Here is a 54,355-nt window from a genome sequence, read left to right on the forward strand (position 1 = left end):
AAAGTGGGTTCCGGGGCGGGATCGCGATTAGTTCCGCATTGGAATTAAAACTGTTCGCCGCCGCAGCTTCACTTCCGCGCACGCCCCACTATGTCTTGGACGTGCGGCGAGCTGCCGCAGGTTGATACAGAAAGACAGGGAGCCCTCCCCATGAAATTCACGACCGCCACCGCAATTGCGGCGCTTGCCGCGGCCACCGCCTTCGCCGATCCAGTCGCCTACGAGTTCGACAAAACGCACACCGAAATCTCTGCCAGCTGGGACCATCTCGGCTTTTCCACCCAGTCCATCCAGTTCACCGATTATGACGGCACGCTGATGCTCGACTTCGACGACCCGTCGAACTCGACCGTGGACGTGACGTTCAACCTGATCGACGGCTTCTGGGTCGGCGGTCATCATGAGCGCTTTGTCGGCCATCTGAACTCGGCCGACCTGTTCAACACGGCCGAGTTTCCGACCGCGCGATTCGTCGCCACAGGCTTTGACACCGAAGACGGCGTTACCGGTACGATGACCGGCGATCTGACCTTGCTCGGCCAAACCCATGAAGTCGTGCTCGACGTGACGCTGAACCAGCGCGCGCCGCATCCGTTCGATGCCTCGGTGCTGGTGGCCGGTTTTGACGCGACCGGCGTTATTGAGCGCTCGCAATGGGGTCTGGGCTATGCCTCGCCGAACGTGTCGGAAGAAGTGACGATCTCGATCTCGACGGAGTTGCGGACGCCCAATCCCGACACCGAATAGCTGACGTTAACGTCAGTTTTTGCAAAGGCCGGTCCGTTAGGCCGGCCTTTGTGCATGCGGCATTGTGCAGTGCCGCAGACACGTTGACTTCCACGGTGTGCGATTGCAGTTTCGCGCCCTATTTCTTGACCAAGGATTGATGCGGGCGGCTGTCGGCCCGCGCAGACCGGGGAAGCTCCATGAAGATACTCGTGCCCGTCAAACGGGTGGTCGACTACAATGTGAAGGTCCGGGTGAAACCCGATCAGAGCGGCGTCGACCTCGCCAATGTGAAAATGTCGATGAATCCCTTCTGCGAGATCGCGGTGGAAGAAGCCGTGCGCATGAAGGAGAAGGGCGGCGTCGACGAGATCGTCGTGGTCTCCATCGGCCCTGCCCAGGCGCAGGAGACCATCCGCACGGCGCTGGCCATGGGCGCCGACCGCGGCATCCTTATTCAGACCGACGAGGCGGTCGAACCGCTGGCCGTCGCCAAGCTGCTGGCCAAGGTGGCCGAAGAGGAAAGCCCGCAACTCGTCATTCTCGGCAAGCAGGCGATCGACGACGATTCGAACCAGACCGGCCAGATGCTAGGCGCGCTGCTCGACTGGCCGCAGGCGACCTTCGCCTCGGAAGTCGCCGTGGCGAACGATCAGGCGAATGTCACCCGCGAAATCGATGGCGGGCTGCAGACCATTGCGGTCGAGCTGCCGGCGATCATCACAACGGATCTGCGCCTCAACGAGCCGCGCTATGCCTCGCTGCCGAACATCATGAAGGCGAAGCGCAAGCCGATCGACACCAAGTCGCCGGACGATTACGGCGTCGACATTTCGCCGCGCCTGTCCGTGCTGAAGGTTACCGAACCGCCGAAGCGCGAAGCCGGTATCAAGGTCGAGAGCATCGCCGAGCTGGTCGACAAGCTGAAGAACAAGGAAGGGGTGATCTAGATGAGCATCCTACTCGTTGCCGAACACGACAATTCCGCGCTCAACGATGCCACCCGCGCTGCCGTCACAGCGGCCCAGGCGATCGGCGGGGCCATCCATGTCCTGGTCGCTGGATCCGGCGCCGGCGAGGTGGCGAAAGCGGCCTCCGCACTGAACGGTGTCGACAAGGTGCTGCACGCCGATGCGGACGTTTTTAAGAAGCCGACCGCGGAAGCGCTGGAAGGCCTGATCCTGCCGATGATGGACGGGTATGACGTGCTGATGGCCGTCGCCTCCACCACCGGCAAGAATTTCGCGCCGCGGATCGCCGCCAAGCTGGATGTGATGCAGATCTCGGAAATCGTCTCGGTGGAAAGCGCCGATACCTTCGTGCGGCCGATCTATGCCGGCAATGCGATGATGACGGTGAAGTCCACCGATGCGAAAAAGGTGATTACCGTGCGTCCCACCACCTTCGAGAAGGTCGGCGATGGCGGTTCGGCCAGTGTCGAGACGGTCGATGCGCCGTCCGGCCCGTTCAAGTCGGAATTTGTCTCCGAGGAGTTGTCCAAGTCGGACCGTCCGGAGCTGACGGCCGCCAAGATCGTCATTTCCGGCGGCCGCGGCATGCAGTCGGGCGACAATTTCGTGCTGCTCGACAAGATCGCCGACAAGCTCAATGCGGCGGTCGGGGCGTCGCGCGCGGCGGTCGATGCGGGCTATGTGCCCAATGACTACCAGGTCGGCCAGACCGGCAAGGTGGTGGCGCCTGAGCTTTACATCGCGGTCGGCATTTCCGGCGCGATCCAGCACCTGGCGGGCATGAAGGATTCGAAGATCATCGTGGCCATCAACAAGGACGAGGAGGCACCGATCTTTTCGGTCGCCGATTACGGCCTTGTCGCCGACCTGTTCAAGGCCCTTCCGGAACTGGAAGCCGAGCTGACCAAGGCCGGTCTCTAGCCCGACCGTCAAGGTCATGAGTATCGAGCCCCGGCGTTGCGGCGCCGGGGCTTTCTTTACTCTGCGCGGTTGATAAACGCGTCCTCGACCGGGATGGGCGGTCCGTTGCGCCAGGCGATGGAGGCGATCTTCCATTCGCCCTCGACCCGCATCAGCACAATGGTGTTGACCCCCGTCAGGAAAAGCTCGTCGCGGTCGGCGCGGGTGGCTTCATAGGCTGTCAGCACGGTGGCCATTCCGCCATAGCGGTACACCGCCCGTCCGGTTTCGCTTTCGGTGAAGCCGATTTCGGACAATACCGGTCCATTGCTCTCGATATACTCTTCGGGCGTGATAATGCGCGCAGATCCGGTGCCGGCTTCGCCCGGCGAAGCCACCGACATGGTCGCGCCCGGCAAATAGAGCGAGCGGAACCGGTCCCAGTCGCGGGCTTCACCGACGCCGCCGGAAATCACCGCGTAGAGATCGTCGATCACGGCATCGATCGCCGCGTCATCGTCGGCATGAGCGGGCACCGCCAAGGCAATCGCCGCCATCAGTGCCGTCAGGTAAGCCCTCATGAACAGTCTCCCCCGGAGAAGGACTATTCTCCGCGCGGACCCATCTCTCACGTTAATTCGACGTCATGTCTTGCTTGTGTTCGCGCTGCGGAACCGACGGTCACACTCCGGTCCGTCAACCCATGCGGATGGCCGCCTCGATGAGCGCGTGAGCGTCTTCGGAATTCCATTCCGCGTCGCGGGCCATGCGCCCCATTTCCACGCCGCGGCGATTGTAGACGATCGAGATCGGCAGGCCGCGCGCGCCGACAGACGTCGGGCCGGCGAAGGAATTGTCGTGGTAGATCGGCAGGTTGCGCAGGCCGGTCTCCTCGAAGAAGGCTTCGGCCTCTTCAATCCGGCGGTCCGCGCTGATGGTGACGACCTGGAAGTCCTCGCCGCCATATAGCGCCTGCAATTCATCAAGCGCGGGCATTTCGACGATGCAGGGCGCGCACCAGGTGGCCCAGTAATTCACCAGAATGACCTGGCCTTCAAAGTCCGCGAGCGTGCGCTCGGTACCTGCCGGATCGATGAAGGCATGCGCCGGCCGCGGCGGCGCATTTTCCAGCGTCTGGAAGGCCGACATCTCGCCACGGGCGTAACTCGCAAGGCCGGACGGTGCCGGTCCCTGCATGCCGGAAAACAGCACAAAGGCGATTGCGGCGACCAAAATGACCGTGCAAGTGATAATGCCGAACTTGATATGCGATGGCTGCATCGCTGAACCCTTTCACGAACGGACCCGGCCATGACGGACGGAAACAACACCAATGCGCTCTGGGGCGGCCGCTTTTCCGGCTCCCCGTCGGAGATCATGGAAACCATCAATGCCTCGATCGGAATCGATCAGCGCATGGCGCTGGAAGACATAGCCGGTTCCCTGGCCCACGCCCAAATGTTGGCCGCAACGGGCATCATTTCAAGCGAGGATGGCGCAGCAATCGCGCGCGGCTTGCAGGAAATCCGCAGTGAGGTCGAGCGCGGCGAAGCGAAATGGTCGGCCGCTCTGGAAGACATTCACATGAATATCGAGGTGCGGCTGCGCGAACTCGTTGGCGATGCCGCCGGACGGCTGCACACGGCGCGCTCCCGCAATGACCAGGTGGCGACGGATTTCCGGCTCTGGCTGCGGACCGCCTGCGACCGGATCGACGCGCATCTGACCGCCTATCAGGCCGCACTTGTCGGCCAGGCACAGGCGCATGCCGAAACGGTTATGCCCGGTTTCACGCATCTTCAGACCGCACAGCCGGTAAGTCTCGGACACCATCTCCTGTGCTGGGTCGAGGCCGCGGAACGCGATCGCGGCCGCTTTGCCGATGCACGGCGGCGTCTGAACGAAAGCCCGCTCGGATGTGCCGCACTGGCCGGGACGGCGTTTCCGATCGACCGGGAGCAGACGGCTGAAGCGCTGGGCTTCGACCGGCCGATGGCGAATTCGCTGGACGGGGTAGCAACGCGCGATTTTGCCCTGGAAGTCCTGGCCGCGGCGGCGATCTGCGCGACCAACCTGTCGCGCTTTGCCGAAGAGATCGTGTTGTGGACGTCGAAACGGTTCGATTTTGCTACCCTGTCGGATGCCTGGTCGACCGGCTCGTCGATCATGCCGCAAAAGCGCAATCCGGATGCGGCCGAGCTGGTGCGTGCCAAGCCGGGGCGCATCGCCGGCGCGCTGCAGACGCTGATCATCGTCGTCAAAGGCCTGCCATTGGCGTATTCAAAGGATTTGCAGGAGGACAAGGCGCCGGTCTTTCAGGCCCTCGATGATCTCGAGCTGGCGCTCGCGGCAATGGCGGGCATGGCAGGCGATCTGTCGTTCAATACGCAGGCGATGGAGGCGGCGGCCGGTGAAGCCTATTCGGACGCGACCGATCTGGCCGACTTTGTGGTGCGCGAGCTCGGCAAGCCGTTCCGCGACGCTCACCATATTGCCGGCAGCCTGGTGAAGCGGGCGGAATCGCGCGGCGTGCCGCTCTCCGGCCTGTCGCTGGAGGACATGCAATCCGTCGAGCCCGGTCTGACGGAGGATGTGTTTTCCGTGCTTTCCGCCCGCGCGTCGATGGAAAGCCGGACCAGCTATGGCGGAACCGCGCCGGTGCGCGTAAAAGAACAAGCCGAGCGATGGTCCGCGCGGCTCAAGGAAAGGCAGGATCGATGAAGAAGCTGGTCACATTGATAATCATCATCGGCGGCCTCACTGTCGCGGGCTGCGGATTGCGCGGTGATCTTGAGCGTCCGCCGCCGATCTGGGGCGGCCCGGATCAGCCGAGCGATTCCGACTAGGTCACCAAGTTGTAATGCAGGTCCGGCTATGCCTTGCAGCCGGACATGATAGCCTTGTGCACATGAAGCTTTGGCCTCTGATACAGGCGCGCCTCGCGCTTTACTGGGAGACGCTGGCCCCGGTCTTGTGGCCGGGCGTCCTGCTGATCGGCCTGTATGCCGCCGTATCTGTGTTCGGCCTGTGGGACCGGCTGGGCGATCCTTGGCGCGCCATGACCTATGCCGGCGTGGTCGGTGCCGCGCTGTGGATCGGCTGGCGCCGCTGGCGCGCCATTGAATGGCCTGACACGGAGGACGCGGCGCGGCGTGTTGAACAGGATTCCGGTATTTCGGCCCGGCCGCACGAGGCGTTGGCCGACCGCCCCGCGAAACCGACACCCGAAGACGAAGCCGTCTGGGCGGCGCACCAGCAGCGCATGGCGGAAAGATTGCGCGGCGCATTCGCGCGGCGACCGCAGGCAGCCTGGGCGCGTGTCGACAGCTGGGGCCTGCGCGGTGCAGTTCTGGTCTTGATCATCACCGGATGGATCACCGCCGGAAATCTCGCGGGAGGCCGGCTGGCCGAGAGTTTCGGCCTGGCACCGGTCTATCGCGGCGTTGAAACGGCCCAGATCGATATCTGGCTCAATCCGCCTGCCTATACCGGGCTCGCGCCCATTTTCTTCCAGGAAGGGCAGACCGACGCCCGCGCGCCGGCCGGTTCCGAACTGGTGGTGCGCACGGCGGGCGTCCGCCGCGCGCCCAGCCTGCGCAATGGCCGGATACGCGCTGAAAACCGGGCGATCGGTGACGGGGTCTGGCAAAGCCATCTCGTGATCAGGGACACGGCGACGGTGACATTGCGGGCCGCGCGCGAACGCGCCGCCTATCGCATCGAAGCCATCCCCGACACAGCGCCGGTTGTCCGCATTGTGGCCAGCCCGGAAGCGAATGTGGATGGCGAGCTCACGCTCGAATTCACTGTCGAGGACGATTACGGCGCGAACGATTTCCTGGTCGAGTTCCGGCCGGAAGGCGAAGGCGACGCGGAATGGTCGGTGATTGGAGTCGAGCCCACGGATTTCACCCGGAGCGATGACGGCTTTGTGGCCACCGTCTCGACCGCCCAGCATGCGCTGGCGGGGTCGCGCGTCGATCTGCGGATCGCCGCAGAGGATGGCGGCGGTAATACCGGCCGGTCACCGACGATCGCCCTGACATTGCCGGCGCGAGTGTTTCTCGATCCGCTGGCGCGCGCGGTCTCGGAACAGCGTCGCATCGTGATCGCCTCACCGCGCGAATATGTGCCGCTACCGGCGCGGCCGTCTCTGGACATGCAAGGCGTGCAAGCCCTGCCGCCACTCCGGGGCGAGGAACCCGACCGTCGGATTGAGCGGGCTCCGGATGCGCTGCAATCGGTGGCGCGGGCGCTCGATGCGCTGACCGATGCGCCGGCCTACTATTTTGAAGACCGGATGGTGTTCCTGGGATTGCGGCACGAGTTGCACCGGCTCCGCCGCGCCCGCTCATTCGAGGAAATCGGGCCGATCGAGGACAATCTCTGGCAGATCGCATTGCGTGCCGAGCTGGGCTCTCTGGCCGATGCGGAACGCGCCTTGCGCGCCGCTGAACGCGCGCTGATGGAGGCATTGGCGCGCGGTGCCGATGAAACGGAGCTGGCGCCGCTTTTCGATGCTTATCAGCAGGCGATGGAGAATTATCTGGCCGCCCTGGCTCGCGAAGCCGCCGAGGAAGGCCGGGTGGCCGAAGGACAGGGCGGTGGTAACCAGCTCGATACCCAGGGTTTGCAGGAATTGCTCGAAGCGTTGCGCGATGCGGCCGAGCTCGGCGATACGGCCAATGCCCGCGAAGCGCTGCAATCGCTGGGAGAATTGCTGCGCAATCTCGAGCTGACCCTGCAACGAGGCCAGGGCGATAGCGAGGGGTCCGACGAAATCAGCGAAGCCATGCGCGACGCGCTGGAAGAGCTCGGCGACTTGATTGGCGAGCAGCGCCAGCTGCAGGACGAGACTTTCGAGCAGGCCGAAGGCGGACAACAGGGCCAGAGCCAGGCTCAACCAGGACAACCTGGCCAGCCGGACGGGGAATCCGGTTCGCAAATGGGCCAAAGTCCCAATCAGAACTCGCAGCCGGGCGCGAATACGCCGGGCGCACAGGCGCTCGCCGATGCGCAGGGCGATCTGGCGCAGCGGCTGGGCGCGCTGGCTCAAGCGCTGCCGGGCGAAAGCGGTGAAAGTTTCGGTGATGCGGCGGAAGCCATGCGGCGTGCAGAAGAGGCGCTGGAACGGGGCGATGCGGAGGGCGCGGTCGGCGAACAGGATCAGGCGCTGCAATCCCTGCGCGACGGCGCGGAACGGCTGGCGCAAGACCTGCTGGAACGCGTACAGGATACGCAGCAAGCCGGTAATCAGGGGGAAACCGATCCGCTGGGACGCCCACGGGATTCCGGCGGTTTCTCGGATGGTGCCGGCGTCGAGATTCCCGATGAGGCCGAACGCTTGCGGGCCCGCGAAATTCTGGAAGAGCTGCGCGAACGGGCGGCCGAACAGGGGCTCGACCAGGACGAGCTCGACTATATCGAGCGTTTGCTGGACCGGTTCGGCTCCTAGGGTCTAATGACCGCCGCCGGACGCGGCCGACACCTCGGCATGCTGTGTTTCGGCACCGTCATCCGCGGTGCCGGCATCGCCCGCCATAACGCCCGCGAGCGTGATCTCGACTTCGGCGGCCGCCGGCGGCGGATCGGATACGACGGATGTAAAGGTCCGGCGCTCTCCCGGGGCCAGTGGCTCTCCCTCCACGACGACCGTCCATTCCAGTACCGGCGCACCCGCTTCGGACAGCAGCCGCGCCTGAAGCGGCGGCGCCGCCCGTATCTGACGGTCGATATTGCGAATTTCGCCGGTCAGCCGCACGGTGGGAATACCATGTTCTTCACCGCGTTCGATCTCCAGCATGCCGATGGCCATGCCATAGGCATTGGCCTCCAGGCCGACTGCCGCATAAGCGCTGGACGACTGTGGCCAGACGCTGACGATATCCGCGCGGAACAACACGCCGACCAGCAAGGCGCCCGCGACTGCAACGCCGACGCCGCCCCAGGCACCGGCGGCGGCTTTGCGGATCTGCTGCTGACGGCGTTGTTCGGCGCGCTCGCGGAAGGCGCGATGCGGCGCTTTCGGCGTTGCCGGCTCAATCTCGGGCTCGGGCGCGGTTTCAGCCTTTGGCGGAATCGGATCGATCGGCTCCAGCACCGGCTCGTCTTCATTGCGAGCCGTCCAGATATGCCCGCACGCGGCACACTTCACCCGGCGCCCATTGATGCCAATGGCCGACGGATTGGCGCGATAACGCGTTTCACAACTCGGACAGCTCAGTATCATGCGAGTCCGATTCACCGCTTGATGCAGCCTCGGCTGCGGGAAATACTTTGACAGAAACTGGCGCGAACCCCTTTCCACAAAGTGAATCCGAGGTGATTGTCCGCTTCGAGACTGTCGGCATGCGCTACGGGCGGGGGCCGGAAATCCTGAAGGATGTCTCATTCGCGCTCGATCGCGGCAGTTTTACCTTCCTGACCGGACCGTCGGGCGCCGGAAAAACCTCGCTGCTCCGCCTGATATACATGGCCCATAAGGCATCGCGCGGTGTGGTCGAACATTTCGGCCACGATACCGCCGCCTTGCGCCGCAAGGACCTGCCGGATCTGCGGCGGCGGATCGGTGTTGTGTTCCAGGAATTCCGCATGCTCGATCATTTGAGCGTGTTCGAGAATGTCGCCCTGCCCCTGCGGGTCGCTGGACAGAAGCGGTCGAGTTACGCCGAGGACGTGGCCGAACTGATTAGCTGGGTCGGGCTCGCGCATCACATGGACTCGCGCCCCGCCACACTGTCCGGGGGCGAACAGCAGCGCGTGGCGATCGCCCGGGCCGTCGTCAACCAGCCGGAATTGCTGATCGCGGACGAGCCGACCGGCAATGTCGATCCCGACATGGCGCGGCGGTTGCTAAGGCTGTTCATCGAGCTCAACCGGCTCGGCACGACCGTGCTGATCGCAACGCACGATTTAACGCTGGTACGGGCGCTCGATGCGCCCGTGATGTCGCTCGCCGACGGCCGGCTGACCTATCGGGAGCGCGCAGCGTGACCGGCGAGACCTCCGCCATTCCCGCGCCGCCCGCCGGGCGCAATCCGGCGCTGCTGCCGCCGGATTCGGGCCGTGACCGTCCCTTGTTCGCGGTGGCGGCCATTCTGGTTTTCCTGGCCTGTCTCGCCGCGCTGGGCGCGCGCGGCGCCTGGACGTCCAGCGAACGCTGGATGGCCGACCTTGAAGGCTCCCTGACAGTCCAGATCCGTCCGGCCGAAGGCCGCGATGCCGCAAGCGATGCCAGCCGGGCCGCCGACTTGATCGCGGATCTGCCCGGCGTGGCGTCGGCGACGGCCCGTGACCGGGCCGCGTCGGAGGCGCTGCTTGAACCCTGGTTCGGTTCCGGCGGATTGCCGGCAGACCTTCCGGTCCCCCTATTGATTGATGTGCAGCTTGCCGATCCCGCCGTCTTGCCCGCCGAGGATATTGCGGATGCGCTGGCCGAAGCCGGCATCGCGGCCGACATCGACGATCACGGCCGCTGGAGCGATGCGGTGGCGCGTGCCGGCCAGCTGGCCCGCCTGCTGGCGATCGGGCTGCTGGTGCTGATCCTCGGCGCGGCGGCGGCCGTCATTGCCTTTGCAGCGCGGGCGTCACTGGCGGCGCGGCAGGATGTTGCCGACGCGCTGCATATTGTCGGTGCGACAGACGGCTATATCGCCGGTCTTTTTCAGCGGCGTTTTTTCGGCTTGGGCGTGAAAGCCGGTCTGGCCGGCGCGGTGTTTGCTGCCCTGATTGCGATTCTGGTTGCGGTCGGCGGACGTCACGCCGATACGCTCTATTTCCTGCCGGGACTGATTTTTGCTCCTTTCGATATCGCAGCGCTGGTTTCAGCGCCGGTTCTCGCGGGAGGTGTTGCGGCACTGTCGGCGCGGCTGGCGGTCACAGAGGAATTGCGCAAGCGTTGGTGAACAAGAAGGGACGATACCGCCATGACGCGTAAGCGTGTGGACAGTGGAAGCTGGTTTTCCGGCCTCGCCTTCCTGATCGTGTTTGGCGTTCTGGCCGGGTTTGCCGGCTATGCCGGACATGTTTCAGCGCTTGATCCGCCGGCTGAACTCGAGGCGGACGGGATTATCGTGCTGACCGGCGGCGAAGGCCGGTTGCAGCGCGCGGTCGCGCTGCTGGAAGACGGTGCCGGCCGGCGGCTCCTTGTATCCGGCGTCAATCCCGCGGTGACGGCCAACGAGTTGCGCAACAGTGCGGACATCGATGCCGACCTGTTTTCCTGCTGTATCGATCTGGGCCGCGAGGCGACCGACACGGTCGGCAATGCGCGCGAAGCGCTGGAATGGGCCGACACGCACGGCTTCGACCGCATCATCATCGTGACGTCGGATTATCACATCCCCCGCTCCATCCTCGAATTGCGCGCCTTGATGCCGGAACGCACATTGATTGCATTTCCGGTGGCGTCTCCGCGGCCCTGGGAAAACGCCACGGCCGCACGGCGCTGGGTCCTTGAATATCTCAAATTCGCCGCGGTCTTCCTGCGGGAGCTGGCCCGCGGCGCCTTTGCAGGAGCACCGGAATGAAATCTGTCGGCCTGCTCACCATCGTGAGGTCCCTGCTGTTCGTGCTTTGGATGTATGGGTCGATGGTGATCGTCGGGATCGCCGTTATCTGGTTTCTGGTGATGCCGCGCAGCTGGTCGCGGGCGGCCTTCCGCTTCTGGCTGGCGCTGGTATTTGGCGGGCTGAAAGTGATCTGCGGCCAGAGCTATGAAGTGCGCGGCCGGGAGAATCTGCCCGAAGGCGGCGCGCTGATCGCCTCACGCCATGAGAGCATGCTGGAAACCCAGGCGTTCTGGCAGATCCTCGACGATCCGGCGATCATCCTGAAAAAGGAGCTCGCCTGGCTGCCCTTTTTCGGATGGTTCGCGATCAAGCTCGGTAATATCGTGGTGGATCGTGGAGCGGCCGCCAAAGCGATGCGCAAAATGCTGCGGGATGCGCGCAGCCGCGCAGAGGACGGACGGCAAATCCTGATCTTTCCGGAAGGCACGCGTATGGAGCCCGGTCAATTCACCGAGCTGAAGCCTGGCGTTGCCGGGCTCTACAGCGCCATGAATGTGCCTTGCGTGCCTGTGGCACTGGATACAGGCGACTATTGGGCCGGGCGCGGGATCGTGCGGCGCCCGGGCCGGGCCGTGATCCAGTTTCTGGAACCGATCGCGCCAGGATTGTCACGCGACGTCTTCATGGAAACGCTACAATCGCGTATTGAACACGGCACGCGCGAATTGCGCGCCAACCGGCTCTAGCGCCGACCAATCAGGAAGTCCCATGCCCAAGCGTTTCACGTTTCCCGTTCTGGCCATCGTGGTCGCATTACTGATCTATACCGCTTACTGGTTCTATGCGCGGGGCCAAATCGTGGAGTATGTCGAGGCGTGGGAGGCCGAGCAGCGGGCCGCCGGCTTCCAGATCGAACACAGTGAATTGCGCATTGGCGGATTTCCTTACCGGTTCTCGGTCACCACGGACTCGCTCGTGGTCCGCGCGCCGGAAAGCGAGGGCGGGTGGCGCCTGGCGCTCGACCGGTTCGAGGCCAACGCCCTGCCTTATGATTTCGAGCACTGGATCGTGTCGTTGGGCGACCGGCTGGAGCTTTCCGCCGATGGCGACGGTCTGGCATTCGCCGCCGATCAGGCGCGGTTCAGTTTTTCGGGTGAAGGCGGTGTGACCCAGCGCATCGGCGCCAGTGTCGAAGCGCTCGCGATCTCCGGGATCGGCAATACGGTTCCAGCCGTGCAATCTGCTGCCGAGATGCGATTGAGCGCCGCGACCAGCGAAACCGGCGAGCTGGCCGTTCAGCTTCAGCTTGACGATGTCATCCTGGATCCCGGCGAGATCGATCCGATTCTGGCGCGGTCTTTTGGCGACCGGATCGCACTCCTCCAGGCCGCCTTCACCGTGTCGCAATGGCCGACGCTGGCCAATTCCGCGGATTTGTCGATCTGGTCAGAAGCGTCCGGCGAATACACGCTGCGCGCCTTTCATATCGATTGGGGCCGGCTCGACATGGAAGCCGAGGGTCAGATCGCGCTCGATGCGCAATTGCGGCCGACCGGACGGATCAGTCTGAGCCTGCTTGATCCGGAGGCGATCGTCGATGCCATGATCGAGACCGGCGCGATCTCGCAGGAAAATGCCGGCGCGATGCGCCTCGTCGCCCAATCAGCGCCGCGCTCCGAGGACGGCACGGCGATCCCGCTGTCATTCCGCAATGGCGGTGTGTATTTCGGCCCGGTCCGGCTGGGCGATACGGGCCCGATCCTGTTCTAGCGCATGAACTCGGCGAGCGCGTCCGCGATCTTTCGGTTGTCGTCGTCGAGCCCGATGGTGATCCGCAAGGCGTTCGGCAGACCGTAGGCGGCGACCGGCCGCACGATCAGGCCGCGCTTCGTCAGGAAGGCGTCCGCGTCGGCGGCTGTCTTGCCTTCGGTCTCCGGGAAATGCACGAGCACGAAATTGCCGACGCTTGGGGTGACGTCCAGGCCCAGCCCGCACAGTTGTTGGCGCATGAAGGCCAGTCCCCGACGGTTATGCTCAGCCGAGCGGCGCTGGAAATCTGTATCGTTGATGGCCGCGATGCCCGCCTCGATAGCCGGCAGGTTCACATTGAACGGCCCGCGGACACGATTGAGCACATCGATGATTGACTTGTCGGCATAAGCCCAACCCAATCGCAATGCGGCGAGGCCGTGGATTTTCGAGAAGGTGCGCGTCACCACGACATTGTCGTATTCGCGCGCCAGATCGAAGGCGGTCTCATAATCCGGCTCGTCGACATATTCGGCATAGGCCTCATCGACCACCAGCAAAGTCGTTTCCGGCAGCGCTTCGCGCAGGCGGCGGATTTCCGCGTGGGAGACATAGGTGCCGGTCGGATTGTTGGGATTGGCAATGAAAACGATCCGCGCATCGTCGCCTGCGGTTTCGATCACGGCATCGATATTGGTGGTGTAGTCCGTCTCCGGCGCGCTAAGTAGCTTGGCTCCCGACTGCATCGCGACCAGCCGGTAAACGAGGAAGCCGTATTGCGATTGCACGACCTTGTCGCCCGGCGCGAGATAGGCGCGGCCGAGCAGTTGCAGCAACTCATCCGAACCGGTGCCGCAGACGATGCGGTCGGCGTCGAGCCCATTGGCAGCGGCAATGGCCGCGCGCAGCCGTGTCGCACCGCCATCGGGATAGAGGTTGAGCTTTTTCGACGAGGCTTCGAAGGCCGAACGGGCGGCCGGCGAACAGCCCATCGGATTTTCGTTGGACGAGAGTTTCACCGGGTTGGCGATTCCGGGAGCATCTGCGGCACCGGGTTTGTAGGGTTTGATATCCAGAATGCCGGGGCGCGGTTGCAGCGTCATGTCATCGTTCCTCTCGCCGGGTTTGGCGAGGAGATAGCGCGGGGGCGGGGGCCCCTTCAAGCCCAGGAAGCCGCACGCGCACCGGCCGCACGCGGCGCGGCGTGAGCGCTCCGGTATTCTTGACCGCTTCGGTGAGGATCAGGCCACCAAAGCGTGGCGCAATTTTCTCACCGAGACGCTCCCAGCCGAGCGCGCGGTCGCCCTTGCATGCCCATTTCCAGGGTGGTGCGAACAGAGCGCGCGACCAGGCGGTCGGCGTAAAGGCGGCGTCCGTCAGCAATCGCGTAAGCTGACCGCGGGAGAATGGGCGGCCATGCCCGAACGGTGTTGATTCGACCCGCGCCCAGAGGCCGGCACGGTTGGGTGCGATCAGTGCCACACGGCCTTGTGGAGCGGTGATCCGCCATAGCTCGCGCAACAGATGGGCCGGGGCGTGCGATTCTTCGAGCGCGTGAACCAGCAGCACGCGATCGAACATCGCATCGCGGAAGGGCAGCTGGGTTTCTTCGCCCAGCGTGGTGCAGGACGGCCCCTCGCCCGGCCACCGGACCGCGCCCTGCTCGGCGGGCATGAAGGCGAGCCGCCGGCGTGCCGGCTGTCCCCATCCCTGCAACAAGGGCGGACCATAGCCGATGGCCAGGACATCCAGGCCGTCGAGACTGGGCCAAAGGGCCTGAAGACGGCGGGCGATCATGGCGCTGGCGGCGCGGCCCTGGTCGGTCTGATAGAATTGATCGATCTGAAGCGCGTCTGTGCGCATCGGGCGGTTTCCAATCGGGTTGCGGACATGCCAGTCTGGCCGCTCTAGGCTAACAGCCCGTTGGAACAAGGAAACGGTTTTGATGCGTCCACTCGAAATCCGGCAGTTTCCCTGCCTGTCGGACAATTACGGTTTTCTGGTGCACGATCCCGAGAGCGGCGAGACGGCGGCCATCGATACGCCGGACGCGGACGCCTATCTGGCCGCGGCCGAAGCGGCCGGCTGGACGATCACCCAGATCTGGAACACGCATCACCACTTCGACCATGCCGGCGGCAATGCCGCGCTGAAAGCCGCGACCGGAGCAAAAATCACTGCACCGGCCTATGACCGCCATCGCATCGATGCCGTCGATCGCTGGGTCGAGGAGGGCGACGAGGTGAGGCTGGGCGATCATGTCGCCGACGTGCGGTACACGCCCGGGCACACGATGGGACATGTCGTCTATCACTTTGCATCAGACGGGATTGCCTTTGTCGGCGACACGTTGTTCGCCCTGGGTTGCGGCCGGTTGTTCGAGGGCTGCCCGGCGGACATGTGGCAGAGCCTGTCGCGGCTGCGCGGCTGGCCGGACGATACGGTGATCTATTGTGCGCACGAATACACGCAGGCGAATGCGGCCTTCGCGCTAAGTGTCGATCCGGAGAATCGGGCGCTCAAGCGCTACGCAGAAGAAGTCGACGCGCGCCGGGCCATGGACCAGCCGACCATTCCGACGACGCTTGGCATAGAGAAAGCGGCGAACCCTTTCCTGCGTGCCGATGATACCGGGCTGGCCCGCTCGGTTGGGCTGGCCGGGGCCGACCCGGTCGCTGTGTTTGCCGAAGTCCGGGCGCGGAAGGACCGGTTTTGACGGCCGAGGAGATCATCAAGGCGCTCGGCCTTGCGCCGCACCCGGAAGGCGGCTGGTTTCGCGAGACGTTCCGGGACCGCGAGCGCGAAGGCCGCGCGGCCTCGACAGCGATTTATTTTCTGTTGGCGCGCGGACAGCGTTCGCACTGGCACCGTGTTGACGCGACAGAAAGCTGGCACTGGTATGCGGGCAGCCCGCTGCGATTAAGCGTTCACGACAACGGCGTGCTGACCGAACACGATCTGGGGCCCGAACTTGCCACGGGTCAGCGGCCGCAGGCGGTTGTTCCCGCCCATGCGTGGCAGAGCGCGGAAAGCCGCGGTGACTGGACGTTGGTCGGCTGCACGGTGGCACCGGGTTTTGAGTTTGAGGGATTCGAGCTCGCGCCGGAGGGCTGGTCGCCTCAGGACGGTGTCTCGTAAGCGACAAGGTAGCGGGCGATGCGCGTCGAGGACGGGCGTCCGGCAAAGCCGGCCAGCGGGTTAACGCGAAGTGTGAACAGGTCGTCGGCAACCGTCAGGCCGACATGCTCCGACGGCGCGATCTTCAATCGCTGCATGAAATCCAGCGTCGCGCCGGCAGCACGGGCGCGTTCAATACCGGCGACCGCGAGAGTGATGGCGTCGACCATCAACCCCAACCCGTCGCGCGGTGCAGCGCCGTATTCGACCTGCACCGGCCGACCCATGATCGCGGCCAGTTCTTGTGCGGCTTGGGCCGATCGCTCACGCAGCGCATCGACATCGGCCGACGGGACGGTGATGGCGCGCGCGGGTTCCCAGAGCTCGGCGATCACGCCATTCGGCTGGTCTTCCGGATAATAGGTGACCGCGCCAATCGAGGAGACGCGGATGATCTCATCGCCCCAATCGGTCTCGAATCCGGTGCCCCCATTCGGCGCCCGGCGCGGTAAAAGGGCGAGCACTTCTCCACTGTCGAGCGGCTGAAGCAGCCAGATCTCGTTGGTCCGGTCGAGGACAAAGCCGCGGCGGCCGTCCTGCCGGTGAAACTCGGCCACGTCCGGCACTTCGCTGCGGCGGTTGCGCCGTGTGCGCAACGGATTGTCGGCACCGGCCCAAGCCGAGGGGGCGCCGTAAACCGTGCCGGACAGCATGGCCGCGAGGAGGAGTCTGCGTGTTATCATTGGCGCCTGAATGCCCGCCCAGAAGGGCGAAATTAGGGCGCGCCTGTTAGCCCGAGACGTATTGACCGCCATTTGCTGCCAGCGTCGCGCCGGTCACAAAACCAGCCTCGTCGCTGCACAGATAGACCACAGCGGCGCCGATTTCCTCGGCCTTGCCCAAGCGGTTGACCGGTATGCCGGCGATGATGCCCTGCAGCACATTCTCCGGAACGGCGGCGACCATGTCAGTGTCGATATAGCCCGGCGCCACGCAGTTCACGGTAATGCCCTTGCGCGCCGTTTCCTGGGCGAGCGCCTTGGTGAATCCGATCACGCCGGCCTTGGCGGCGGAATAGTTGACCTGGCCCATCTGGCCTTTCTGACCGTTGATCGAGGAAATGTTGACGACGCGGCCAAACCCGCTTTCGCGCATACCGTCGATAACCGGGCGGGTCATGTTGAACAGCGAGGTCAGATCGACGCGGATGACGTCATTCCACTGTTCCGGCGTCATCTTGTGGAACATGCCGTCGCGGGTGATGCCGGCATTGTTGACCAGCACTTCAAGCGGCCCGCCTTGCGCTTTGGCGACCGCGTCGAGGCCGGCCACACACGCGTCGTAATTGCCGACATCCCATTTGAAGACCGGTATCCCGGTTTCGTCGCTGAATGCCTTCGCCGTCTCGTCATTGCCGGCATAGTTGGCAGCGACATCGTATCCGGCTGCCTTCAGCTTCATCGAGATGGCCGCCCCGATTCCGCGCGTGCCGCCCGTTACCAACGCTCTGCGTCCCATTGTGTCCCCCATCCGGTTAGGTCTTGTTATTCCTGCAGTTGCGTGACGCACTTGCAGCAATCGTCAAGGAAAGCAATTATCCCCGCTAATCGCTTTGCGCCTGTTCGCCTCTGCGGCGTATAGCAGCGTGCGCAAGCCTTTTAAAGGAGTTCGCCGGTCATGAGTAAAAATGAAAATGCTGCGGACGCCATCGTCATCAAAAAGTATGCAAACCGGCGGCTTTATGACACCTCGACCAGCCAGTATGTGACGCTGGAATATGTCCGCAAGCTGGTAAAGGACGGCACCGATTTCACGGTGGTCGATGCGAAATCCGGCGAGGACCTGACGCATGGCGTCTTGAGCCAGATCATCTTCGAGGAAGAAGCGCGCGGTGAAAACCTTTTGCCGCTGCCCTTCCTGCGTCAGCTCATCCAGTATTATGATGACAGCCTGCAGGCCGTCGTCCCGAGCTATCTCCAGGCGACGATGGAAGCGTTCGCGCAGCAGCAGGAAGCCATGCGCGAGCGGATCGCCGGTTCCATGCAATCACCGCAGGCGATGATGGACGCCTTCCAGGAACAGACCCGCCGCAATATGGAGATGTTCGGCCAGGCCATGCAGATGTTCAATCCGTATCTGGCTGGCGATGAGGCGGCGGAAAAGACTGCTGACAGCAGCCATGGCGAAGACAGCGCCGAGATCAAGGCAATGCGGGCCGAGCTGGATGCGATGCGTGCTAAGATCGACAAGCTGTCCGGCGGCTGACTGTCTCAATTCGTTACGAATGTCTTAACGGCTTCCTCCCGATCGGGCGGGATCGGCCCGTTTTGCGCCTGAATTACGGTTAATTGGGTCTTAATGGCTGGCATCGGCCTTGCGGTGACAAAGGCCATGACAACGATTCGTGGCCTCCTGACCTATGTCCCGACCCGCAACGGTTCCCGCGTTGCGCCGGTCAGCGCGGCCGCGACATCACAGGACCGGCCGCCGCGGCGCGATCTCCCGTCTCCCTCTGCCGTCCCGCCAGAGGCACGCCACACCAATGAGACGCTGGTTTCCGCGGCGGCTGCCTATGAATTGTCAGCGCAGCCGCGGCGGCGCGGGCTCAAGGCCGATATGGGCGAGCGTGCCCGCTATCATCGCGCCTATGCCCGTCCCGCCCACATGCAAACGCCGCCCCCGGCCTGGGAGCGGCGTGCATGAGCCGTTTCGGAAAAATCCAGCGCCGCTTGGCGGTCACGCTCGACGTGACGATAGCCGCCGCGCTCCTCTTCCTGTTGGCCTAAGCGGCAGCCTTATTCGGCCACTGCCAGGTCGCGGCGGGCCGCGACGATGGTGATGATGAAGCCGGCCAAGGTATCGATCAGCGTCATCGACATCAGGATGAAGAAGACCGAGGTCGCGAAAGAGCCGACCAGCAGAAACAGCGCCAGACAGATCACGAAGACCAGCATGGACAGGCCATGATTCATAATCGTGGCGGTGCCAGACCCGGCCGCCTTCACGGTTTCGATGAACAGGAAGATGAGGCCGAGGATGATAAGAATATCGCCGAGGCTCAGATTCCATTGCTCGCCCGAGACCATGGTCAGGCTGAACAGGACAGATGATACAGCTTCCTGGCCGCCGATCAGGGCGACAATCGAATAGATGATCACCGGAATGACCATCAACGGGAAAATATTGAACAAGGCTCCACCCCCTCTTGTTTGGCCGTCTTCACCGGCCGCGCGGCGTTCGCGCGCGCGGCGGCTGGCCATCATGCCGAGGAAAAACCCCTGATCGCCACCATTGGCCATAAGACACTCCCTCTATAACTCGTCCGCCCCCCCGGCGTTGCGCGCGCGGGAGTTCAGCCACATGACTCCTAGCATGTCAGACAATGAGGCGAAAAGCCGACCAAAGTTCGTATATTTCGATTTTCCCGCGCCGCGTGGCCGATGGCCCACATCGCGAAACTCCGCGAGATAGCCTTCGCGCTTGAACAATGCATAGAGAAATCGGTGCTGGTGATCGAAATAGGGCAAGTCGAGATAGGCGCTACGGTAGAAGGCCTTGAGCCCGCACCCGGTGTCATCGGCATCATCGCGCAGAAGCGCTTTGCGGATGCCATTTCCAAGCCGTGATGCGAACTTCTTCCAGGCGGAATCCTGGCGCTGTGTGCGCCTGCCCCCGACCACGGCGAGCCTTTCTGGTGCGTCTTTGCGGCTTAGCGCATCAATCAACGCAGGCAAATCGGCGGGCGGATTCTGACCGTCGCCATCCATGGTGCCGATGATCCGTCCGCGGGCGGCCAGGATTCCGGTGCGCAAGGACCGCGACTGGCCGGCATTGTGGCTGTGGGCCAGCACGCGAAGCGCCGGAAACCGCGTCTTGGCTGCCACCAGTTCGGCTTGCGTGCCGTCGGTGGAGCAATCGTCGACGAAGATCATTTCATAGTGGCGGCCGTCGAGCGCCTCGGCGATTTCCGCCGCCAGGCCCGTCACATTCCCGGCTTCGTTGTGGGCCGGCACGACGACGGAAATGTCTGGATTATCGGTCATTCGCGCATCCGTTCTGGCGGCGCCAGTTTGCGGACGGGCGCCGACCCGTTACATACCTGATTTCGAACAGGGTGCGAGGCGTTTCTCCACCCGCGAACGGACGCGTTGAATGGCGGACCTCATTTCCGGACCCCGGGCCTGGTGGATCATTGCGGTGCTCGCCGCGCTGGCGGCGCTGGCCGGCGTGTTTACCATCCAGCCGCTCGACCGCGACGAGGCGCGTTACGCGCAGGCCACCGCCCAGATGCTGGAAACCGGCGATTTCATTGACATCCGTTTCCAGGAGGATGCGCGGCACAAGAAGCCGGTCGGGATCTACTGGATGCAGGCGGTGACCGTCGGCCTCCTCTCCGATGCGGGAGACCGCGCGATCTGGGCTTACCGCCTGCCATCGGTTTTGGGCGCCATACTGGCCGCCCTCGGATGTTTCTGGGCCGGTCTAAGGCTGATGAGCCGGGAAGCGGCGTTCGCTGCTGCGGCCATGCTGGCGGTATCATCGCTGCTTGCGGCGGAAGGCGGAATTGCCAAGACCGATGCCATGCTGGCCGGCGTCACAACGTTGGCGATGGCCGCGCTGGTGCAATTGCGCCATGGCGGCGGCAAGCGTGCGGCGCTCGTTTTCTGGGCGATGTTGGGCATCGGCGTGCTGGTGAAGGGGCCGATCACGCCGATGGTGGCGGGTTTGACGGCGGCCGCGTTGATCGTCTGGGAGCGGCGCATCGACTGGCTCAAGCCGCTTTTCTACTGGCCCGGGCCGGTCCTGGCGGCATTGATCGTTTTGCCCTGGCTGATCGCGATCGAGCTGGCGACCGGCGGCAATTTTCTGCGCGGCGCCTTCCTTGAAGACCTGATGCCCAAATTGTCATCGGGCGATGAAGGCCATGGCGGCTGGCCCGGCTATCACCTTCTGCTCTTGCCGCTCCTGTCGCTTCCAATCGTTTTCTTTCTGGTGCCGGGTCTCCATCGCGCAATCGGCGATTTGCGCTCGCAAGCGCAGGCCGATACCGCGCGTTTCCTGCTCGCCTGGCTCATTCCAGCCTGGATCGTGTTTGAGCTGATGCCGACAAAGCTGCCGCACTATCCGCTTCCGGTCTATCCGGCGCTGGCGCTGATTGCCGGTCTGGGATGGGCGCATTATCGCGATGCTCCGCGCTGGACGCGATGGAGCTCCCTGCTCCTGGGCCTGGCCGGGACGGCAGGCTTTGCGGCGCTGCTCGTACTGGCGCCCGCGAATTTCGACGGGGCTGTGATCGCCGGCGTGCTGGCGGCTGCTGTTTTCGCCGTGATCGTGCTGGGCGTATGCGTGGAATTATGGCGGTTGCGGGCGGACAGTGCCCTGATATTGGCGGTGATGGCCGGCCTTGGCGGGCATTACCTGTTGCGCGGTGTCATCGTGCCCAGCCTTCCTGCGCTTGATCTCTCGCAACGCGCGGCGGCGGTTGTTGCGGAAATGACCGCGGATCAGGCGGCCTCGGTGCCGGTTTATTCGAGCCATACCGAGCCAAGCCTGGTGTTCGCGCTGGGCACGCACACCCGGCTGGTCACGTTTGACGCGCTGTCTGACGCAATTTCCCAGGCCGAAGGCCCGGTGATTTCGATCGAGGATACGGCACGGTCCGGATCCGATCCCGTTGCGCTTTCTCGCCTCGAAACCCAAATTTGTGCGCGGCAGGAAATTGCCGGATACAATTATTCACGCGGGGAAGCGACCGTGCTGATCGTTCGGATGCACCATTGCGAGCCAGGAGGCTGAACCCGATGCCACGTGCCATTGAAATCGTTGAAGTGGGCCCGCGCGACGGGTTGCAGAACGATCCCGTACTGATGCCGACGGAGGTCAAGATCGAGTTGGTCGAGCGCCTGATCGATGCCGGTGTGAGACGGATGGAGGCGGCCAGCTTCGTGCACCCCAAGCTGGTGCCCGCCATGGCCGATTCGGATACGGTCATGTCGCGTGTGCCGCGCGACAAGGGCGTCAAATATATCGGGCTGGCGCTGAACGAGCGCGGCATGCGGCGGGCGCTCGAAGCGAAGTGCGATGAGGTCAACTATGTGATGGTCGCGTCAGAGGGCTTCGGCAAGCGCAATCAGAACGCCACGCCGGAGGAAAGCGCAGACCTGTTCGACCGCATTGCGGTGTTGGCGCATGACGACGGCGTGCCCGTTTCGGTGACGATCTCGGTGGCGTTCGGCGATCCGTTCGACGGCGAGGTTCCGGTTGGCACCGTGGCGATGTTGGCGAAACGTGCGGCGGCTGCGGGCGCCATTGAAATCGCGCTGGGCGATACGATCGGCGTGGCCAATCCGTGGGATGTCCGGGCCCGGATCGATGCCGTGCGCCATGTCGCGCCCGATGTGCGGCTGCGGATGCATTTTCACAATACGCGCAATACCGCGCTGGCGAATGTCCATGCCGCTGTCGAAGGCGGTGTCGATGTCATCGACGCTTCGGTAGGCGGGATTGGCGGGTGTCCATTTGCGCCAAAGGCCACCGGCAATGTCGCGACCGAAGATGTCGTCTACATGCTGGAGCGCGCCGGTTTCGACACCGGGCTGGATCTGGGAAAGCTGATCGAGACGGCGAAATGGCTCGAGACCGAGGGGCTGAAGCACCCGGTCGAGTCCATGCTGTCCAAAGCCGGCGGGTTTCCGGCCTAGCGTTCGCGCATCTGGCGCCAGAGCGCGCGGCCCATAATGGCCGCGAAGAGCAGCGGCGTGACAAGCAACAGGACAAGCCGGTCCCAAGCACCGCCGAATTTCCAGAAATAGCGGAAAAAACTCTTCGCTTTCAGCCATTCGACGGCGAGCGGCCGCGCCGCGCTTGTGCTGCCGACATGATGTACAATGGCGCCGGGCACGAACCAGACGCGCGCCGCGCGGCGGCACAGATCGATATCCTCGACATGAAGGAAGAAGGATTCGTCGAATCCGCCGAGGGCTTCAAAGCCGCTCCGCCTGATGAGGAACGCGGCGCCGGACACCGCTGCGACTTCGATCGCGCGGTCCGGAACGGCTTCGGTCTCCATGCCGAAGGGCTTCGCCAATCCCAGCGCGGCCAGACCCGAAAATGTGGCGATGGCGCGCCAGAGTGTCAGGTCACGGCGGCGCGCGCCGCGCTGTTCGGATCCGTCGGGATTCAAGACACGCGCACCCGCGAGGGCGGTTGGCGGCTCGTCCCGCAGCGTTTTCATCAGGTGGGCGGCAGCGCCGGTTTCGGGCTCGGCATCCGGGTTGATGAAAAACAGCCATTCGCCGGCTGCGTCCTTCGCACCGAGATTGCAGCCCTTCCCGAAACCGAGATTGGCGTCGGTCCGCAAGACTTTGAGCCGGGGCTCGCGTTTCGAGAGCGCGTCGATGCGCTCGCGATCGGCCGCCGGATTTTCATGATCGACCAGGACAAGTTCGGCGATCTGCGGATCGGCCAGGACGGCCCGTAGGGCGTCCATCAGCACCGGACCGGTTCGCCAGCTCACCATGATCGCGGAAATGGATCCGGTCATCGGTGTGGCCTCGGCCGCGCCGACAGGAAGCTGGCGCCGGCCATGGCTACGGCAAGGCCGGCGATATGCCATTCCTGCCAGACGCCGTAGCTAAAGAAGATGAAGCAGAAATAGGAGACCGCCACCCAGGCGATGGCCGCGGCCTGCAAGCGCGACAGATAGCGGGCGCCGGCAATACGTCCGCCCAGCATGACAAGGGTGAAGGCCAACAAAATGGAACCGAAAGCACCGGTTTCCAGCCAGACCTGGATCGGCGCATTGTGCGGGTGCAGCGGCAAGAGCTGATGTTCCAGCCCGCGCATCACCTCCACGTCGTCGATGACCCGCGAGGCATCCAGGCCGCGGCCCAGCCATGGCCGTTCGGACAACAGGGTTCCGGCGAATTCCCAAATGGAGAGGCGCGCTTCCCAGGATAAGGGCAGCATGGCGACGATCCGCTCGGGCAGGTTGGCGGCGACCGGCGGCAGGATCAGCGGCGTAACCACGAAGGACCCGGCGATCATTCCGAAGATCGCCGACAGGGCCCCGCGCGGCCAGTAATAGGCGAGAACGGCGCCGCCCATTCCCGCCAGGAAAGCGATGAAATTGATCGCCATGTCAAAGCCGAGCGTGGCCATGCCGGTGATCGCCAGCAAAAGCAGTCCGATCAGCGGGCCGCCCTCGCGCCAGGCCAGCGCGGCCGCGGGGCCGGTGAACAGTACGATGAGCAAGACGCCGTGGCCCAGGCTGCGGGCGACTTCGAACTGAACGGCGGGATCGGAAATGTCGACATTCGCGACATCCGCCTTGTAGGACGTCGTGACGTCGCCGCCATTGACGAATTCGGCGAACAGATAGAGCGCCGCGAAAAACGCCATAAAAAAGAAGGCGGCTTCGACGCGCGCTTTCCAGCGTCCTTCGAGCTTGGCGATGGCAAAGGCGAAGGCGGCATAGAGCGGCACGCCGGCGATGAGCTTGATCGCCTGATCCGGACGGTCATAGGGCGACCAGGTCCAGCTCAAGGCGGCCCAGGCGACAAACAGCGTGCCCAGCAGGGCTTCCCAGGGTGGATCCTTGCGCAGGTCGAACACGGCCGCGAACGGAAAGGCGATGATCCCGCCGAGGGCGACAAAGGGCGGCAGGGGGAGGCCGCCGGAAATGGCAGCCAGCCCTGAAAAAACCATCATGATGGCCGCTGTGATTCCGGCTCGGGCATGGCCCTTATCGGCTACAGCGGCCGTCATGCCGGCGTCAGCTCCGCTTCAGGTCGGGCGGGGTGGCAGACTCCGCCAGCCGGGCGGCGGCGTCGTCGAGCCCGAGGATTTCCTGCTGCTTATTGCCTTCGCCGAGATGGCGCAGGGCGACCTTGCGGTTTTCGGCTTCTTTCATGCCGACGACCGCGATCACCGGCACCTTGCCGACCGAATGTTCGCGGACCTTGTAGTTGATCTTCTCGTTGCGCAGATCTGTCTTCACGCGAAGCCCCGCCTTCTTCAGCGTTTCCGCGACTTCGAGCGCATAATCGTCCGCTTCTGACGTGATGGTCGCCACGACGACCTGGAGCGGTGCCAGCCAGAGCGGAAACTTGCCCGAATAGTTCTCGATCAGAATGCCGATGAAGCGCTCGAAGGAGCCGAGGATGGCCCGGTGGAGCATGACCGGCCGGTGGCGGTCATTGTCCTCGCCGATGAATTCGGCATCGAGCCGGTCCGGCAATACGAAATCGACCTGCAGCGTGCCACACTGCCAGTCGCGGCCGATGGCATCGCGCAGCACAAACTCCAGCTTGGGCCCGTAAAAGGCGCCCTCGCCCGGGTTGAGGATCATTTCGACGCCGGCGGCCTTGGTGGCATCCATCAACGCCTTCTCCGCCTTGTCCCACGTCTCGTCGGACCCGGCGCGCGTTTCCGGCCGGTCGGAGAATTTGACGATGAAATCCTCGAAGCCGAGATCGGCATAGACCGAGTTCAAGAGCTCGATGAAGGCCGCCGTCTCGCTCTCGATCTGGCTTTCCAGGCAGAAGATGTGGGCATCGTCCTGGACGAAGCCGCGCACCCGCATCAGCCCGTGCAGCGCCCCGGACGGTTCATAGCGCGAGCAGGAGCCGAATTCGGCCATGCGCAGTGGCAGGTCGCGATAGGATTTCTGGCCGGAGCGAAAGATCTGCACGTGTGCCGGGCAGTTCATCGGCTTCAAGGCTAGGACTTCGCCATCCTCCGTCTGCGCCGTGAACATGTTTTCGCGGAACTTGTCCCAGTGACCGGATTCTTCCCACAGCTTGCGGTCGATGAGGACAGGCGTCTTGACCTCCTCATAGCCGGCATCTTCGAGCCGGCGGCGCATGTAGGATTCCAGCGTCCGGTAGAGCGTCCAGCCCTTGTCGTGCCAGAAGACCTGGCCGCGCGCCTCTTCCTGCATGTGGAAGAGGTCCATTTGTTTGCCGACCTTGCGGTGGTCGCGCTTTTCGGCTTCCTCGATGCGCAACAGGTGCGCCCTGAGCTGTTTTTCGTCCGCCCAGGCCGTGCCGTAGATGCGTTGCAGCATGGCATTGCGGTGATCGCCGCGCCAATAGGCGCCGGCCACCTTCATCAGCTTGAACGCCTTGCCGATCCGGCCCGTCGAGGGCAGGTGCGGGCCGCGGCAGAGGTCGATCCAGTCGCCCTGACGGTAGATTGTGATGACCTCGTCTTCGGGCAGATCGCTGATCAGCTCGGCCTTGTAGTCCTCGCCGATGCTCTTGAAATGGGCGATCGCCTCGTCGCGATCCCAGACCTCGCGTTCAAACGGCAGATCCCGGTCGACGATCTCGGTCATACGCTTCTCGATTGCCTCGAAATCCTCCGTCGAGAAGGGCTCTTCGCGGGCAAAATCGTAGTAGAAGCCGTCCTCGATCGCCGGGCCGATCGTGACCTGCGTGCCGGGGAACAGTTCCTGGACCGCCTGTGCCAGCACGTGCGCGGCATCGTGGCGGATAACCTCGAGGGCTTCCGGCATGTCGCGCGTGACCAGCTCGACGTTTGCGTCGCCTTCCAGCGGGCGCGTCAGATCCCATTCCCGGCCATCGACCTTGGCGATAATTGCTTTCTTGGCGAGCGATTTGGAGATGCCCTCGGCGAGGTCCATCGGGCTGGCGCCCTCGGGAAGTTCCCGGACCGCGCCATCGGGCAGCGTTACGTTAATCATCTGTCTTCGTCCTGTGGTTCGGACCGGCCGTTTGAAGGGTTCCTAGCCGCTTCGTGCGGATGGCGAAAGCGGTGAAGCGCCCACCAAGGCACTTCTTGCAGTTTCTCTGGAGCCGGATCATAGCCGTGCGTGCCGCCGGGGCGGCATCTTGCAATGCGCCCGAGCGTCAGCCAGAGGCCGCGCCAAGCGCCCTGCTTGCGCACGCAATCGGCACCATATTCCGAGCAGGTCGGTTCGTGGCGGCAGCGCACGCCCAGCGCATAGAAGACGGGCGAGAGCGTGTAGCGATAGACACGCACGCCCGCGATCAATATCGCGCTGAAGGGTCGGAACTCGGCCTTGCTCATTAAAATGATCCTGACCACCGGAAACAGTCAGCCGGTTGTTTACGTTGAGAGTGTCGGAATTGGAAATTTCCGGACCGGCGGTTGCTGGCTGCCGGCAAGTGCAGCCGCCCCCGGCCCTAGCCGGTCGCGGTGGTCAGTGTCGTGGTGCTGCTGGCCTGTGCGCAGGCCTCGGCGGCGGCCTCGAACGCGAGCCGGATCGAGGCATGGCGGGCCGGATAGTCGCGGGCGCTCTCCAGCGCAGCGAGGCCGGCGAAACGTCCGTCGGGCGCCGGCGCGCCCTTCAGCATGGCGGCAAGCGCATCACGGGCGGCGACGATCTCGTCAATCGAAGCGCCGATGGCATGGGCGCCCAGCACGGAGGCCGAGGCCTGGCCAAGGGCACAGGCTTTTACTTCAAGCCCGATGTCGGCAATACGATCGCCATCCAGGCGCACGCTCACCTCCACCGCCGACCCGCACAGCCGGGAAACCCGGCGCGCGGAGCCGTCGGCGCGGTCGAGCCGGCCGATATGCGGAATCTCCGCGGCGAGACGCAAAATCCCGCTGGAATAGAGCGCGTCATTCATGGGGGCGTGGATATAAGGGAATTGTGGCAGAAGTGCTAGCGGGGGTGTGGTTTTGAGCATCCGCACATTCCCCTCCCCTTGATGGGGAGGGTCGGCGATCCGGCAGGATCGGCGGGGTGGGGTGACTAATTTCACGGCAAAGCCCCCCACCCCTACCCCTCCCCACAAGGGGGAGGGGAGTCGGTATTTGTCCTTTTGTGATCTTCGTGCCCTCGTCATCCCGGGGCGCGCGCCAGCGCGAACCCGGGACCCATGCCGTGATGTCAACAGTCCGGAATGGGTCCCGGATCAGGCTGCGCCTGTCCGGGATGACGAGAGTTTGGGCTGAAATAGCGTCGGGTCCCGTTCAAACCCCTCACCCTCGAAAGTCGTCCATTGTCATGGCCGACTTTCTCTGCCCTCTCCCCTTCCAAAGGGGAGAGGAGAAGAGCGCGAGCCTGCGAAGCCGCGAGCGATCCGGGTGAGGCGTTCGGTTTCGGTGGGTGTAGCAACTTCTCCCCCCGTTTACGGGGGGAGTGTCGCGGAGCGACGAGGGGGGCATAGGCAGCGCGAGCCCCCTCCGTCTCCCACTCCGTTCGAGACACCTCCCCCGTAAACAGGGGAGGATACCGAACGCCCCTACCCCAGCCGCCAGGTCGAGCCTTCCGGCCCGTCCTCGACCTTGATGTTGCGGGCGACGAGTTCGTCGCGGAGCGCGTCGGCCTTGGCGAAATCCTTCGCCTTGCGGGCCGCGGTGCGGTCGGCAATGAGCTGGTCGATTTCGGCACGCTCGGTCTCGGACAGGCTGTCAATGCCGAACCAGGCATCCGGCGAGCCTTCGAGCAGCCCCAGCGCCCGGCCACCGGCGAGCAGCGCGCCCGCAGCTTTCGACCGGTCTGCGTCATTCTCGGCGCGGTTCGCCTCACCCGCCAGCGCAAACAGGGCGGCGAGCGCCTTGGGCGTGTTGAGATCGTCGGCGAGCGCCGCTTCGACGCTGTCCGGCACCTCACCGGGTTCGGCGCTGATGCGGCGCAAAACGCCATACAGGCGATCGAGAGATTTCTGCGAGCGTTCCAGCAACGCGTCCGTCCAGTCGAGCGGCGCCCGGTAATGTCCGGTCAGCAAGGCATAGCGCAGCACTTCGCCGGGCCAGTGCTCGACGAGCTCGTGCACGAGTTTCACATTGCCGAGCGATTTCGACATCTTCTCGGCGTCCATCGACAGGAAGCCATTGTGCATCCAGTAGCGCGCCATGGTCTTCCCGCCATGCGCGCAAACCGATTGCGCGATCTCGTTTTCATGGTGCGGGAAGGTGAGATCGATGCCGCCGCCATGAATGTCGATGGTCTCGCCAAGATGCTTCTCGGTCATCGCCGAGCATTCGATATGCCAGCCCGGCCGGCCACGGCCCCAGGGGCTGTCCCAGCCCGGTTCGTCGTCCTTGGCGGGCTTCCACAGGACGAAATCGGCGGGGTCCTTCTTGTAGGGCGCGACCTCCACGCGGGCGCCGGCAATCATGTCGTCCATGTCGCGTTTCGACAGCGCGCCGTATTCGTCAAAGCTCTTCACCGAGAACAGGACATGGCCTTCCGCCACATAGGCATGGCCGCCCGCGACGAGCTTTTCGATCATCGCGATCATCTCGTCGATATGGTCGGTGGCGTAGGGTTCGATCGTCGGCAGGGACACGCCCACCGCGCCCATGTCGGCGCGGTAGATGTCGGCATATTTGCCGGTGATTTCCTGCATGGAGGCACCGGTCGCCTTCATCGCCTCGATGATCTTGTCTTCGACGTCGGTGATGTTGCGCGCATAGACGACATGGTTCTCGCCATAGATCCGCTTGAGCAAGCGGAACAGCACGTCGAAGACGACGGCCGGGCGGGCATTGCCGATATGGGCGTAGGAATAGACGGTCGGGCCACAGACATACATCGTCACCCGCTTGGGATCGCCGGGAATGAATTCCCGCTTCCTGCCCGTGAGCGTGTCGTGAAGATGTAAGCGGGTCATGTCAGACCGTCCTATCGTTTTGAACACAAAGCGTATAAAGTTGGCCCCGTCCCTATGGACGGCGCGCGAAGACGCCCTACATAGCGGTCTCGCACGACGTGCGAAACCGGAAGAACGCCGGGCGGCTGCTTAATCCCATCGTCCAGTACTTCGGTCCGGAAACCGGAACTACTCCGGCTGCGTACAGAGCCGGGACCCGAAAACGGAAGGATCATGAACGAGATGGACGCCCAAACTCCCGCCGAATTGCGCCCGGAAACCGCGACTCCGGCCCGTCCTAGCCGCGCGGAAGCCGAAGCGGCTGTGCGCACGCTGATCGCCTGGGCCGGCGACAATCCCAATCGCGAGGGGCTGATCGACACGCCCAAGCGTGTCGTCAAAGCTTATGAAGAATGGTTCTCGGGCTACAAGGCCAACCCCGCCAAGGAATTGTCGCGCACCTTCGAGGACGTGCAGGGCTATGACGACATGGTGATGCTCACCAATATCGATGTCGAAAGCCATTGCGAACACCATCTCGCGCCGATCATGGGCGTGGCCCATGTCGCCTATCTGCCGCGCAAGAATGTCGTCGGCATTTCCAAGATTGCGCGCGTGGTGGAGATCTTCTCCAAGCGCATGCAGACCCAGGAAACCATGACGGCGCAGATCGCCGACATCATCATGGAAGCCATGGATGCGCGCGGCGTCGCGGTGCTGATCGATGCCAAGCATCAGTGCATGACAACGCGCGGCGTGCACCATCCGAACGTATCGACTATCACCACGACCTTCGCCGGCGAATTCAAGTCCGATGACGAGCTGCGTGGCCGCTTCATGCAGATGGTCGAGAAGGCGTAATTGCAACTTAGTTGCTCGTGGGTCTCACAAGTTGTAATCTTCTAGTAGGGAGATACATCTATGAGAAACTTATTCATCGCTGTAGTGGGTGTAGCATTACTATTTACTACAGCCGGATTTGATGAGCCTCGCTCGGCGCGAGACGATCTTACACTTTATCGGTTCCAAACTGGGGTTCAGTGTGTTTCATCTTGGGTAATTCGAAATGATAACGACAGCAGGTCGATAGCCGCAACAATTAGGTTTCAGGTGTCGGGACAAAACGGTTTTCATATTGAAAGAGTCCGACTGGAGCCTGGCGATGAGCAAGATCTGGGTTTTGCTCAGGCCGGTTGTGGCCACCCAATGAGGACCGCTCGAATTACTGGAGCCCGATATACAAGTTAGTAGTTGATCGAATTCTGGTCGGCGTTTCTTTAGTATTTGGTACGTTTGGCTTTTCAAATGACCGCCCCCATCACTCTGATTGCCGAACAGAAGGGCCTTCGTCTCGACCGCTGGCTGGCGGACGAGATTGAGGAGTATTCGCGCTCGCGCCTGAAGGCGCTGATCGAGGAGGAACACCTTACCTGCAATGGCGAGGTGATGAGCAATCCCGCGCACAAGACGATCCGCGGGGCGGAATATGTGCTGAATGTGCCCGCGCCGGTCGCGGCCGATCCGGAACCCGAAGACATCCCGCTCGACGTGGTGTTCGAGGACGATCATCTGGTCATCGTCAACAAGCCGCACGCCATGGCTGTGCATCCCGCCGCCGGCAATTGGACGGGCACGCTGGTGCATGCGCTGTTGCATCACTGCGCCGGATCGCTGTCCGGCATTGGCGGGGTGGAGCGGCCGGGCATTGTGCACCGGCTCGACAAGGACACGTCGGGTCTCTTGGTCGCCGCCAAGGACGACAAGACCCATAACGGCCTCGCTGAACAATTTGCCGAGCACAGTGTGAAGCGGGCCTATATCGCCTTCACCCGATCCTCGCCCGAGCCGCGCGCCGGGCGCATCAAGACGCGCATTGCGCGCTCCGACCAGGACCGCAAGAAGATGGCGGTGGTCAATGATCCGCACAGCCTGGCCGGCAAGCTGGCGATCACGAATTATACCACGTTAGCGACCTATGGCCGCGAAGGCGGGGCGATGCTGGGCCGCGGGCTCGCCGCCAAGGTGGAATGCCGGCTGGAGACCGGACGCACGCATCAGATCCGCGTCCACATGGCGCATATCGGCTGTCCGCTCTTGGGCGATCCGGTCTATGGACGCGGGCGGGCACAGAAGCTGAAAGCGCTCGACGATGGCCGGGCGTTCAAGGATTTCCGGCGCCAGGCGCTGCACGCTTACGAGCTCGGCTTTGTGCATCCGGTGACCGGCGAGACGCTGCATTTCACGGCGGATCTGCCCAAGGACATGCAGCGCCTGGAGAAGTTTCTGGAGACGCTTTGAAGGCGTGCGTGGTTCGAGGCTTTCCTTCGGAAAGCACCTCACCATGAGGTCTGTATTTTTGCGGCGATTTTTCACCTCATCTTCAATCCTCGCCTCCCTCCGACTTGATCGGAGGGTCTCGTTTGAGGTGAGGTCCTCCGGTCAAGCCGGAGGATGACGGAGTGTTTAAACTTCGTCATCCCAACGAAAGTTGGGACCCAGAGCGGCGGTGATGGCAAGCCGACAGGCGCGCAATCTGCGCAACGACGAGGCTGGCGGCTGGTTAGCTCAGGACGTGCGGATTGCAATGACGCAACTTGGGCCCCGCTTTCGCGGGGATGACGTGTAAGAGACATGCGACGGATATCCGGCGAACACAGAAAGCCTTACAAGCCTTGCCAAGATTGTTTTCGGCGCCGGTTTTTCAGGTCAAGGGCGCAAAGGCGCCGCTTTGCGGTTTCTCCCTTGAGCTGAAAAACCGGCGCGAAAGACTGGCCGGCATGGAGTGTAAGGCGGGCCGTGGCCTCCCCCTCCCCACAAGTGGGAGGGGAAAGATGGCGCATGCTTAAGCCCCGTCGCCGAACATGAAGAGGAAGCCATTGACCTCGTGGCCGGCATCGTCCGGGAGCCAGAATTGGTGGTCCTGGCCGGCCGGGACGAAATAGGCATTGCCTTCTTCGATGATCAGATCGCGGCCATTGATCCGGCCGTGCGCCCAGCCTTCGCTGATGATGAAGAGCGAGGGGAAGGGATTGGTCTGTGAGTCCGGGTTCTCGTTGACGTGCTGGCCGGGGCGGACATTGAAGAAGCCGCTGCGGAAGCCGGGCTGGTAATAGAACACGCCGGTATAGGCGCCATGACTGATACGGGTGTGGTCGCGTCCGAACGGGATCACTTCCGGCTGGCCGCGATTCCAGAAATGGAAGGCGGTGCCAAGGAGATCCTCGAGAAAGCTTTCGGTCGGCTGGAAGCCTTCCATGACATCCATGTCGAGCGGTGCCGGATCGGTCGAGAATTCCTTGACCATGGCGGTGAGGCCCGACCATCGACCGCTGTGCACGGCATCGAGGGCCGCGGCATCGCCGTGAAAATAAAAGGTCGGTTCAGGCGGTTCGCCGGCGCGCAGTGCCGCCTGGCCCGGCGTGGCGGTGACGGTGAACCATCGATCGTCGATCCGGACGCCGAAGGATTGCGAACCGGTGACATAGGGATCGCTCGCATAGTCGGCGACGAAGTCCTGGAGCTGATCGCGGACGGGATCGTCCTGCGCGAAGGCTGCGGTGGCCAGCAGGCTGCCGGCCGCGGTGGAAAGGAGAATGCGTTTCACGAAGACCATGGGGTCCTCCCCTGATTGAGCGCCCCCAAGCGCTAACTAACCCAGTGTTTAGTTATTTTTCGCGAAAGATTGCAAGCTATTATTTTCAATAAGGAATATATATTTCAATTCTGCATCCAAACGAGATCGCAGGTGCATCTATTAGGGTTTGGCCGGTGTGCCGGGCGCCAGTCCCCGCGAAAGCATTTCGCCAAGGAATTCAGCGAATTCCTCCGGATCCGGATTGGAATAAGGCAGTCGCCCTTCCGCCTGCATGCCGTCGCGGAACGGCTTTGTGATGCGCAAGAAAACGAGCCCGCCGATGAGGGCGAGGTGAACCTGGTGCGGATCGGCCTCGCGGAAAACACCTGCGATCTGGCCGCGCTCGAGAATGGCGCGCGTCACCTGGAAATTCCTCGCCAGGCTGGCTGCTGCTTCCGGCCGCATTTGCTGTTCGCCGGAGAGATAATCCTGCACCAGCAAGCCCGGCAGAAAGGGCGCGGCTTCAAATCCGCGGGCCAGCGCGCGGGCGAAGGCCGGCAGACGCCGGTCCGCCGGTGCCGCGTCCAGCGCGTCGACATCGACCCGCGCCAAGAGGCGCGACACCCCATCGTCGAGAATGGCCTGGTAGAGGCCGGTCTTGGAGCCGAAATAGTAGGCGACCATCGCCTTGTTGAGGCCGGTCTCGGCGGCAATCATGTCGAGCGAGGTGGCGGCAAAACCCTTCTGTGCGAACAGTTTTGCGCCGGCCTCCATGAGCGCGGCGCGGGAGACTTCGGCATTACGGGGTTTCGGAGCGCGACGCGGCATGATGTGAGCTTGCCCCGGCCCGCGCGAGGGCGAAAGCCCATGGGATCATCTTATTGGCGCAAATCCTGGTTCCTATTCGTTACTCCGGGGCGTGCTGAAGGCACGAACCCGGGACCCATGCCGTGACTTTCAAGCTCCGGAATGGGTCCCGGATCGCCGCTTCGCGCCGTCCGGGATGACGAGAGTGTTGAATCTACAAGTCTGCCACCGCCCCCTCCGACTTGATCGGAGGGTCTCGTTTGAGGTGAGGTCCTCCGGTCAAGCCGGAGGATGACGGAGTGTTTAATTCGATTTCGTCCACCCCTTCCCTCCCCTTGATGGGGAGGGGAAAGATCGTCCTCATGCGCCAATAAATTGCTGGCGATTTGTCCGCCTACCGGACCGGCACAGACGCCCTAGAATGAAACAATCGGACACAGTTCGCGTTTGCTACACTGCCTTCACTTCGCCGTGATGCCCTAGTAATGGGAAGGGGCTCTTCCTAACTAGTCCGCAGCCAAGGAGACCAGGGGACGGACAATGGCCAACGCACTGACCCTATCGCTGACACCCGAGGACGGGCTGAACCGGTATCTCACGGAGATCCGGAAATTCCCCATGCTCGAAAAGGACGAGGAATTCATGCTCGCCAAAAGCTGGCGGGAGCATGAGGATACGGGCGCGGCCGAAAAGCTGGTCACGTCCCACCTCCGCCTGGTGGCCAAGATTGCCATGGGCTATCGCGGCTATGGCTTGCCGATCGCCGAGGTGATCTCGGAAGGCAATGTGGGTCTGATGCAGGCCGTCAAGAAATTCGACCCGGACAAGGGCTTCCGCCTCGCGACCTATGCGATGTGGTGGATCCGCGCCTCGATCCAGGAATACATTCTGCGGTCCTGGTCTCTCGTGAAAATGGGCACCACGGCGGCCCAGAAGAAGCTGTTCTTCAATCTGCGGCGCATGAAATCGAAGATGCAGGCGCTCGATGAAGGCGATCTGCGGCCCGAACAGGTCGAGGAAATCGCCACCAAGCTGGGCGTGACGGATGATGATGTCATCTCGATGAATCGCCGCCTGTCCGGCCCGGATGCCTCGCTGAACGCGCCTTTGAAGGCGTCGGAGGGCGAAAGCCAGTGGCAGGACTGGCTGGAGGATGAGGATGCCGCCAACCAGGAAGAAGACCTCGCAGAATCGGACGAGTTCGGCCAGCGCATGACGCTGTTGCAGAATGCGATGGAGGATCTCAATGAGCGCGAGCGGCATATCATCCAGGAGCGCAAGCTGACCGATGAGCCGAAAACGCTCGAGGAGCTGGCCGAGGTCTATGGCGTTAGCCGCGAGCGGATCCGGCAGATCGAGGTGCGGGCGTTCGAAAAGCTGCAACAAGCCATGAAAAAGGCGGCCGCCGAACAGGGTCTCATCCCAGAGACGGCGTGAGCCGGGTCGACACGTCCCCGGCAGCACACTAGGTCTCACTCCGAATTCCGGAGTGAGACCCATGATTTTTCGCGTTTTTATCGTTCTGATGGCAATCGGCCTCAGTGCGCCCGCCTTCGGGCAGGCGCTGTCGGAAGACTATCGCCGATTGTTGGCCGAGGCCGCCGCCACGCAGGGCGATGAAGGCTTTGCCGAGACCGTCGACCTCATTGCCCGCGTCTCGCCCGGCGGCGCGCCGGCTGTGCTCAATGTGCTGGCTGAGATCGCGCCGGAGCGGCTGACGCTCGCCGAAAACCGTTTCATCGCCGCCGATGTCGGCGTGCCGAACCAGCTCGCCGATCGCGGCCCCGAGGCGCCTGATCCGCAGCCGGACACGGAGATGGCCGAGATCGAAGCCGATGGCGGTTATGGTTTCCTGCCGCCGCTCTCGGGCTGGTCGGGCCGCTTGTCGGCCGGCTTGCGCGTCGATAGCGGCAATTCAGATCAACAGGACTACTCGCTCGGGCTCGAAGTCGAGCGCGAGCTGGCCGAGTGGGGTTTTGAGGGCGGCATTGACTATGCCTATTCGGAATCCGGCGGTATCGCCTCGCGCGACCAGCTGTCGGTCGATGCCCGCGGCGAACGCGACATTGGCAACCGGTGGAGCGTTTTCCTCGGCGGCGAATACGATCAGGACCAACTTTCCAGCTATGACTTCACGGCGTTTGTGAGCGCCGGCGCCGCTTACCGGCCGCGTCTGCCTGAATCGATGGAGTGGGTGCTGCGCGCCGGTCCGGGTATCCGTTATGTCTCACCGATCGCCGGCGAAGCGGAAAGCCAGTTCGCGGTCGATCTCGGCTCGGATTTCGAATGGCAGATCACCGATACCAGCCGGTTTGCCTCGGAAACCACGCTGCTGATAGCGGAATCCTCGCGCGCCGAGCAGAAATTCGCCTTCATCACGGCATTGAGCGAAGCGTGGGCGGTTGAAGCCTCGTGGCGCTATCGCCACGAGTTCGAGCCGCTGCCCGGCTTTGAGGAAGGCGATTCACGCTTCGACATTTCGATCGTCCGGGAGTTCTAAAGCCGTTCGCGCACCAGTCCCAGCGTCAGGCAGAATTGTGCGATCACATAGGTGATCCAGACGGCCGGGCCGCGCCAGGCGGGATCATAATCGCGGAACAAATCGAGCGCGATCAGGCTGTCTGACGCCACAAACAACAAGGCTCCAATGACGGCGAGCCAAGGCGCGCGCGACAGCACGGCCAGGATCGCCATGGCCAGAATGATGGCATTGTAGACGCTGGCGGGAATGCGCAGATCGCCCATGCCGGGTTGAAGCCAGACCAGCATTGCAATGCCGAAAGCCGCCAGCAGCGCGGCCAACACATAGCCCGAAGGGCCGCGCATTCGGCGGCGACGCAGATTGCGCAGGAAAATCCAGCCATAGAGAATGTGCGCCGTTCCGAAGGCGAAAATGCCAAGCGTTAAGCGCGCGGGCTCAAGCGCCAGCATGGCATCGCCGATCGCCGACGCCGCTAGTGCCATGGCGAGCAGAAAGGCCTGGCGGCGAGCCGCGTAGACGGCCAGCAGGAGTATGCCGGACGCCTTGAGCGCAACGACCGCCGGGTATTCGATTGGCAATCCGTATCCCGTCAGCAAATAGAGCAATGCGAGGACGCCGGCAGCACCCAGCAGGATCCATCCGGATTTCTGTTCTGTATCGGTCATTTGATCGGCGAGCCCGGAGACGTGCCCGCGCCCGGCTTGACCGGGCCGCTGGCGCCACCGCGTCGTAATTGGCCCAGCTCGCCATCGCGAAAGCGCTGATAATAGGGCACCCATTCTTCGGCGCGGGCGGCGATGTAAAGATAGGGACCGTCGGGATTGCGCCGGAAGTTCGAGTCGGTTGCGACGACGAAATATTCGCCATTCTCGCGGATCATGAAGGGCGAGCCGGAATCCCCGCGTGTCGTGTCGCATTCGTGCGCCATCGTATTGTCGCGGTAAATCGTCACCATATTGCAGCCAATATTGCCGGAGAGGTGATCCCCCGTATCGTGGCTATAGCCCGCCTGATAGAGGTCTGCGCGCAAAGCAGCGCGCTCGCCCGTCTCCTCAACGAGCGCGCGAATCCCGACAAAGCCGATCTCGTCGCCTAGCGGCCGGTCGATGCGCAGCAGGGCCCAGTCCGTGCCGTCGATATCATTGGTCGTCCTGTAGCGCTGATAATCCCAGTCCGGCGACATGAAATAGTCCACCACCCGTGCCGAGCGTGGCCCGCCCGGCAGGGCATACCCGGTCTGGAAAGTGCCAGCGGCGTTCACCGATCCCTCTTCCGCGATGCAATGGCCGGCGGTGACCAGAATGTCCGGCCCGATCAGTGTCGCCGTGCAGGCGCCACCTGCATCGAAATCGATCTGGCCGATGACGACCCAGGGAAATTCCGCCGTATCGAGAAACACGCGGTCGTCATAGCCGAAATAGTGATCGTAGATGGTGAGTGGCCGTTCGCGGCCAATACAATCCGACCGGTCCGTCCGGCGGGCACAACTGCCGTCGCCGCCATGCCCGGCTTCCTGACAAACGCCATCGAAAGCGGTTTCGCAGCTGTCGGTCTGAAAGCGGAGCCGCACCAGATCTCCGCAATCAGTGGCATCGGTCCCCTGGACACAGGCGCCGGTGCCAAGCCCCGGCTCGTCGCACTCATTGTCGTTGGCCCACTGGCAACTATCGTCCTCGGCGCCGGTCAGGATGCGCCAACAATCCGAATAGTCGGTATTGATCGCGCAGGCCCCGGTGCCATAGCGCGGATCGTCGCATTCATTGTCATTGGCCCAGCGGCAGGAATCGTCGCCGCGGAACTCGGCGGGCACTTGCGGGGCCTGCGTCATGCCCGGCTTGACCTGGACGATCCGCATCCAGCTCTCGATGTCGCGGGACGACAGACGTTCGGCATCATCCTGTGCCGCGGCCGGCAGTCCGATCGCCAGGACAGCCAAAATAGAGACAAGTATCCGCATATCGTTCCCCGACTGACCCGTTCCCTGAAAACATCAGCGTAACCGCAGAGCGGAAAGCGGTCCATGCGCCAAAACGTGCCGCAGCCTGAACCCTCCGTTCAACTGCCATACAGCTGGGCTGGGCTAACTCTTGGTTCGTGTCAGGGACGTCGCATCAGGAGGCTTGATGATGAAAAGCTTTGCAAAACTGATTTCGGCCGCGGGTTTTTTCTCACTCGCAGCCCTTGCTGCGCCGGCCGCCATGGCGGGCACATGGCATCTGGATGCCGCGTCCTGTCCAGACCTTCGTGAAGACCGCCGCGACGCGCGCTATGACCAGGGCCGCCTGGACCGCCGCGAAGACTGGCGCGACCGCCGTGTGATCGACTGCCCGCCCCGGTCCTGGACCTATATTGCCGACCGCTATGAGCGCCTGCATGGCTTGCAGCGCGGAACGGGTGCCCGCCGCGGAACACCAGGCATTGTCTACACCAATCGCTTCGGCGAGTTCTGGCGCGTCAATCGCCGCGGGCACGCGGTTCCGATCGATGTCATCGTGCACTATGAACGCGGCTATGGCCGTTGGGATCGGCCGTATCATTACGGCCGCGGATATAGCCCTCGCCTGCGCCGCTTTCACTATTAAAGGCGGATTTCGCCAGCCATGAACACGGCGGCCCGTCCCGACAGGATGACGCGGTCGCCGGCTGGCTCAACTTCCAGCGCCCCTGGCCGTGGTCCGATCTGACGGGCCGTCAGCCGGGGGCGTTGCAGTTTTTCGGCCCAGTACGGCGCGAGCGTGCAATGCGCCGATCCCGTCACCGGGTCTTCGGTCACACCCGAAGCCGGCGCAAAGAAGCGTGAGACAAAGTCCGCCGACTTGCCCTTCGCGGTGACAATGACGTTGGTGAAGGCGCTCGCCAGCAGGCCGTGTTCGGGGCGCAATTGCGCGATCGTGGCCTCATCCTCAAACACCATCATCTGATAGTTCGCGCCGTGAACGCGGCTGATATCCAGCGTCTCGAGCGGCATTCCCGCGCCGAGGGCCTCGACAACAATCGGATCGGGCTCGCCGGGTTTGTAATCGACACGCGGCAGATCCATCGCGAATTGCCCGTTGCCGTCGCGTGAGACCCTGAGTTCGCCGGACCGTGTCGAAAAGACCGCGTCTTGACCGGAAACCAGGCCGCGTTCGAACAGGAGCGCACCGGAGGCGAAGGTCGCGTGCCCGCACAGATCCACTTCGATTGACGGTGTGAACCAGCGGAGATCCCAGCGATCCTTGCCGTTGGGAATCAGAAAGGCGGTCTCAGACAGGTTATTGGATTGGGCGATTCCGCGAAGGATGCTGTCCGGCCGAAACTCGCCCATCAAGCAAACACCGGCCGGATTGCCGGTGAACGGCGTATCGCCGTCGGGGAAGACGTGAAGCTCGGCGTAGGGAATAGGGGGCATGGGATGGAAATCTTAAACGCAATACCGATGGGTTCACCGCTGTCTGACCGGATTCCCGGCCGCTTTCAATCGGGACCGGGAGGAGGCGCCGGTCGCGCCGGCCCCACGGTCGTCAGACCGGTTCACATACATCGCGTGCGCGGCGAACGGCATCGGCCGCCGCGATGCGGTCGGCATCCGGCGCCAGGCGGCGGATAAGGGCGATGCCGGTTTGGCCGCCGAGATCGACTTCGCCATCCGCACCGTCGGCGACGACAATTTCGATATCGCCGGATGTCTGGCGGTCGTTGCGTGCGAAAATGTTGTCGGTATTGGAGGCAAACAGGGACAATGAAGTGAAATCACCCCAATCTGCCGCCTGGACGCGGACCGGGCCTTCCGACACGTCCAACAGGCAGACAGAATAAAGCAAATCCGGCGACGGGCGCACCACGCGGCGGCTGGTTTCATCGGTTGGCGGCACGTGCAACCAGCTGTTGGTTTCACCGCCCGCCGCTTCCAGGCGCGACATGGCCGTGTCCATCGCGAAACGCGGCAGATACCAGACCGTGGCGGCATGAACCGCGGTGGCGATGACTGAAAAGACGAGCAAGATGCGGATCATGGCGTAGCCTCGCCACGGCAGCCGAGCCGGATGACGGTGGGGACGTCCAATGCCGTCTCGGGGGTTTCCAGGACAGCGCTGTCGGCCATGTAGAGCCGGTAAAGCAGGTCGAAACGCCCAGCCTCGCGGCTCGATATCCACTGCGATCCATCGCCGGGATTGTCGCTCTGAATGGTTGCACGCCACTTACCGTCACCGGCGAAGACCGCCCGCGAAGCATCAATCGAATGTGCGGCATCGTCGTTGCGGGCCAGGAAATAGTCGTCGGCATAGAGTGTCACCGACCACCAGCGGGCAGCGGGCGCGCGCCCCTCAAGCACATAGGCACAGTCTTCCCGCAAGGCTTCGCCGTCATCGTCAGTCGCGCGGAGAAAATAGGCCGCCTCTTCACGGCGCAAGCCGAGCAATCCACGGCGGGCGACATAGGCCCGCATATAAGGTCCTGCCGCCGGCGATCCGATGGCCGGATCGCTCGTCCACCCGTTGATCTCGATAGCGCGGAACAGGCCCGGCGGATCCAGAGGCGTCCAGCCGGTCAGCCAGAGCGCCGAGCCGAAACCGGTCAGCACGGCAAGGAGAAGTGTCGCGATCCAGCGGATCACAGCGTCCACCCCTCCGCTTCCCACGGCAGGTCGAGATCCGAGTAGTCCGGAAAGTCGAGCGTGAGCTCGGGCTGTACCGCGTCGAGCCTGCCGGCGCCTTCGGGCGACAAGGAGATTTCATTGTCGAGCATGGCATCGCGGACCGCGTTGCGCGCCTGTGCATAAAGTTCGGATCGGTCGCGCCGCATGCGGCCGCGATGATCTTCGATCGCATTCCAAGCGGTGGCGTAAGCGGCCGTTTCGCCCTCGATCGGCGTTTCCCGCGCATCACGGGCGTTCTGCCAGTCCTGAAGGGCGGTGTAGGCGCGTGTCAGCCGCGCGCCTTCGTGCGCCTCCCAAGCTTCAATCTCTTCTACCAGTTCGGCGTAGGCGTTTGTGTTTTCGACCACCCCGCCGCCGGGCGTCGAGAAGGAGAATTGCCGGAAATAGCGGACAACTTCGGCATGGTCGCGTGAATAAGCGGTATGCCAGGAATGCATGGTGTCGCGATTGACCAGACCCAGTTCGGGATCGACGATCAGCACAGTGGGGGTGCCGTAGATTGTCGGCACACCGTAATCGCCGGCGATGTCGAGATTGCGATGGCGCCAACCGACATCGATCCAGACAACCTCGTAATGCTGGTCCAGAACGGCGCGGAGATCGTCCTGCTGGAAATGGTTCGCGAGCCCGCGGCTGTCATGACACCAATTCGCCCCGAAAACGAGAACGACGCGACCCTCACCGGCAGCGGCGCGGCCCAGCGCAGCGTCCACTTCGGCGCGGGCATCGGCGTCGGACACGAAGGGTTCGGGGTGATCGTCGTCGGCATGGACCGCGGGCAGGATCAACAGCCATAAGGCAAACAGGGTTCGTAACATGAGCGGCCTCGTTTCGGATCGCTGCGAACGCTAGCAAAGCGAGGCGGGCCTGCCTATTCACGCGACATCACAAAAAGCCCCGCACGATGGCGGGGCTTTCAGTTTTGATTGCGGGCTTGGACTATTTCTTCTTTCTGGTCGCCTTGTCGATGTCCTGCTGGGCCTTGCCGGCACTTTCCTGTGCCTTGCCTTCCAGCTTCTTTCCATCGTCATCGGTGAGAACGCCCTTCACCTGCTTGGCCTTGCCGGCGATCTCGTTCTTCAGCCCGTCTTTCTTCAGGTCAGACATGTCTTTTCCTTTGGGTTGCCTGCCTAATCAACGCGCGGACGCCGGGATTGTTCAGCCGGTTTCACCGGCTGCCGGCTGTTTTTTTCGGACCAGGAACAGGACCAGCCCCATGGCGCAGAACAGCGCCGCGACCATGAAGGGTGCACCCGGAAACCGGATGCCGAGCGCGCCCGTTTCGAAGGCAAAAAAGAGCTGGGTGAAGATGAGCGGGCTCAAAATCAGCACGACTCCGCCGAGCGCTGCGAGGCCACCCTGCAACTCGCCCTGCTCGTCCGCGCTGACGCGTTCGGTCATGATTTTCTGCAGTGCGGGCGGGACGATGCTGGTAAACAGAGCAAAGGCAATCACGGCATAGACCTGCCAGCCGGCCGTCGCGAAGGCGAGCGCAATGAAGGCGAGAATCTCGACCGTCAGGGCCATCCAGATGGCGCGGCGTTCCCCCAGCCGCGGCAGAATGTATGGCACCATGACGACCTGGCTAACCGCATAGATGATGCCGTAGAAGGCCAGCGAAGCGCCGATCTCGGCCTCGCTCCAGCCAAATTTGGCGATCGCCGTGTAAGACCAGACCGCCGGATAAACAAAGCCGGCGAGATTGATGAAGAAGTAGACGCCGATCGTGACGCCGAGATTTTCGATGCGGAACAGGCGGGTCAGCGTGCCGACCGGATTGGACCGCCGCCAGGAAAAAGCCCGCCGGTTTTCCGCCTTTAGCGATTCCGGCACGGCCAGGAAACCGAACAGAGCGTTGATACCGGCCAGCGCCGCAGCCGCGAAGAAGGGCGTGCGCGGGCTCAACTCGCCCAGAAGACCGCCCAGGGCCGGGCCGAGCACGAAGCCCACGCCCATGGCCGCTCCGATCCAGCCGAAACGCGCGGCGCGCCTTTCGACGGGCGTGATGTCGGTCATGTAGGCGGTCGCTGTGGAATGCGTCGCGGCGAAGATGCCCGACAAGAGCCGCGCTCCGAAGAACACCCAGAGTGCGTGGGCCAGGCCCATCAAGAGGAAATCGAGCGCCAGCGCCGTCAGCGACATCAGCAAGACCGGCCGCCGGCCAAAGCGATCGGACAGGCCGCCCAGCACGGGCGAGCAAAGGAATTGCGCCAGGGCGAAGACGAAGGTCGCCAGCCCGCCCCAGCGCGCCGCCTCACCGATCCCCTCGCCCGTCAGCTGCATGATCAGGCTGGGCAGGACCGGCATGATCAGCGCGAAGGCGAGCGCATCGATCAGCACCGTGCCGATGATGAAAAACGATGCCGCGCGCGGGCGCACGGGCACCGCGGCTTCGGGCACAGGTGTCGCCGCGTCGCTCACGCAGTGGTATCCGGCCGGAATTCCCTGTTACGCATAGGCATAGGGACCGCCCTTTTCGAGCGCGCGCTGATAGGCCGGCCGCGCATGGATGCGCTTCAGGAAGTCCGCAATCGCGGCGCGTTCTCCGGCGCCGGCCCGTGCCGCCGCGGCTTCGAGCGGAAAGCTCATCATGATGTCAGCGAGCGAGAGCTGACTGCCGGCAAACCAGCCCGTTGTCTGCAAATGCGCCTCCCAGTAATCGACATGCTCTTTCACCCGTGGGTCGACAAAGGCTTGCATCGCCTTCGCGGCTACCCCCTTCACCAAGGGCCGCATTAGCGCCGACGCGCCGAGCGGCAGGCGGGTAAAGACCAGTTTCAGCAGGAGCGGGTTCATCGCCGAACCCTCGGCATAGTGCAGCCAGTAGGTGACATCGCGGGCCGCCTGCGTACCGGCTTCCGGCATCATTTCCCCGGCGCCATGCGTGTCGCGGATGTATTCGAAAATGGCACCCGTTTCGGCAATGGTGACGTCGCCCTCGGCGATCACCGGCGACTTGCCCAGCGGATGGATGTCATAGAGCGCTTTCGGCGCGAGCAGGGTCTCGGGATCGCGCTCATAACGTTTCACCTCATAGTCGAGCCCGAGCTCTTCAAGGAGCCAGAGGACGCGTTGCGAACGGGAATTCTCAAGGTGGTGAACAGTGATCATCGGCTGGTTCCGGCGGTATTCCACCGCGCTCCTTTAAAATTCTTCGAAAAATGAAATTTCGTCTCCTACTACGACTACTACTACGACGGCTTTGGCGCGCGCGACAACGCTCAATACCGCCACGACGTCCGACGGGGGGACGCAGTATACCGGCCAGAGGCACTGCGCGGATTACCCCGGCGCCGGCCCGGCCTTCTGATTGTCATCGCGGACAGGCCAGAGACGGATCTGCCAGGCTAGAGCCAGTCCTCGAGCGCCAGCACCATGAAGCTGAGCGTTGCGGACGCCAAAGCGAAGATGAGGGCAAGAATGTAAAGGCCGGCCGTGCCTAGCCCCAGTGCGAGCCAGACGATCAGCCCCATGCCGAGACCCGAACAGGTCCAGGGCACAAAGGTTCGCAGCACGCCGGCCTGTCGGCGATCCTCAGCGTTCATCCGGAGATGATGCCAGACCCCCTCGCCGACCATCAGCCCGCCGATTGGCAGTATGATCAGCGCCGCCCACTGCCAGACCTGCCCGGATTCGAGCCCCAGCGCGTTCAGGACCAGGGGCAGCAGGGCGCCGAAAATGACCAGGAAGCCGGAATGCATGATAGCCCGCGCGCGCAGGCCGCGGGGCGCCGAGAGGCGGCCATCCTTGCTGACATAAACCAGCACAATGGCCAGAAATCCCGCAAAAACCGCCCCCAGCTGGCTGATGCCGATCAGCAGGTTTTCGTAAGGCAAGGCCACCTCCCGAGCCGGTGGGTAGCACGATACAGGAGCTGGAGGATTTGTCTTGCGTGACGTGACAGGCGGCAGGAAAGCGGTTTGAGCAAGGTGGGCAATATTGGTTTTATTCGTCGTCATCCCGGACAGACGTCCGTCTGATCCGGGACCCAATCCGGATCGTTTGAGTCACGGGATGGGTCCCGGGTTCACGCCTGCGGCGCGCCCCGGGATGACGAGCTGTATTTTACCTCATGGTGAGGCGCTTTCCGCCAGGAAAGTCTCGAACCCCGCAGGGCAAATGGCATCCGGTCATTGGAGGCCCGCTGGCGCTCGCATCCCAAGATGCGGTGTTCGATGCCAGAGCTGGTTTCGCCGTCTGGCGAGGTGCCAGCCGACGGCGGGTATCGAACGCCGCGCCCGAAAGCCGCGAATCGTCTAGGATCAGGGGCAGGGAGAGAGGCCATGCCCGATACGGTCACGCTCGCCGGCCGGGAGCCCGCCAGCCGCACCTTCGATAACGCGCTGTGGGAGGGCGATTGCCTGGCCCTGATGCCGCAGATTCCGGACGGCGCCGTGGATCTCGTCCTCTGCGATCTGCCCTATGGCACGACACAGAACCGCTGGGATTCGGTGATCGATCTCGATCGGCTGTGGGCGGAATACCGGCGCGTCCTCAAACCCGGCGGCACCGTGGTTTTGACCGCGCAAGGCGTGTTCACGGCGCGGCTGATCACCTCAAACGAGGCCGGGTTCCGCTACAAGATGGTGTGGGAAAAGTCGAAGGCGACGAATTTTCTCAATGCGCGCCGGCAACCGCTGCGCAAGCATGAGGACATCTGCGTCTTCTATGAGGCGCCCGGCACGTATAATCCGCAGATGCAGCCCGGCGCGCCCTATGACAAGGGTGTGCGCAAGGACCAGTCGACCGGCTGTTACGGCGAGTTCGAGCCCGCCCGCGTGCACAGCAAGGGCGGCCGCCATCCCACCGACATCGTCTATTTCAAGACCGCCGAGAGCGAAGCCGAGCGCGCCGTCTGGCATCCGACGCAGAAGCCGGTGGCGCTCGGTCGCTATCTGGTGCGGACCTTCTCCCATCCCGGCGATCTGGTGCTCGACAATGCGTTCGGCAGCGGCAGTTTTCTGGTGGCCGCTGCACTGGAAGGACGGCGCTTTCTCGGCATTGAGCGCAATGAGGAGGTGCACCTCTTCAAGAATGAACGCGTGGACTATGTCGCGCTGGCGGCGGACCGGCTGGCGAAGGCGGGGGTTGAGGCGGCGGTTGTACGGGGTGGGTGAATTGCCAGCCTTACCTATTCCGTCATCCCGGGGCGCGCCGCCGGGGCGAACCCGGGACCCATGCCGCATCGTCTAAGGTCCGGAATGGGTCCCGGATCGGGCTCTCGCCCGTCCGAGGTGACGAGATAATTTTTACCTCATGGTGAGGTGCTGGCCGCAGGCCAGCCTCGAACCACGCAGGGTAGGTGGCTTCCGATCCTTCGAGGCTCACTCCATTCGCACCTCAGGATGAGGTGGTCGGGTGGCAAATCGCGTTCCGGAATGGGTCCCGAATCGGGCTCGCGCCCGTCCGGGATGACGAGCTTGTATTCAGCGAGGGCGGATGAACCCCTCACCCTCGAAGTCCGTCCGCTAGCGCGGACGCATTCTTCCTCCCTCTCCCCTTTTGAAGGGGAGAGGGAAGGGCTGTGAAATCGCGTAGCGATGAGAAGTCCGGGTGAGGGGTTATTCCGCCGGCTTCGCCGTTTGCCGTTCAGATGAACATCCTCGTCCCTCTCCGCGAAGACGCACCTAATTCCCTCTCCCCTTTGAAAGGGGAGAGGGAGAGAAAGCGGATCACTGATCCGGTTTCGAAAGTGAGGGGTTGATTTCCAGATAGCGGATGGCTTCGAGAATAGACTCTGCCACGCCATCGATATTCGTCAGGATTTCACGGTTCCAGAATCGCTGGACCTGCCAGCCTTCAGTTTCGAGCCATGCGGTGCGGGCCTCATCGTAAGCTTCCCGATCCGCATGCTGGCCACCGTCGGCTTCGATAATCAGCTTCAGCTCAAGACACGCAAAATCGGCAATGAAACGACCTATCGGCACCTGCCGTTTGAACTTGCGTCCGGCCAGGTTGCGATTGCGCAGCAGGTACCAGAGCTTGCCTTCGGCATCCGTCTGATCGCGCCTCAATCTGCGGGCGTTATCGCGGCGGGGATGTCTCACCCCCTCACCCTACCCTCTCCCCCTCAAGAGGGGAGAGGGAATTTGATCGTATCTATTTTCCAGGCTTGTCCTCGCTTAGATAAAGCTCACCACCCTTCTCCTGAAACTCCTTCGCCTTCTCCGCCATGCCCTGCTCGGCGGAGACATCGTTCGGCGCCCGGGCCGAGCCGAATTCATCCCTAATCTCTTGAGTAATCTTCATCGAGCAGAATTTCGGTCCGCACATGGAGCAGAAATGCGCCACCTTGTGGGCTTCTTTCGGCAAGGTCTGGTCGTGGAAATCGCGCGCGGTTTCCGGGTCGAGGCCGAGATTGAACTGGTCCTCCCAGCGAAACTCAAAGCGCGCCCGGCTTAGCGCATCGTCGCGCAGCTTGGCGGCCGGATGGCCCTTGGCGAGGTCGGCAGCGTGAGCGGCGATCTTGTAGGTGACGACACCGACCTTCACGTCGTCGCGGTCAGGCAGGCCGAGATGTTCTTTCGGCGTGACATAGCAAAGCATGGCGGTGCCGAACCAGCCAATCATCGCGGCGCCAATGCCCGAGGTGATGTGGTCATAGCCCGGCGCAATGTCCGTGGTGAGCGGGCCGAGCGTGTAGAAGGGCGCCTCGCCGCAGGTCTCCAGCTGCTTGTCCATATTGGCCTTGATCTTGTGCATGGCGACATGGCCCGGCCCCTCGATCATCACCTGGCAGCCCTTGTCCCAGGCCACCTTGGTGAGCTCGCCCAGCGTTTCCAGCTCGGCGAATTGCGCGCGGTCATTGGCATCGGCGATCGAGCCGGGGCGCAGACCATCGCCCAGCGAAAACGAGACGTCATAGGCGCGCATGATCTCGCAGATCTCTTCGAAGCGCTCGTAGAGGAAGCTCTCCTTGTGGTGGGCGAGACACCATTTCGCCATGATCGAGCCGCCGCGCGAAACGATGCCGGTGACCCGGTCGGCGGTCAGCGGCACGTAAGGCAGGCGCACGCCAGCATGTATGGTGAAATAATCCACCCCCTGCTCGGCCTGTTCGATCAGCGTGTCGGCGAAAATGTCGAAGGTGAGGTCCTCGGCAATGCCGCCGACCTTTTCCAGCGCCTGATAGATCGGCACGGTGCCGATCGGCACGGGCGAATTGCGCAAAATCCATTCGCGCGTGTTGTGGATGTTCTTGCCGGTGGAGAGATCCATCACCGTGTCGCCGCCCCAGCGGATCGCCCAGACCATCTTGTCGACCTCTTCCTCGACCGAGGAAGCGACAGCGGAATTGCCGATATTGGCGTTGATCTTCACCAGGAAATTGCGGCCGATGACCATCGGCTCAAGCTCCGGGTGATTGATATTGGCCGGGATGATGGCGCGGCCGCGGGCGATCTCGTCGCGGACGAATTCCGGGGTGACAAATTCGGGGATGGCGGCGCCGAAGCTCTCGCCCTCGGCGATAGAGGCGGCGGCGTTCTCCAGCGCCTGACAGCGGCCGACATTCTCGCGCTCGGCGGCGTAGATCATCTCGTCCGTGATGATGCCGGCGCGGGCGAATTCCAGTTGTGTCACGGGCTGTTTCCCCCCACCGCCTCGCTGCCGCTCGGCACCTCCCCCGTGAACGGGGGAGGAAACCGGGTCGGCGCCTTTTCTCCCCCCGCTCGCGGGGGGAGTGTCGCGAAGCGGCGAGGGGGGGATGGCGCGCATCGGCCGGTGCCGCACCGGAAATTCCCGCGCCAGGTATTTTCCCGTCGCCCCGCCATTATCCAGCGGGGTCGGTACGCGGCCGTCATAGGCCTCGACGCCGCCGCGCTTGAGAATGCCCTCGGTGCGCCAGCGCGGCAGACCCGCCTCGACATCGATGGACGCGTCCGGGTCGGAATACGGCCCGGACGTGTCATAGACGCGGACCGGCGGTTCCATCGCGGTCGGGTGCAATTCGATCTCGCGATGCGGGACTTTGAGATGCGGGGCCGCTTCGGGCGCAGTGTAGACGCGGCGCGAGCCCGGCAGCGGGCCGGTGGTGACTTCAGGCGTTTCAAAGGCGTTCTGGTGGGTCGGCTTGTTCATGGGTTTTCTTTCTACTCGGATTAATCGCCGAAGATCTGGATCATGTTCCCTTCGGGGTCGCGGACCGCAAAAGTGCGCAGCCCGAGGGCATCAGGCGTTCTGACAATGGGGTGAACGATGTCGGCGCCGGACGATTGCAGCGCGGCAAACACGGCGTCGATATCCGCAACGATCAGGCCGGACTTGAAAATGCCGGTGGTCCGGTGCGCCGCGCGAAATCCGGCTTCGGCGGCGTGGCGGTCAATGGCATCCTGACGCTGCTGGAGCTCGACGATCAGATTGCCGGCACGCAGCAACCTCACCTCGCCATCAGGTGGAGGGCGCTCCGCAGACACGATGGTTTGCATATCGAAATGCCGCTCATACCAGTCAGCGGTGATCTCGATATCCGCCACGGATAGCGCCATGAATCCACCCGTGGCCGGCCGGCTCTGGTGGGTGACCGAACAAGCGGCTGTTAAAAGCGCGGCCAATGCGGCGAGAACGGGCGAGGTTTTGATCATCTAGCCCACATCGCGCACGGCCCAGCGGACATTCGGGCTCAACAGGGTGACGCCGCCCTCTTCCAGCACGCCGACCTCCATGCGGTAGAGCGCCTCGACGCCGCGGCGTTCGTCCTCGTCGGCGTCATAGTTCGGCGCGGTCAGGCTCAAGGTGCAGTCATATCCGCCGTCGACGCCCGGCAACTCCGTGCAGTTGGCGACGGCCGCGATATCGTCCAGCGTCGGCGGCACATGCCAGTAGGCGCGCGCGGTGTCCGGGGCCGGCTCGCCCGTCGACCAGTCGGACGGGATGACGGTGTTGGCCTCTTCGATCAGGGCTGCGTGCAGCGCTTCCGGAGCGATCATCGCGACCTCATCGTCGAGCGCCCCGGTGCCCGTCTCGCCGGACGGGCTGCAGGCGGCAAGAATCACGGCGACAGCGAACGCCACCGGAAACGCGCGCATGGCGGTCGTGTGCATCATTCTGCCAATCCCAATTCCTTCTGGAGTTTCTTTGTCAGGCCCGCGCCGACAATGCGATAGCTTTCGGCGAGATAATCCCTGAGGTCAGCGTCCGACAGCGTTTCATCGCTTGTGCGCTGGATCCATTTCATGCCGCGCGAGGCGAGATAGGGCGCCGGCCGGCAGCCCGGCTGTTCGCCCAGGATTTCAAAGGAGAGGTCGGACGTCTTGAACGACACGCAGAAGGCGTCCTCGCTTTCGTTCCAGCCCCCGACGGTGAAAATCTTGCCGCCGATCTTCCAGACACTGGCATTGCCCCACTGCACGACATGCGTCGTGTGCGGCAGCGATCCGCAAAATGAGTCGAATTCGTCGCGCGTCATCGCGTCTGGGCTCCATCCCGCCGCCGGCATGATCCGGATCCGGTGATCGGGGTAAAATCTCAGCCCTGCCAAGCGCTGCAGGACACCCCCTGGATGAGGGAACCATCGCAGCAGACGGGATGCGATGCAAGCCTTTCCCGGTTGTGGTCAGCAACTTCGCAGGCCATTTCACTCGGGGAGAAGGGGATCGGAATGGCTGGCCGCGACTATCAACCGCTCGACTACAACGAAACAAATCTCAGGCGCGTGAAAGCCCCGCCGCCCGACCTGGTCGATCCCAATGATCCGGCGCAGACCATCAATGCGTGGGAGTTCGATCTGAGGCGGCGTGAGAGCGCCCGTTTCGGCGTCCGCCCAATCGCCATCCTGTCGATCGTCGGGGCCGTGGCGGTCGGCGTGACCGGTATCCAGTCGCTGGCCAGCGGAATCATGATGATCATGGGCGCGATGCCGCAGGAGGCCATCGAGGCGGCCGGCCTGCCGTCGGGGCAGCGCCTGATCGCCGGCGCGGTCGTGAGCCTCATGCAGACCGCCCTGTTCGTCTACATCGCCGTCGGCAGCCTGATGAAATCGCGGATCGCGGCGATGTACGGGTTCTTCGCGATAGCTTTGCTGATCCTGACCCAGATCACCGCGATCATGGGTATTCACGGCGGGATCGGCCTCATGTCCGTGTTGTTCTCGGTCGCCTATGCGCTGTCGGTCCCGATCGCAGTGGAAGCGACGCACAATCTGCACAAGATGAACGTGCTCGGCGTTGACGCGTTGCCGGCGGAAGAACCGGCCGGCTAGGTCCGGACAAGCTGAACGCCGACGGTCGCAGTGAACACGGCCTGCGCCGTGTAGACCAGTGGCGCCCCGTGAATGTCCATTGCGATCAGGCCCGTCATCAGGGCGATCCAGGGCACGGCGCCGGCGATCAAGGCCAGCGCTGCGAGGACCGGGCGGCGCGGCGCCGATGCCAGCCCATCAGCGGCCCAGAGTATGAAGGCGATGGAGGTTGCGGCGACCGCCAGCTCGGCGAGCACACGATTGGTGACCATGGTGAGCACGAACAGGTCGCGCGCGGCTACATGATCGACATTGGCGGCCAGCCGCGCGGTCAGAAATCCACTGATGACGGCGGCACCGATATGACCGATGAGGCTGATCGCATAGGCCAAGAGGGCGGCCGACGGCAAATAGCTGAAACCGCGCCGCGCCGTGTGGACACACAGTCCCAGGAAGATCGCGGCGAGGAACAGCATCATTCCGGCATGCACGCCGCTGGTCATGTTCAGCCCGCCCCCGCCATGGCCGGTCGGGTGATGGAAGATGAAGACCACCGTCAAGACGGAGGCAATCACCATGACATAGCCCGCCACACGGTTCTGGTCGGCGAAGCGGGCGGCGGGCGGCGAGGGTATGTCCGACATGTGTGATCCCTTTTCGGTTCGGCGGCACATTCGCCAGTGACGCCGGATCGCTTCCGGATTGAACAGAAAGCCGCTATTGAAAGTCCGGAACCGGACATGGAGAAGTGATTGTCCGAAAACGTCGACAGGCGCGAAGACCGGCGCGTCCGCAAAACACGCCGTGCGATCGTGCGGGCTTTTTCGAAGCTCGCCCTCTCCCGGCCTTATAGAAGCATCAGGGTTGCCGACATTGTCGCGGAAGCCGATGTCGGCCGCTCGACCTTTTACGAGCACTATTCCGGACGGGACGCCGTACATCTCGACGCGCTGCGCGGACCGATCAGCATCCTCGCCGTCACTGTCGACAGGGACCCCGACCTGCAGAAGCTGACCTATCTGATCGGCCATTACTGGGATTACCGCGCATTGGCCCGCAACACGTTCGCGGGCCCGCAGCGGCGCAAGGTCTTGTCGCTGCTGACCGAATTGATTTCATCGCGCCTGCCGGCGGACCTCCGGCACCGGGAACTCCTGGCGCGTCAGCTTGCCGAGGGTCAGGCGGGGCTGATCCGGTCCTGGGTCAGCGGCGAGATCAGCGCCAGCGCGGAAGAGATTGCCCGGCATTTCTGCGCGACCGCGCACGCCATGCTGGCGGCCGCCGAGCGGGACTGATCCCGCCGGCGCCGCAATCCCGTTCAGAACGGCTTGATATTGCGGGCGCGGGCCCGGACCGATGCCGAAGCGTCGTCGCTTGCTCGTTCGAGGGCGGCGGCGGCACGCGGCCGGACCGGGCTGAATTCCCGGCCCAGGGCGCAAAGCGCATGAAGGGACCAGGCGCGGAGAAAGGGCCGTTTGTGGTTGAGCAGCGGCTGGAGCCAGTCCGCAAGCCGGCGGGCGCCGGCGTCATTCAATGTCAGCGATTCCGCGAACTGGCAGATATGCAATTGCGCCGACCATTCCGAGATCCGATCCAGCCGGTCGAGGATATCCGCTGTCTCTGCAGAGGACAGTTCCTGTCCTTTTTCCATGGCCGATTTCAGCAACCAGGTGGCGCCTGATTGCACCATGGGTTCCGCATCATCGACGAGGCCGATGAGGGTGGATATGTATTCCGGCTCGCCTGAAAAGCGCGCTTCGGCCTCACCGACAATGGTGGTGGCGCGCCCGTCAATCCTGGCGAGCGCGCCGCGGAGATCCTGCGACAATGTCATGCATCAGGCTATAATTTATCGCTCGGCGCGGGTGAACACCGTGTCGTTCCATTCGAAGGACAGGATGGACCCATCGTCATTCCGCGTGAACGTAAACGCATCGGCCCCGTCAAAGGGATGGCTCTGGCCGCCGAACAGGTCCGGCCGCGCCGGGCGCAGGGTCGAGCGGTAATCGCCCAGGCGGAATTCGAGCGCGTCTTCCAGCGCCACCACTTCAATGGGCACCGGCAAGTCTTCCACGTCGTAACGTCCCGCATACTCGGCGAGTTCGGCCCGTGTCGGCGTCCATTGCCATCCGCCCCAGCGGTCCTCGGCATTGCGTTCAGCGATCATTCCACGCCGGCGCTCGAGCAGCATTGCCGAGCGTTCCGAATAGAAGCGCTCGCGAACCTCCGCCATGCGATCGGCGTCTTCATGGTCGGCGAGGAATTGCAGGAACATGCGCACGACGGTCTGGGTCCACCAGCCGGTCATGTTGTCGGAGTTCGAGAAGGCCGCGATGCCAACACCGGCATCGCGCGAGAAGGCCATGATGGTCCGCGCGCCGACATAGCCGCCACCGTGAATGTGGACCTCGAAACCCTGATATTCGCAAACGCTCCAGCCGAGCGCATAGCCCGAGCACGACATTTCATAGGCATTGTTGCCGTCCTCCTGGCCGGTCGCGACATAGGATGTCTGTACGGCGTTCAGGACCGCGTCTGAAAGTCCGGCAGAACCGGCTTCCCCGCGCAGTTGCAACTGCAACCAGGCCGCCATGTCGGCGGGCGAGGTTACCAGGCCGCCCGCGGACTGCATCATGCCGTCGGTTTTCGGGCGGATCGTTAACCAGCCCTCTTCGTCGCCCATCCAGATATGGTTCCAGGACATATCAGAGAGCGCGAAGTCCGACGTCCGCGCGGAGGTTTGATCCAGTCCGAGCGGGTCGAACAGGACCTCATCGAGCCAATCCTGCCAGGAACGCCCGGTCGCGATCTCGAGGATCGCGCCATAGACATTGTAGCCCAGATTGTCATAGCGGAATCCGGCGTCCCGCGGCTCGGAGAATTGTGAAATCAGCCCGGCATAGTCGGCCGGATCGACGGTCATCGCATAGGCTTCGAGAAAGGTGATCGTTCCGTTCTCAAAAGGCACCTGATGGGTCAGCAGATCGCGCAGCGCATATTGCGACGGGTCGACCGCTTCGGGCCATTCCGCATCCGGCAGGTACGTATCGATCGCGGTGTCGAGCGGCAGGATGCCGCGCTCGTCGAGGACGGCCGCGAGAAGGCCCATATAGG

At 63.3% G+C, this 54,355-nt stretch carries 61 protein-coding genes and 1 riboswitch (2 of these 62 only partly in view); of the genes, 26 read left to right on the top strand and 35 right to left on the bottom strand.

All coding sequences use genetic code 11. The features are described from left to right. The 4 genes from ACO08C_RS04820 to ACO08C_RS04835 form a co-directional block, all read left to right on the top strand. Positions 1 to 31, top strand: partial view of a cob(I)yrinic acid a,c-diamide adenosyltransferase gene (locus tag ACO08C_RS04820; protein WP_421787956.1) — the 3' portion only. The gene continues 545 nt to the left of window position 1, outside the view; 31 of the gene's 576 nt are visible here — the last part of the coding sequence; its start codon lies beyond the left edge, outside the window; it ends in the stop codon at positions 29 to 31. Between the two features lie 119 nt (positions 32 to 150). Beyond that, complete coding sequence (locus tag ACO08C_RS04825) at positions 151 to 747, top strand: YceI family protein (protein ID WP_421787958.1); 597 nt, start codon at positions 151 to 153, stop codon at positions 745 to 747. A 179-nt stretch (positions 748 to 926) separates the two neighbouring features. After that, positions 927 to 1,676, top strand: a complete 750-nt coding sequence (locus ACO08C_RS04830) for an electron transfer flavoprotein subunit beta/FixA family protein (RefSeq protein WP_421787960.1) — start codon at positions 927 to 929, stop codon at positions 1,674 to 1,676. Then, the gene (locus ACO08C_RS04835) at positions 1,677 to 2,618 is read left to right on the top strand and encodes an electron transfer flavoprotein subunit alpha/FixB family protein (RefSeq protein WP_421787962.1); all 942 of its coding nucleotides are present in this window, start codon (positions 1,677 to 1,679) and stop codon (positions 2,616 to 2,618) included. Between the two features lie 56 nt (positions 2,619 to 2,674). On the opposite strand, the gene ACO08C_RS04840 is transcribed toward ACO08C_RS04835, so the two are convergent. After that, the gene (locus ACO08C_RS04840) at positions 2,675 to 3,178 is read right to left on the bottom strand and encodes a nuclear transport factor 2 family protein (protein ID WP_421787963.1); all 504 of its coding nucleotides are present in this window, start codon (positions 3,176 to 3,178) and stop codon (positions 2,675 to 2,677) included. A 115-nt stretch (positions 3,179 to 3,293) separates the two neighbouring features. Beyond that, the gene (locus ACO08C_RS04845; RefSeq protein WP_421787965.1) at positions 3,294 to 3,878 is read right to left on the bottom strand and encodes a TlpA family protein disulfide reductase; all 585 of its coding nucleotides are present in this window, start codon (positions 3,876 to 3,878) and stop codon (positions 3,294 to 3,296) included. Positions 3,879 to 3,908: 30 nt separating this feature from the next. On the opposite strand from ACO08C_RS04845, the gene argH reads away from it, so the two are divergent. The 3 genes from argH to ACO08C_RS04860 all read left to right on the top strand — a co-directional run bounded on the left by argH (position 3,909) and on the right by ACO08C_RS04860 (position 8,052). Then, positions 3,909 to 5,318, top strand: coding sequence for an argininosuccinate lyase (argH, locus tag ACO08C_RS04850; protein WP_421787967.1), 1,410 nt, complete (start codon positions 3,909 to 3,911; stop codon positions 5,316 to 5,318). Next, a complete protein-coding gene (gene lptM / locus ACO08C_RS04855) occupies positions 5,315 to 5,443 on the top strand; it encodes an LPS translocon maturation chaperone LptM (RefSeq protein ID WP_421787969.1) in 129 nt (42 codons plus the stop codon). Before argH ends, lptM begins: the two co-directional genes overlap by 4 nt. 62 nt (positions 5,444 to 5,505) lie before the next feature. After that, positions 5,506 to 8,052 (top strand): DUF4175 domain-containing protein, encoded by a 2,547-nt coding sequence (locus ACO08C_RS04860; protein ID WP_421787971.1) that lies wholly within the window; start codon positions 5,506 to 5,508, stop codon positions 8,050 to 8,052. Between the two features lie 3 nt (positions 8,053 to 8,055). On the opposite strand, the gene ACO08C_RS04865 is transcribed toward ACO08C_RS04860, so the two are convergent. After that, the gene (locus tag ACO08C_RS04865; protein WP_421787973.1) at positions 8,056 to 8,826 is read right to left on the bottom strand and encodes an MJ0042-type zinc finger domain-containing protein; all 771 of its coding nucleotides are present in this window, start codon (positions 8,824 to 8,826) and stop codon (positions 8,056 to 8,058) included. 119 nt (positions 8,827 to 8,945) lie between these two features. On the opposite strand from ACO08C_RS04865, the gene ftsE reads away from it, so the two are divergent. From ftsE to ACO08C_RS04890, 5 genes are read left to right on the top strand one after another with little or no spacing between them, the layout of a single operon-like run. Further along, on the top strand, positions 8,946 to 9,590 hold the full coding sequence (ftsE, locus tag ACO08C_RS04870; protein WP_421787975.1) for a cell division ATP-binding protein FtsE: 645 nt from the start codon (positions 8,946 to 8,948) through the stop codon (positions 9,588 to 9,590). Further along, the gene (locus tag ACO08C_RS04875; RefSeq protein WP_421787977.1) at positions 9,587 to 10,501 is read left to right on the top strand and encodes a cell division protein FtsX; all 915 of its coding nucleotides are present in this window, start codon (positions 9,587 to 9,589) and stop codon (positions 10,499 to 10,501) included. Before ftsE ends, ACO08C_RS04875 begins: the two co-directional genes overlap by 4 nt. 21 nt (positions 10,502 to 10,522) lie before the next feature. Continuing rightward, a complete protein-coding gene (locus ACO08C_RS04880) occupies positions 10,523 to 11,125 on the top strand; it encodes a YdcF family protein (RefSeq protein ID WP_421787978.1) in 603 nt (200 codons plus the stop codon). Then, positions 11,122 to 11,853 (top strand): lysophospholipid acyltransferase family protein, encoded by a 732-nt coding sequence (locus ACO08C_RS04885; RefSeq protein WP_421787980.1) that lies wholly within the window; start codon positions 11,122 to 11,124, stop codon positions 11,851 to 11,853. The genes ACO08C_RS04880 and ACO08C_RS04885 overlap by 4 nt, the downstream gene beginning before the upstream one ends. Positions 11,854 to 11,875: 22 nt before the next feature. After that, complete coding sequence (locus ACO08C_RS04890) at positions 11,876 to 12,877, top strand: DUF2125 domain-containing protein (protein ID WP_421787981.1); 1,002 nt, start codon at positions 11,876 to 11,878, stop codon at positions 12,875 to 12,877. Here the strand turns inward: ACO08C_RS04890 and hisC are convergent. Further along, a complete protein-coding gene (gene hisC, locus ACO08C_RS04895; protein ID WP_421787983.1) occupies positions 12,874 to 13,959 on the bottom strand; it encodes a histidinol-phosphate transaminase in 1,086 nt (361 codons plus the stop codon). The two genes, ACO08C_RS04890 and hisC, sit on opposite strands and share 4 nt — an antisense overlap. 1 nt (position 13,960) lies before the next feature. Beyond that, positions 13,961 to 14,719, bottom strand: a complete 759-nt coding sequence (locus ACO08C_RS04900; protein ID WP_421787985.1) for a class I SAM-dependent methyltransferase — start codon at positions 14,717 to 14,719, stop codon at positions 13,961 to 13,963. An 82-nt stretch (positions 14,720 to 14,801) separates the two neighbouring features. Here ACO08C_RS04900 and gloB point away from each other — a divergent pair, with 82 nt between their 5' ends. After that, positions 14,802 to 15,572 carry a hydroxyacylglutathione hydrolase gene (gloB, locus tag ACO08C_RS04905; protein WP_421787987.1) on the top strand — a complete coding sequence of 257 codons (771 nt, stop codon included), beginning with the start codon at positions 14,802 to 14,804 and terminating at the stop codon, positions 15,570 to 15,572. Continuing rightward, a complete protein-coding gene (locus ACO08C_RS04910; RefSeq protein WP_421787989.1) occupies positions 15,569 to 15,994 on the top strand; it encodes a cupin domain-containing protein in 426 nt (141 codons plus the stop codon). Before gloB ends, ACO08C_RS04910 begins: the two co-directional genes overlap by 4 nt. Here ACO08C_RS04910 and ACO08C_RS04915 read toward each other — a convergent pair. Continuing rightward, positions 15,976 to 16,716, bottom strand: a complete 741-nt coding sequence (locus tag ACO08C_RS04915) for a DUF4908 domain-containing protein (protein WP_421787991.1) — start codon at positions 16,714 to 16,716, stop codon at positions 15,976 to 15,978. The two genes, ACO08C_RS04910 and ACO08C_RS04915, sit on opposite strands and share 19 nt — an antisense overlap. A gap of 46 nt (positions 16,717 to 16,762) precedes the next feature. Further along, positions 16,763 to 17,491 (bottom strand): acetoacetyl-CoA reductase, encoded by a 729-nt coding sequence (gene phbB / locus ACO08C_RS04920; RefSeq protein WP_421787993.1) that lies wholly within the window; start codon positions 17,489 to 17,491, stop codon positions 16,763 to 16,765. Positions 17,492 to 17,650: 159 nt separating this feature from the next. Between phbB and phaR the strand changes: the two genes are divergently transcribed. Together phaR and ACO08C_RS04930 are read left to right on the top strand one after the other, a co-directional pair. Continuing rightward, positions 17,651 to 18,238 (top strand): polyhydroxyalkanoate synthesis repressor PhaR, encoded by a 588-nt coding sequence (gene phaR / locus ACO08C_RS04925; RefSeq protein ID WP_421787995.1) that lies wholly within the window; start codon positions 17,651 to 17,653, stop codon positions 18,236 to 18,238. A gap of 126 nt (positions 18,239 to 18,364) precedes the next feature. Continuing rightward, on the top strand, positions 18,365 to 18,676 hold the full coding sequence (locus tag ACO08C_RS04930) for a hypothetical protein (RefSeq protein ID WP_421787997.1): 312 nt from the start codon (positions 18,365 to 18,367) through the stop codon (positions 18,674 to 18,676). A gap of 92 nt (positions 18,677 to 18,768) precedes the next feature. On the opposite strand, the gene ACO08C_RS04935 is transcribed toward ACO08C_RS04930, so the two are convergent. Together ACO08C_RS04935 and ACO08C_RS04940 are read right to left on the bottom strand one after the other, a co-directional pair. Continuing rightward, positions 18,769 to 19,272, bottom strand: coding sequence for a hypothetical protein (locus tag ACO08C_RS04935; protein ID WP_421787998.1), 504 nt, complete (start codon positions 19,270 to 19,272; stop codon positions 18,769 to 18,771). Positions 19,273 to 19,284: 12 nt separating this feature from the next. Continuing rightward, positions 19,285 to 20,016, bottom strand: a complete 732-nt coding sequence (locus ACO08C_RS04940) for a glycosyltransferase family 2 protein (RefSeq protein ID WP_421788000.1) — start codon at positions 20,014 to 20,016, stop codon at positions 19,285 to 19,287. A 109-nt stretch (positions 20,017 to 20,125) separates the two neighbouring features. Between ACO08C_RS04940 and ACO08C_RS04945 the strand changes: the two genes are divergently transcribed. Both ACO08C_RS04945 and ACO08C_RS04950 read left to right on the top strand, forming a co-directional pair. Beyond that, positions 20,126 to 21,769, top strand: coding sequence for an ArnT family glycosyltransferase (locus ACO08C_RS04945; protein ID WP_421788001.1), 1,644 nt, complete (start codon positions 20,126 to 20,128; stop codon positions 21,767 to 21,769). 5 nt (positions 21,770 to 21,774) lie between these two features. Further along, positions 21,775 to 22,674, top strand: a complete 900-nt coding sequence (locus ACO08C_RS04950) for a hydroxymethylglutaryl-CoA lyase (RefSeq protein WP_421788002.1) — start codon at positions 21,775 to 21,777, stop codon at positions 22,672 to 22,674. Here the strand turns inward: ACO08C_RS04950 and ACO08C_RS04955 are convergent. From ACO08C_RS04955 to cysS, 6 genes are all read right to left on the bottom strand, one after another. Next, positions 22,671 to 23,516 carry a glycosyltransferase family 2 protein gene (locus ACO08C_RS04955; RefSeq protein WP_421788004.1) on the bottom strand — a complete coding sequence of 282 codons (846 nt, stop codon included), beginning with the start codon at positions 23,514 to 23,516 and terminating at the stop codon, positions 22,671 to 22,673. The two genes, ACO08C_RS04950 and ACO08C_RS04955, sit on opposite strands and share 4 nt — an antisense overlap. Beyond that, positions 23,513 to 24,739 (bottom strand): O-antigen ligase family protein, encoded by a 1,227-nt coding sequence (locus tag ACO08C_RS04960; RefSeq protein WP_421788006.1) that lies wholly within the window; start codon positions 24,737 to 24,739, stop codon positions 23,513 to 23,515. Before ACO08C_RS04960 ends, ACO08C_RS04955 begins: the two co-directional genes overlap by 4 nt. Before the next feature lie 7 nt (positions 24,740 to 24,746). Continuing rightward, positions 24,747 to 26,678, bottom strand: a complete 1,932-nt coding sequence (gene thrS / locus ACO08C_RS04965) for a threonine--tRNA ligase (RefSeq protein WP_421788008.1) — start codon at positions 26,676 to 26,678, stop codon at positions 24,747 to 24,749. Beyond that, positions 26,675 to 27,025, bottom strand: a complete 351-nt coding sequence (gene yidD, locus ACO08C_RS04970; protein WP_421788009.1) for a membrane protein insertion efficiency factor YidD — start codon at positions 27,023 to 27,025, stop codon at positions 26,675 to 26,677. The genes thrS and yidD overlap by 4 nt, the downstream gene beginning before the upstream one ends. 116 nt (positions 27,026 to 27,141) lie before the next feature. Further along, positions 27,142 to 27,591: an iron-sulfur cluster assembly scaffold protein gene (locus tag ACO08C_RS04975; RefSeq protein ID WP_421788653.1), complete on the bottom strand. Its 450-nt coding sequence runs from the start codon at positions 27,589 to 27,591 to the stop codon at positions 27,142 to 27,144. A 618-nt stretch (positions 27,592 to 28,209) separates the two neighbouring features. Next, positions 28,210 to 29,583, bottom strand: coding sequence for a cysteine--tRNA ligase (gene cysS / locus ACO08C_RS04980; RefSeq protein WP_421788011.1), 1,374 nt, complete (start codon positions 29,581 to 29,583; stop codon positions 28,210 to 28,212). Positions 29,584 to 29,805: 222 nt separating this feature from the next. Between cysS and folE the strand changes: the two genes are divergently transcribed. Beyond that, complete coding sequence (gene folE, locus ACO08C_RS04985; protein WP_421788654.1) at positions 29,806 to 30,423, top strand: GTP cyclohydrolase I FolE; 618 nt, start codon at positions 29,806 to 29,808, stop codon at positions 30,421 to 30,423. A gap of 444 nt (positions 30,424 to 30,867) precedes the next feature. Beyond that, on the top strand, positions 30,868 to 31,860 hold the full coding sequence (locus tag ACO08C_RS04990) for an RluA family pseudouridine synthase (protein ID WP_421788013.1): 993 nt from the start codon (positions 30,868 to 30,870) through the stop codon (positions 31,858 to 31,860). Between the two features lie 544 nt (positions 31,861 to 32,404). Here the strand turns inward: ACO08C_RS04990 and ACO08C_RS04995 are convergent. Both ACO08C_RS04995 and ACO08C_RS05000 read right to left on the bottom strand, forming a co-directional pair. After that, positions 32,405 to 33,175 carry a hypothetical protein gene (locus tag ACO08C_RS04995; protein ID WP_421788015.1) on the bottom strand — a complete coding sequence of 257 codons (771 nt, stop codon included), beginning with the start codon at positions 33,173 to 33,175 and terminating at the stop codon, positions 32,405 to 32,407. Positions 33,176 to 33,316: 141 nt separating this feature from the next. Then, entirely contained in the window at positions 33,317 to 33,964 is a 648-nt protein-coding gene (locus ACO08C_RS05000; protein ID WP_421788017.1) for a TetR/AcrR family transcriptional regulator, read from the bottom strand. A 519-nt stretch (positions 33,965 to 34,483) separates the two neighbouring features. Here ACO08C_RS05000 and rpoH point away from each other — a divergent pair. Continuing rightward, a complete protein-coding gene (gene rpoH, locus ACO08C_RS05005; protein ID WP_421788019.1) occupies positions 34,484 to 35,380 on the top strand; it encodes an RNA polymerase sigma factor RpoH in 897 nt (298 codons plus the stop codon). Positions 35,381 to 35,441: 61 nt separating this feature from the next. Continuing rightward, positions 35,442 to 36,443, top strand: coding sequence for a DUF481 domain-containing protein (locus ACO08C_RS05010; RefSeq protein ID WP_421788020.1), 1,002 nt, complete (start codon positions 35,442 to 35,444; stop codon positions 36,441 to 36,443). Here ACO08C_RS05010 and ACO08C_RS05015 read toward each other — a convergent pair. Both ACO08C_RS05015 and ACO08C_RS05020 read right to left on the bottom strand, forming a co-directional pair. Beyond that, positions 36,440 to 37,090: a lysoplasmalogenase gene (locus ACO08C_RS05015; protein ID WP_421788022.1), complete on the bottom strand. Its 651-nt coding sequence runs from the start codon at positions 37,088 to 37,090 to the stop codon at positions 36,440 to 36,442. The two genes, ACO08C_RS05010 and ACO08C_RS05015, sit on opposite strands and share 4 nt — an antisense overlap. Further along, positions 37,087 to 38,382 (bottom strand): trypsin-like serine peptidase, encoded by a 1,296-nt coding sequence (locus ACO08C_RS05020; RefSeq protein ID WP_421788024.1) that lies wholly within the window; start codon positions 38,380 to 38,382, stop codon positions 37,087 to 37,089. Before ACO08C_RS05020 ends, ACO08C_RS05015 begins: the two co-directional genes overlap by 4 nt. A 166-nt stretch (positions 38,383 to 38,548) precedes the next feature. On the opposite strand from ACO08C_RS05020, the gene ACO08C_RS05025 reads away from it, so the two are divergent. Further along, complete coding sequence (locus tag ACO08C_RS05025) at positions 38,549 to 39,007, top strand: hypothetical protein (protein ID WP_421788025.1); 459 nt, start codon at positions 38,549 to 38,551, stop codon at positions 39,005 to 39,007. On the opposite strand, the gene ACO08C_RS05030 is transcribed toward ACO08C_RS05025, so the two are convergent. From ACO08C_RS05030 to ACO08C_RS05065, 8 genes are all read right to left on the bottom strand, one after another. Next, on the bottom strand, positions 39,004 to 39,816 hold the full coding sequence (locus ACO08C_RS05030; protein WP_421788027.1) for a PhzF family phenazine biosynthesis protein: 813 nt from the start codon (positions 39,814 to 39,816) through the stop codon (positions 39,004 to 39,006). The genes ACO08C_RS05025 and ACO08C_RS05030 overlap by 4 nt on opposite strands. Before the next feature lie 112 nt (positions 39,817 to 39,928). Continuing rightward, positions 39,929 to 40,420 (bottom strand): DUF1254 domain-containing protein, encoded by a 492-nt coding sequence (locus ACO08C_RS05035; protein ID WP_421788029.1) that lies wholly within the window; start codon positions 40,418 to 40,420, stop codon positions 39,929 to 39,931. Next, positions 40,417 to 41,031 carry a DUF1214 domain-containing protein gene (locus ACO08C_RS05040; RefSeq protein ID WP_421788030.1) on the bottom strand — a complete coding sequence of 205 codons (615 nt, stop codon included), beginning with the start codon at positions 41,029 to 41,031 and terminating at the stop codon, positions 40,417 to 40,419. The genes ACO08C_RS05035 and ACO08C_RS05040 overlap by 4 nt, the downstream gene beginning before the upstream one ends. Further along, complete coding sequence (locus tag ACO08C_RS05045) at positions 41,019 to 41,882, bottom strand: thioredoxin family protein (RefSeq protein WP_421788032.1); 864 nt, start codon at positions 41,880 to 41,882, stop codon at positions 41,019 to 41,021. Before ACO08C_RS05045 ends, ACO08C_RS05040 begins: the two co-directional genes overlap by 13 nt. A 121-nt stretch (positions 41,883 to 42,003) precedes the next feature. Then, positions 42,004 to 42,171 (bottom strand): CsbD family protein, encoded by a 168-nt coding sequence (locus ACO08C_RS05050; RefSeq protein WP_421788033.1) that lies wholly within the window; start codon positions 42,169 to 42,171, stop codon positions 42,004 to 42,006. 51 nt (positions 42,172 to 42,222) lie between these two features. Further along, positions 42,223 to 43,485, bottom strand: a complete 1,263-nt coding sequence (locus tag ACO08C_RS05055) for an MFS transporter (RefSeq protein ID WP_421788035.1) — start codon at positions 43,483 to 43,485, stop codon at positions 42,223 to 42,225. 27 nt (positions 43,486 to 43,512) lie between these two features. After that, the gene (locus ACO08C_RS05060) at positions 43,513 to 44,175 is read right to left on the bottom strand and encodes a glutathione S-transferase family protein (protein WP_421788036.1); all 663 of its coding nucleotides are present in this window, start codon (positions 44,173 to 44,175) and stop codon (positions 43,513 to 43,515) included. A 236-nt stretch (positions 44,176 to 44,411) separates the two neighbouring features. After that, positions 44,412 to 44,900 carry a hypothetical protein gene (locus ACO08C_RS05065; protein ID WP_421788038.1) on the bottom strand — a complete coding sequence of 163 codons (489 nt, stop codon included), beginning with the start codon at positions 44,898 to 44,900 and terminating at the stop codon, positions 44,412 to 44,414. 447 nt (positions 44,901 to 45,347) lie between these two features. Here ACO08C_RS05065 and ACO08C_RS05070 point away from each other — a divergent pair, with 447 nt between their 5' ends. Beyond that, positions 45,348 to 46,181 carry a DNA-methyltransferase gene (locus ACO08C_RS05070; protein WP_421788039.1) on the top strand — a complete coding sequence of 278 codons (834 nt, stop codon included), beginning with the start codon at positions 45,348 to 45,350 and terminating at the stop codon, positions 46,179 to 46,181. Between the two features lie 555 nt (positions 46,182 to 46,736). On the opposite strand, the gene ACO08C_RS05075 is transcribed toward ACO08C_RS05070, so the two are convergent. From ACO08C_RS05075 to ACO08C_RS05095, 5 genes are all read right to left on the bottom strand, one after another. Continuing rightward, positions 46,737 to 47,111 (bottom strand): endonuclease domain-containing protein, encoded by a 375-nt coding sequence (locus ACO08C_RS05075; protein ID WP_421788041.1) that lies wholly within the window; start codon positions 47,109 to 47,111, stop codon positions 46,737 to 46,739. Between the two features lie 52 nt (positions 47,112 to 47,163). Next, on the bottom strand, positions 47,164 to 49,143 hold the full coding sequence (gene thiC, locus ACO08C_RS05080) for a phosphomethylpyrimidine synthase ThiC (protein WP_421788043.1): 1,980 nt from the start codon (positions 49,141 to 49,143) through the stop codon (positions 47,164 to 47,166). A 20-nt stretch (positions 49,144 to 49,163) separates the two neighbouring features. Further along, positions 49,164 to 49,646 (bottom strand): VOC family protein, encoded by a 483-nt coding sequence (locus ACO08C_RS05085; RefSeq protein ID WP_421788045.1) that lies wholly within the window; start codon positions 49,644 to 49,646, stop codon positions 49,164 to 49,166. Beyond that, positions 49,647 to 50,108, bottom strand: coding sequence for a hypothetical protein (locus ACO08C_RS05090; protein WP_421788047.1), 462 nt, complete (start codon positions 50,106 to 50,108; stop codon positions 49,647 to 49,649). Continuing rightward, positions 50,105 to 50,470: an MmcQ/YjbR family DNA-binding protein gene (locus ACO08C_RS05095; RefSeq protein ID WP_421788049.1), complete on the bottom strand. Its 366-nt coding sequence runs from the start codon at positions 50,468 to 50,470 to the stop codon at positions 50,105 to 50,107. The genes ACO08C_RS05090 and ACO08C_RS05095 overlap by 4 nt, the downstream gene beginning before the upstream one ends. Continuing rightward, positions 50,469 to 50,570, bottom strand: a riboswitch (TPP riboswitch). (Overlaps the previous gene by 2 nt.) Before the next feature lie 92 nt (positions 50,571 to 50,662). On the opposite strand from ACO08C_RS05095, the gene ACO08C_RS05100 reads away from it, so the two are divergent. Beyond that, positions 50,663 to 51,262: a hypothetical protein gene (locus tag ACO08C_RS05100; protein WP_421788051.1), complete on the top strand. Its 600-nt coding sequence runs from the start codon at positions 50,663 to 50,665 to the stop codon at positions 51,260 to 51,262. On the opposite strand, the gene ACO08C_RS05105 is transcribed toward ACO08C_RS05100, so the two are convergent. Next, on the bottom strand, positions 51,259 to 51,885 hold the full coding sequence (locus ACO08C_RS05105; RefSeq protein WP_421788053.1) for a hypothetical protein: 627 nt from the start codon (positions 51,883 to 51,885) through the stop codon (positions 51,259 to 51,261). The genes ACO08C_RS05100 and ACO08C_RS05105 overlap by 4 nt on opposite strands. 108 nt (positions 51,886 to 51,993) lie before the next feature. On the opposite strand from ACO08C_RS05105, the gene ACO08C_RS05110 reads away from it, so the two are divergent. Then, positions 51,994 to 52,536, top strand: a complete 543-nt coding sequence (locus ACO08C_RS05110) for a TetR/AcrR family transcriptional regulator (RefSeq protein WP_421788055.1) — start codon at positions 51,994 to 51,996, stop codon at positions 52,534 to 52,536. Between the two features lie 23 nt (positions 52,537 to 52,559). On the opposite strand, the gene ACO08C_RS05115 is transcribed toward ACO08C_RS05110, so the two are convergent. Both ACO08C_RS05115 and ACO08C_RS05120 read right to left on the bottom strand, forming a co-directional pair. Beyond that, positions 52,560 to 53,075, bottom strand: coding sequence for a hypothetical protein (locus tag ACO08C_RS05115; RefSeq protein WP_421788057.1), 516 nt, complete (start codon positions 53,073 to 53,075; stop codon positions 52,560 to 52,562). Between the two features lie 15 nt (positions 53,076 to 53,090). Beyond that, positions 53,091 to 54,355, bottom strand: the 3' portion of a protein-coding gene (locus ACO08C_RS05120) for a serine hydrolase domain-containing protein (protein WP_421788059.1). 259 nt of this gene lie beyond the right edge of the window; 1,265 of the gene's 1,524 nt are visible here — the last part of the coding sequence; its start codon lies beyond the right edge, outside the window — the gene reads right to left on this strand; its stop codon occupies positions 53,091 to 53,093.

The organism is Hyphobacterium sp. (assembly GCF_965229905.1).
Lineage (GTDB): Bacteria > Pseudomonadota > Alphaproteobacteria > Caulobacterales > Maricaulaceae > Hyphobacterium.

Coding starts and splice junctions, on each gene's coding strand:
- ACO08C_RS04825 (WP_421787958.1), top strand. CDS start 151: ATGAAATTCACGACCGCCACCGCAATTGCGGCGCTTGCCGCGGCCACC.
- ACO08C_RS04830 (WP_421787960.1), top strand. CDS start 927: ATGAAGATACTCGTGCCCGTCAAACGGGTGGTCGACTACAATGTGAAG.
- ACO08C_RS04835 (WP_421787962.1), top strand. CDS start 1,677: ATGAGCATCCTACTCGTTGCCGAACACGACAATTCCGCGCTCAACGAT.
- ACO08C_RS04840 (WP_421787963.1), bottom strand. CDS start 3,178: ATGAGGGCTTACCTGACGGCACTGATGGCGGCGATTGCCTTGGCGGTG.
- ACO08C_RS04845 (WP_421787965.1), bottom strand. CDS start 3,878: ATGCAGCCATCGCATATCAAGTTCGGCATTATCACTTGCACGGTCATT.
- argH (WP_421787967.1), top strand. CDS start 3,909: ATGACGGACGGAAACAACACCAATGCGCTCTGGGGCGGCCGCTTTTCC.
- lptM (WP_421787969.1), top strand. CDS start 5,315: ATGAAGAAGCTGGTCACATTGATAATCATCATCGGCGGCCTCACTGTC.
- ACO08C_RS04860 (WP_421787971.1), top strand. CDS start 5,506: ATGAAGCTTTGGCCTCTGATACAGGCGCGCCTCGCGCTTTACTGGGAG.
- ACO08C_RS04865 (WP_421787973.1), bottom strand. CDS start 8,826: ATGATACTGAGCTGTCCGAGTTGTGAAACGCGTTATCGCGCCAATCCG.
- ftsE (WP_421787975.1), top strand. CDS start 8,946: ATGCGCTACGGGCGGGGGCCGGAAATCCTGAAGGATGTCTCATTCGCG.
- ACO08C_RS04880 (WP_421787978.1), top strand. CDS start 10,523: ATGACGCGTAAGCGTGTGGACAGTGGAAGCTGGTTTTCCGGCCTCGCC.
- ACO08C_RS04885 (WP_421787980.1), top strand. CDS start 11,122: ATGAAATCTGTCGGCCTGCTCACCATCGTGAGGTCCCTGCTGTTCGTG.
- ACO08C_RS04890 (WP_421787981.1), top strand. CDS start 11,876: ATGCCCAAGCGTTTCACGTTTCCCGTTCTGGCCATCGTGGTCGCATTA.
- hisC (WP_421787983.1), bottom strand. CDS start 13,959: ATGACGCTGCAACCGCGCCCCGGCATTCTGGATATCAAACCCTACAAA.
- ACO08C_RS04900 (WP_421787985.1), bottom strand. CDS start 14,719: ATGCGCACAGACGCGCTTCAGATCGATCAATTCTATCAGACCGACCAG.
- gloB (WP_421787987.1), top strand. CDS start 14,802: ATGCGTCCACTCGAAATCCGGCAGTTTCCCTGCCTGTCGGACAATTAC.
- ACO08C_RS04915 (WP_421787991.1), bottom strand. CDS start 16,716: ATGATAACACGCAGACTCCTCCTCGCGGCCATGCTGTCCGGCACGGTT.
- phbB (WP_421787993.1), bottom strand. CDS start 17,491: ATGGGACGCAGAGCGTTGGTAACGGGCGGCACGCGCGGAATCGGGGCG.
- phaR (WP_421787995.1), top strand. CDS start 17,651: ATGAGTAAAAATGAAAATGCTGCGGACGCCATCGTCATCAAAAAGTAT.
- ACO08C_RS04930 (WP_421787997.1), top strand. CDS start 18,365: ATGACAACGATTCGTGGCCTCCTGACCTATGTCCCGACCCGCAACGGT.
- ACO08C_RS04935 (WP_421787998.1), bottom strand. CDS start 19,272: ATGGCCAATGGTGGCGATCAGGGGTTTTTCCTCGGCATGATGGCCAGC.
- ACO08C_RS04940 (WP_421788000.1), bottom strand. CDS start 20,016: ATGACCGATAATCCAGACATTTCCGTCGTCGTGCCGGCCCACAACGAA.
- ACO08C_RS04945 (WP_421788001.1), top strand. CDS start 20,126: ATGGCGGACCTCATTTCCGGACCCCGGGCCTGGTGGATCATTGCGGTG.
- ACO08C_RS04950 (WP_421788002.1), top strand. CDS start 21,775: ATGCCACGTGCCATTGAAATCGTTGAAGTGGGCCCGCGCGACGGGTTG.
- ACO08C_RS04955 (WP_421788004.1), bottom strand. CDS start 23,516: ATGACCGGATCCATTTCCGCGATCATGGTGAGCTGGCGAACCGGTCCG.
- ACO08C_RS04960 (WP_421788006.1), bottom strand. CDS start 24,739: ATGACGGCCGCTGTAGCCGATAAGGGCCATGCCCGAGCCGGAATCACA.
- thrS (WP_421788008.1), bottom strand. CDS start 26,678: ATGATTAACGTAACGCTGCCCGATGGCGCGGTCCGGGAACTTCCCGAG.
- yidD (WP_421788009.1), bottom strand. CDS start 27,025: ATGAGCAAGGCCGAGTTCCGACCCTTCAGCGCGATATTGATCGCGGGC.
- ACO08C_RS04975 (WP_421788653.1), bottom strand. CDS start 27,591: ATGAATGACGCGCTCTATTCCAGCGGGATTTTGCGTCTCGCCGCGGAG.
- cysS (WP_421788011.1), bottom strand. CDS start 29,583: ATGACCCGCTTACATCTTCACGACACGCTCACGGGCAGGAAGCGGGAA.
- folE (WP_421788654.1), top strand. CDS start 29,806: ATGGACGCCCAAACTCCCGCCGAATTGCGCCCGGAAACCGCGACTCCG.
- ACO08C_RS04990 (WP_421788013.1), top strand. CDS start 30,868: ATGACCGCCCCCATCACTCTGATTGCCGAACAGAAGGGCCTTCGTCTC.
- ACO08C_RS04995 (WP_421788015.1), bottom strand. CDS start 33,175: ATGGTCTTCGTGAAACGCATTCTCCTTTCCACCGCGGCCGGCAGCCTG.
- ACO08C_RS05000 (WP_421788017.1), bottom strand. CDS start 33,964: ATGCCGCGTCGCGCTCCGAAACCCCGTAATGCCGAAGTCTCCCGCGCC.
- rpoH (WP_421788019.1), top strand. CDS start 34,484: ATGGCCAACGCACTGACCCTATCGCTGACACCCGAGGACGGGCTGAAC.
- ACO08C_RS05010 (WP_421788020.1), top strand. CDS start 35,442: ATGATTTTTCGCGTTTTTATCGTTCTGATGGCAATCGGCCTCAGTGCG.
- ACO08C_RS05015 (WP_421788022.1), bottom strand. CDS start 37,090: ATGACCGATACAGAACAGAAATCCGGATGGATCCTGCTGGGTGCTGCC.
- ACO08C_RS05020 (WP_421788024.1), bottom strand. CDS start 38,382: ATGCGGATACTTGTCTCTATTTTGGCTGTCCTGGCGATCGGACTGCCG.
- ACO08C_RS05025 (WP_421788025.1), top strand. CDS start 38,549: ATGATGAAAAGCTTTGCAAAACTGATTTCGGCCGCGGGTTTTTTCTCA.
- ACO08C_RS05030 (WP_421788027.1), bottom strand. CDS start 39,816: ATGCCCCCTATTCCCTACGCCGAGCTTCACGTCTTCCCCGACGGCGAT.
- ACO08C_RS05035 (WP_421788029.1), bottom strand. CDS start 40,420: ATGATCCGCATCTTGCTCGTCTTTTCAGTCATCGCCACCGCGGTTCAT.
- ACO08C_RS05045 (WP_421788032.1), bottom strand. CDS start 41,882: ATGTTACGAACCCTGTTTGCCTTATGGCTGTTGATCCTGCCCGCGGTC.
- ACO08C_RS05050 (WP_421788033.1), bottom strand. CDS start 42,171: ATGTCTGACCTGAAGAAAGACGGGCTGAAGAACGAGATCGCCGGCAAG.
- ACO08C_RS05060 (WP_421788036.1), bottom strand. CDS start 44,175: ATGATCACTGTTCACCACCTTGAGAATTCCCGTTCGCAACGCGTCCTC.
- ACO08C_RS05070 (WP_421788039.1), top strand. CDS start 45,348: ATGCCCGATACGGTCACGCTCGCCGGCCGGGAGCCCGCCAGCCGCACC.
- thiC (WP_421788043.1), bottom strand. CDS start 49,143: ATGAACAAGCCGACCCACCAGAACGCCTTTGAAACGCCTGAAGTCACC.
- ACO08C_RS05085 (WP_421788045.1), bottom strand. CDS start 49,646: ATGATCAAAACCTCGCCCGTTCTCGCCGCATTGGCCGCGCTTTTAACA.
- ACO08C_RS05090 (WP_421788047.1), bottom strand. CDS start 50,108: ATGATGCACACGACCGCCATGCGCGCGTTTCCGGTGGCGTTCGCTGTC.
- ACO08C_RS05095 (WP_421788049.1), bottom strand. CDS start 50,470: ATGACGCGCGACGAATTCGACTCATTTTGCGGATCGCTGCCGCACACG.
- ACO08C_RS05100 (WP_421788051.1), top strand. CDS start 50,663: ATGGCTGGCCGCGACTATCAACCGCTCGACTACAACGAAACAAATCTC.
- ACO08C_RS05105 (WP_421788053.1), bottom strand. CDS start 51,885: ATGTCGGACATACCCTCGCCGCCCGCCGCCCGCTTCGCCGACCAGAAC.
- ACO08C_RS05115 (WP_421788057.1), bottom strand. CDS start 53,075: ATGACATTGTCGCAGGATCTCCGCGGCGCGCTCGCCAGGATTGACGGG.